The 54231-nt window shown below is 65.8% G+C and carries 56 protein-coding genes (2 of these 56 cut by a window edge); 26 read left to right on the top strand and 30 right to left on the bottom strand.

Features of this window, described 5'->3' with window-relative positions:
* The 4 genes in view from ccoG to ccoS are tightly spaced (at most 4 nt apart) and all read left to right on the top strand, a layout consistent with a single transcriptional unit that may run on beyond the window.
* Positions 1–317: the end of a cytochrome c oxidase accessory protein CcoG gene (gene ccoG / locus CXR43_RS01960; protein WP_210402048.1), read on the top strand. 1117 nt of this gene lie to the left of the window's left edge; 317 of the gene's 1434 nt are visible here — the last part of the coding sequence; its start codon lies beyond the left edge, outside the window; its stop codon occupies positions 315–317.
* Positions 318–776 (top strand): FixH family protein, encoded by a 459-nt coding sequence (locus CXR43_RS01965; protein ID WP_103332357.1) that lies wholly within the window; start codon positions 318–320, stop codon positions 774–776.
* A gap of 4 nt (positions 777–780) precedes the next feature.
* On the top strand, positions 781–2997 hold the full coding sequence (locus tag CXR43_RS01970; RefSeq protein WP_103332358.1) for a heavy metal translocating P-type ATPase: 2217 nt from the start codon (positions 781–783) through the stop codon (positions 2995–2997).
* On the top strand, positions 2997–3170 hold the full coding sequence (ccoS, locus tag CXR43_RS01975) for a cbb3-type cytochrome oxidase assembly protein CcoS (protein WP_103332359.1): 174 nt from the start codon (positions 2997–2999) through the stop codon (positions 3168–3170). The genes CXR43_RS01970 and ccoS overlap by 1 nt, the downstream gene beginning before the upstream one ends.
* A 169-nt stretch (positions 3171–3339) precedes the next feature.
* Here ccoS and CXR43_RS01980 read toward each other — a convergent pair whose 3' ends face one another.
* Positions 3340–5073 carry a D-alanyl-D-alanine carboxypeptidase family protein gene (locus tag CXR43_RS01980; RefSeq protein WP_435530778.1) on the bottom strand — a complete coding sequence of 578 codons (1734 nt, stop codon included), beginning with the start codon at positions 5071–5073 and terminating at the stop codon, positions 3340–3342.
* Between the two features lie 164 nt (positions 5074–5237).
* Positions 5238–5948, bottom strand: coding sequence for an HAD family hydrolase (locus CXR43_RS01985; protein ID WP_103332361.1), 711 nt, complete (start codon positions 5946–5948; stop codon positions 5238–5240).
* A 165-nt stretch (positions 5949–6113) separates the two neighbouring features.
* On the opposite strand from CXR43_RS01985, the gene clpS reads away from it, so the two are divergent.
* The 3 genes from clpS to CXR43_RS02000 are packed head-to-tail and all read left to right on the top strand — an operon-like array spanning position 6114 to position 8281.
* Entirely contained in the window at positions 6114–6434 is a 321-nt protein-coding gene (gene clpS / locus CXR43_RS01990; protein ID WP_103332763.1) for an ATP-dependent Clp protease adapter ClpS, read from the top strand.
* A 24-nt stretch (positions 6435–6458) separates the two neighbouring features.
* Positions 6459–7445 carry a class I SAM-dependent methyltransferase gene (locus CXR43_RS01995; protein ID WP_103332362.1) on the top strand — a complete coding sequence of 329 codons (987 nt, stop codon included), beginning with the start codon at positions 6459–6461 and terminating at the stop codon, positions 7443–7445.
* Between the two features lie 29 nt (positions 7446–7474).
* Positions 7475–8281, top strand: a complete 807-nt coding sequence (locus tag CXR43_RS02000) for an SDR family NAD(P)-dependent oxidoreductase (RefSeq protein WP_103332363.1) — start codon at positions 7475–7477, stop codon at positions 8279–8281.
* Between the two features lie 3 nt (positions 8282–8284).
* Here CXR43_RS02000 and CXR43_RS02005 read toward each other — a convergent pair whose 3' ends face one another.
* The gene (locus CXR43_RS02005; protein ID WP_103332364.1) at positions 8285–8689 is read right to left on the bottom strand and encodes a putative periplasmic lipoprotein; all 405 of its coding nucleotides are present in this window, start codon (positions 8687–8689) and stop codon (positions 8285–8287) included.
* Between the two features lie 118 nt (positions 8690–8807).
* Between CXR43_RS02005 and hemF the strand changes: the two genes are divergently transcribed.
* The 3 genes from hemF to CXR43_RS02020 are packed head-to-tail and all read left to right on the top strand — an operon-like array spanning position 8808 to position 10659.
* Positions 8808–9683, top strand: coding sequence for an oxygen-dependent coproporphyrinogen oxidase (gene hemF, locus CXR43_RS02010; RefSeq protein WP_103332365.1), 876 nt, complete (start codon positions 8808–8810; stop codon positions 9681–9683).
* Positions 9674–10282 carry a LysE family translocator gene (locus tag CXR43_RS02015; RefSeq protein WP_103332366.1) on the top strand — a complete coding sequence of 203 codons (609 nt, stop codon included), beginning with the start codon at positions 9674–9676 and terminating at the stop codon, positions 10280–10282. The genes hemF and CXR43_RS02015 overlap by 10 nt, the downstream gene beginning before the upstream one ends.
* Before the next feature lie 5 nt (positions 10283–10287).
* Complete coding sequence (locus CXR43_RS02020; RefSeq protein ID WP_103332367.1) at positions 10288–10659, top strand: hypothetical protein; 372 nt, start codon at positions 10288–10290, stop codon at positions 10657–10659.
* A 106-nt stretch (positions 10660–10765) separates the two neighbouring features.
* Here the strand turns inward: CXR43_RS02020 and hemE are convergent, their stop codons facing one another.
* Positions 10766–11797 (bottom strand): uroporphyrinogen decarboxylase, encoded by a 1032-nt coding sequence (hemE, locus tag CXR43_RS02025; protein ID WP_103332368.1) that lies wholly within the window; start codon positions 11795–11797, stop codon positions 10766–10768.
* Positions 11798–11886: 89 nt separating this feature from the next.
* Between hemE and hemC the strand changes: the two genes are divergently transcribed.
* Positions 11887–12858 (top strand): hydroxymethylbilane synthase, encoded by a 972-nt coding sequence (hemC, locus tag CXR43_RS02030; protein WP_246831247.1) that lies wholly within the window; start codon positions 11887–11889, stop codon positions 12856–12858.
* A gap of 54 nt (positions 12859–12912) precedes the next feature.
* Entirely contained in the window at positions 12913–13680 is a 768-nt protein-coding gene (locus tag CXR43_RS02035) for a lipopolysaccharide kinase InaA family protein (protein WP_103332369.1), read from the top strand.
* On the opposite strand, the gene CXR43_RS02040 is transcribed toward CXR43_RS02035, so the two are convergent.
* From CXR43_RS02040 to CXR43_RS02050, 3 genes are all read right to left on the bottom strand, one after another.
* Complete coding sequence (locus CXR43_RS02040) at positions 13661–14869, bottom strand: MFS transporter (RefSeq protein ID WP_146036452.1); 1209 nt, start codon at positions 14867–14869, stop codon at positions 13661–13663. The two genes, CXR43_RS02035 and CXR43_RS02040, sit on opposite strands and share 20 nt — an antisense overlap.
* Complete coding sequence (locus CXR43_RS02045; protein WP_103332765.1) at positions 14866–16293, bottom strand: FAD-binding oxidoreductase; 1428 nt, start codon at positions 16291–16293, stop codon at positions 14866–14868. The genes CXR43_RS02040 and CXR43_RS02045 overlap by 4 nt, the downstream gene beginning before the upstream one ends.
* Positions 16294–16453: 160 nt before the next feature.
* A complete protein-coding gene (locus CXR43_RS02050) occupies positions 16454–17140 on the bottom strand; it encodes an arylesterase (protein WP_435530782.1) in 687 nt (228 codons plus the stop codon).
* Position 17141: 1 nt separating this feature from the next.
* On the opposite strand from CXR43_RS02050, the gene CXR43_RS02055 reads away from it, so the two are divergent.
* Together CXR43_RS02055 and CXR43_RS02060 are read left to right on the top strand one after the other, a co-directional pair.
* Complete coding sequence (locus tag CXR43_RS02055; protein WP_103332372.1) at positions 17142–17840, top strand: ABC transporter ATP-binding protein; 699 nt, start codon at positions 17142–17144, stop codon at positions 17838–17840.
* On the top strand, positions 17837–20401 hold the full coding sequence (locus CXR43_RS02060; RefSeq protein WP_168219722.1) for an ABC transporter permease: 2565 nt from the start codon (positions 17837–17839) through the stop codon (positions 20399–20401). Before CXR43_RS02055 ends, CXR43_RS02060 begins: the two co-directional genes overlap by 4 nt.
* Before the next feature lie 126 nt (positions 20402–20527).
* On the opposite strand, the gene CXR43_RS02065 is transcribed toward CXR43_RS02060, so the two are convergent.
* Genes CXR43_RS02065 through CXR43_RS02075 form a run of 3 tightly spaced genes read right to left on the bottom strand, consistent with a single transcriptional unit; the run spans position 20528 to position 22952 of the window.
* The gene (locus tag CXR43_RS02065; protein ID WP_246831248.1) at positions 20528–21193 is read right to left on the bottom strand and encodes an HAD family hydrolase; all 666 of its coding nucleotides are present in this window, start codon (positions 21191–21193) and stop codon (positions 20528–20530) included.
* On the bottom strand, positions 21190–21753 hold the full coding sequence (rsmD, locus tag CXR43_RS02070) for a 16S rRNA (guanine(966)-N(2))-methyltransferase RsmD (protein WP_103332374.1): 564 nt from the start codon (positions 21751–21753) through the stop codon (positions 21190–21192). Before rsmD ends, CXR43_RS02065 begins: the two co-directional genes overlap by 4 nt.
* The gene (locus CXR43_RS02075) at positions 21750–22952 is read right to left on the bottom strand and encodes an NAD(P)/FAD-dependent oxidoreductase (protein WP_103332767.1); all 1203 of its coding nucleotides are present in this window, start codon (positions 22950–22952) and stop codon (positions 21750–21752) included. The genes rsmD and CXR43_RS02075 overlap by 4 nt, the downstream gene beginning before the upstream one ends.
* Before the next feature lie 80 nt (positions 22953–23032).
* Between CXR43_RS02075 and CXR43_RS02080 the strand changes: the two genes are divergently transcribed.
* Entirely contained in the window at positions 23033–23521 is a 489-nt protein-coding gene (locus CXR43_RS02080; protein ID WP_103332375.1) for a peroxiredoxin, read from the top strand.
* A 53-nt stretch (positions 23522–23574) separates the two neighbouring features.
* Here the strand turns inward: CXR43_RS02080 and CXR43_RS02085 are convergent, their stop codons facing one another.
* From CXR43_RS02085 to CXR43_RS02100, 4 genes are read right to left on the bottom strand one after another with little or no spacing between them, the layout of a single operon-like run.
* Complete coding sequence (locus tag CXR43_RS02085; protein ID WP_103332376.1) at positions 23575–23868, bottom strand: 4a-hydroxytetrahydrobiopterin dehydratase; 294 nt, start codon at positions 23866–23868, stop codon at positions 23575–23577.
* A gap of 46 nt (positions 23869–23914) precedes the next feature.
* A complete protein-coding gene (locus CXR43_RS02090; protein ID WP_103332377.1) occupies positions 23915–25072 on the bottom strand; it encodes a GNAT family N-acetyltransferase in 1158 nt (385 codons plus the stop codon).
* A gap of 51 nt (positions 25073–25123) precedes the next feature.
* Positions 25124–25897, bottom strand: a complete 774-nt coding sequence (locus tag CXR43_RS02095) for a glycerophosphodiester phosphodiesterase family protein (RefSeq protein ID WP_103332768.1) — start codon at positions 25895–25897, stop codon at positions 25124–25126.
* 1 nt (position 25898) lies between these two features.
* Positions 25899–26360, bottom strand: coding sequence for a RidA family protein (locus CXR43_RS02100; RefSeq protein WP_103332378.1), 462 nt, complete (start codon positions 26358–26360; stop codon positions 25899–25901).
* Positions 26361–26625: 265 nt separating this feature from the next.
* Between CXR43_RS02100 and CXR43_RS02105 the strand changes: the two genes are divergently transcribed.
* The 3 genes from CXR43_RS02105 (at position 26626) to CXR43_RS02115 (ending at position 28532) form a co-directional block, all read left to right on the top strand.
* Positions 26626–27375, top strand: a complete 750-nt coding sequence (locus tag CXR43_RS02105) for an MlaA family lipoprotein (protein ID WP_103332769.1) — start codon at positions 26626–26628, stop codon at positions 27373–27375.
* On the top strand, positions 27365–27976 hold the full coding sequence (locus CXR43_RS02110) for an MlaC/ttg2D family ABC transporter substrate-binding protein (RefSeq protein ID WP_103332379.1): 612 nt from the start codon (positions 27365–27367) through the stop codon (positions 27974–27976). The genes CXR43_RS02105 and CXR43_RS02110 overlap by 11 nt, the downstream gene beginning before the upstream one ends.
* 133 nt (positions 27977–28109) lie before the next feature.
* Positions 28110–28532: a hypothetical protein gene (locus CXR43_RS02115; protein ID WP_103332380.1), complete on the top strand. Its 423-nt coding sequence runs from the start codon at positions 28110–28112 to the stop codon at positions 28530–28532.
* An 80-nt stretch (positions 28533–28612) separates the two neighbouring features.
* Here the strand turns inward: CXR43_RS02115 and CXR43_RS02120 are convergent, their stop codons facing one another.
* Complete coding sequence (locus tag CXR43_RS02120; protein ID WP_103332381.1) at positions 28613–30901, bottom strand: transglycosylase domain-containing protein; 2289 nt, start codon at positions 30899–30901, stop codon at positions 28613–28615.
* A gap of 260 nt (positions 30902–31161) precedes the next feature.
* Here CXR43_RS02120 and CXR43_RS02125 point away from each other — a divergent pair, with 260 nt between their 5' ends.
* On the top strand, positions 31162–31500 hold the full coding sequence (locus CXR43_RS02125) for a P-II family nitrogen regulator (protein WP_103332770.1): 339 nt from the start codon (positions 31162–31164) through the stop codon (positions 31498–31500).
* A 40-nt stretch (positions 31501–31540) separates the two neighbouring features.
* Positions 31541–32881: an ammonium transporter gene (amt, locus tag CXR43_RS02130; protein WP_246831249.1), complete on the top strand. Its 1341-nt coding sequence runs from the start codon at positions 31541–31543 to the stop codon at positions 32879–32881.
* A 128-nt stretch (positions 32882–33009) separates the two neighbouring features.
* On the opposite strand, the gene CXR43_RS02135 is transcribed toward amt, so the two are convergent.
* From CXR43_RS02135 to dapA, 5 genes are all read right to left on the bottom strand, one after another.
* The gene (locus tag CXR43_RS02135; protein ID WP_103332382.1) at positions 33010–34188 is read right to left on the bottom strand and encodes an amino acid aminotransferase; all 1179 of its coding nucleotides are present in this window, start codon (positions 34186–34188) and stop codon (positions 33010–33012) included.
* 4 nt (positions 34189–34192) lie between these two features.
* On the bottom strand, positions 34193–35065 hold the full coding sequence (gene sseA / locus CXR43_RS02140) for a 3-mercaptopyruvate sulfurtransferase (RefSeq protein ID WP_103332383.1): 873 nt from the start codon (positions 35063–35065) through the stop codon (positions 34193–34195).
* 246 nt (positions 35066–35311) lie between these two features.
* Complete coding sequence (gene smpB, locus CXR43_RS02145) at positions 35312–35794, bottom strand: SsrA-binding protein SmpB (RefSeq protein WP_103332772.1); 483 nt, start codon at positions 35792–35794, stop codon at positions 35312–35314.
* A 57-nt stretch (positions 35795–35851) separates the two neighbouring features.
* On the bottom strand, positions 35852–36742 hold the full coding sequence (locus CXR43_RS02150; RefSeq protein ID WP_103332384.1) for a DMT family transporter: 891 nt from the start codon (positions 36740–36742) through the stop codon (positions 35852–35854).
* Between the two features lie 143 nt (positions 36743–36885).
* Positions 36886–37761 (bottom strand): 4-hydroxy-tetrahydrodipicolinate synthase, encoded by an 876-nt coding sequence (dapA, locus tag CXR43_RS02155; RefSeq protein WP_103332385.1) that lies wholly within the window; start codon positions 37759–37761, stop codon positions 36886–36888.
* Positions 37762–37950: 189 nt separating this feature from the next.
* Between dapA and CXR43_RS02160 the strand changes: the two genes are divergently transcribed.
* Positions 37951–39897, top strand: coding sequence for a lytic transglycosylase domain-containing protein (locus tag CXR43_RS02160; RefSeq protein ID WP_103332386.1), 1947 nt, complete (start codon positions 37951–37953; stop codon positions 39895–39897).
* Positions 39898–39942: 45 nt separating this feature from the next.
* On the opposite strand, the gene CXR43_RS02165 is transcribed toward CXR43_RS02160, so the two are convergent.
* The 3 genes from CXR43_RS02165 to mnmC2 are packed head-to-tail and all read right to left on the bottom strand — an operon-like array spanning position 39943 to position 42373.
* Positions 39943–40824, bottom strand: a complete 882-nt coding sequence (locus CXR43_RS02165) for a DMT family transporter (protein ID WP_103332387.1) — start codon at positions 40822–40824, stop codon at positions 39943–39945.
* On the bottom strand, positions 40821–41687 hold the full coding sequence (locus CXR43_RS02170; RefSeq protein WP_103332388.1) for a DMT family transporter: 867 nt from the start codon (positions 41685–41687) through the stop codon (positions 40821–40823). Before CXR43_RS02170 ends, CXR43_RS02165 begins: the two co-directional genes overlap by 4 nt.
* Positions 41684–42373, bottom strand: coding sequence for a tRNA (5-methylaminomethyl-2-thiouridine)(34)-methyltransferase MnmC2 (gene mnmC2, locus CXR43_RS02175; RefSeq protein WP_103332389.1), 690 nt, complete (start codon positions 42371–42373; stop codon positions 41684–41686). Before mnmC2 ends, CXR43_RS02170 begins: the two co-directional genes overlap by 4 nt.
* 62 nt (positions 42374–42435) lie before the next feature.
* Between mnmC2 and CXR43_RS02180 the strand changes: the two genes are divergently transcribed.
* Positions 42436–43488 carry an NAD(P)/FAD-dependent oxidoreductase gene (locus tag CXR43_RS02180; protein WP_103332390.1) on the top strand — a complete coding sequence of 351 codons (1053 nt, stop codon included), beginning with the start codon at positions 42436–42438 and terminating at the stop codon, positions 43486–43488.
* 70 nt (positions 43489–43558) lie between these two features.
* Here CXR43_RS02180 and CXR43_RS02185 read toward each other — a convergent pair whose 3' ends face one another.
* The 4 genes from CXR43_RS02185 to CXR43_RS02200 all read right to left on the bottom strand — a co-directional run bounded on the left by CXR43_RS02185 (position 43559) and on the right by CXR43_RS02200 (position 45747).
* Positions 43559–44095 (bottom strand): NADPH-dependent FMN reductase, encoded by a 537-nt coding sequence (locus CXR43_RS02185; protein ID WP_103332391.1) that lies wholly within the window; start codon positions 44093–44095, stop codon positions 43559–43561.
* 8 nt (positions 44096–44103) lie between these two features.
* Entirely contained in the window at positions 44104–44820 is a 717-nt protein-coding gene (locus CXR43_RS02190) for an LrgB family protein (RefSeq protein ID WP_103332392.1), read from the bottom strand.
* Entirely contained in the window at positions 44813–45166 is a 354-nt protein-coding gene (locus CXR43_RS02195; protein ID WP_103332393.1) for a CidA/LrgA family protein, read from the bottom strand. Before CXR43_RS02195 ends, CXR43_RS02190 begins: the two co-directional genes overlap by 8 nt.
* Positions 45167–45288: 122 nt before the next feature.
* Positions 45289–45747, bottom strand: coding sequence for a GNAT family N-acetyltransferase (locus CXR43_RS02200; protein WP_103332394.1), 459 nt, complete (start codon positions 45745–45747; stop codon positions 45289–45291).
* 169 nt (positions 45748–45916) lie between these two features.
* Between CXR43_RS02200 and smc the strand changes: the two genes are divergently transcribed.
* Both smc and CXR43_RS02210 read left to right on the top strand, forming a co-directional pair.
* Positions 45917–49372, top strand: coding sequence for a chromosome segregation protein SMC (gene smc, locus CXR43_RS02205; RefSeq protein ID WP_103332773.1), 3456 nt, complete (start codon positions 45917–45919; stop codon positions 49370–49372).
* A complete protein-coding gene (locus CXR43_RS02210; RefSeq protein WP_103332395.1) occupies positions 49369–49719 on the top strand; it encodes a hypothetical protein in 351 nt (116 codons plus the stop codon). The genes smc and CXR43_RS02210 overlap by 4 nt, the downstream gene beginning before the upstream one ends.
* Before the next feature lie 73 nt (positions 49720–49792).
* On the opposite strand, the gene CXR43_RS02215 is transcribed toward CXR43_RS02210, so the two are convergent.
* Complete coding sequence (locus tag CXR43_RS02215) at positions 49793–50956, bottom strand: lytic murein transglycosylase (protein ID WP_103332396.1); 1164 nt, start codon at positions 50954–50956, stop codon at positions 49793–49795.
* A gap of 10 nt (positions 50957–50966) precedes the next feature.
* Complete coding sequence (cbiB, locus tag CXR43_RS02220) at positions 50967–51866, bottom strand: adenosylcobinamide-phosphate synthase CbiB (RefSeq protein ID WP_103332397.1); 900 nt, start codon at positions 51864–51866, stop codon at positions 50967–50969.
* Positions 51867–52114: 248 nt separating this feature from the next.
* Here cbiB and CXR43_RS02225 point away from each other — a divergent pair, with 248 nt between their 5' ends.
* A complete protein-coding gene (locus CXR43_RS02225) occupies positions 52115–52465 on the top strand; it encodes a hypothetical protein (protein ID WP_103332398.1) in 351 nt (116 codons plus the stop codon).
* Between the two features lie 42 nt (positions 52466–52507).
* Here the strand turns inward: CXR43_RS02225 and CXR43_RS02230 are convergent, their stop codons facing one another.
* A complete protein-coding gene (locus CXR43_RS02230) occupies positions 52508–53680 on the bottom strand; it encodes a MalY/PatB family protein (protein WP_103332399.1) in 1173 nt (390 codons plus the stop codon).
* Between the two features lie 175 nt (positions 53681–53855).
* Between CXR43_RS02230 and def the strand changes: the two genes are divergently transcribed.
* Positions 53856–54231: the 5' portion of a peptide deformylase gene (gene def / locus CXR43_RS02235; RefSeq protein ID WP_103332400.1), read on the top strand. The gene runs 140 nt beyond the window's last position; only the first 376 of its 516 coding nucleotides appear in the window; the start codon lies at positions 53856–53858; its stop codon lies beyond the right edge, outside the window.

Consider the following 54231-nt stretch of genomic DNA (forward strand, 5'->3'; position numbering starts at 1 on the left):
CGACCTTTGTCACCCTGTCTGATGGCACCATCCGCAACGCCTATGATGTGCGGTTGCGCAACAAGCAGGGGTCGGATGCCGTGTTCACCATCTCGGTCCCCTTCGACTCTGGCCTGAGGGCCGAGCTGGAGGGTCTGTCCGGCCTGTCGGTGACGGTGAACGCCAACGAAACCCTGTCGCAGCGGGTCTATCTGAATGCCCCGCGCGGATCAGCGCCCGCCACCGAAGACCGCACACAGGTCAGGATGTGGTTTGAAGAACTTGGGACGACGAACCGGGTCCATCAGGATACCGTGTTCAATGGAAAGGCCGAATAGATGACGGAATTCACCGGACGCAAGATGGCGGTTGTCATGGTCAGCTTCTTTGGCGTGATCATGGCGGTCAATTTTCTGATGGCCTACAAGGCCGTCAGCACCTTTCCGGGGTTGGAGGTGCAGAACTCCTATGTCGCCAGCCAGACCTTCGATACCAACCGCGCGGCGCAAAAGGCGCTGGGTTGGACCATGACGCCGGAGTATGATGCTGCCGACAAGCGGTTGTATCTGTCGTTCACCGATGCCAGCGGTCAGCCCGCTGCCCTGTCGGATCTGTCGGTGCTGCTGGGGCGCACAACCGAATCCAGCCAGGACCAGACCCCGGATTTCGTGAATGCTGCCGGTTTGTGGACGGCACCATTGGACCTTGCCCCCGGCAGATGGTTGCTGCGCGTCGATGCCCGTGCCGCCGATGGCACGCTGTTTGCGCAGCGTGTCAGCATCATGGTCAGGGGCTGACCCGATGACCGTCGCCGCAGGCTCCCGTACCGAAGCCGACCCGATGCGTGCCAGCCTGTCGGCCTGCCCGGCCTGTGTTGCGGCCCCCTCGGCGGAACGGCTGGCACAAATGGCACAGCCGACATCGGCGCGGCTGATGCTGTCGGTGCCGCTGGCCCATTGCGCGGTCTGCATCTCGACGCTGGAACGGGCCATGGTGGCCGTGCCCGGCGTCACCTCGGCCCGGCTGAACCTCACGCTCAAGCGCATCAGCGTCGATGCAGCACCCTCCGTCACGGCCGATCGTCTGATCGCCGCCGCTGCCCGCGCAGGCTATGAGGCCCATGAGCTTGACCCCGGCCTGCTGTCCAGCACGGAAACCGACCGTCAGGGGCGCGATCTGCTGATGCGGCTGGGCGTCGCCTTCTTTTCCATGATGAACATCATGCTGCTGTCGGTCGCGGTCTGGTCGGGTGCAGAAGATGCCACGCGGGACATGTTCCACTGGATTTCCGCCGTCATCGCCCTGCCGACAGTGGTGTTTTCCGGCCAGCCATTTTTCAAATCCGCATGGCGGTCCTTGCGCGCGGGGCGGCTCGGCATGGATGTGCCGATCAGCCTCGCGCTGATCCTTGCCTCCTCGATTTCGCTGTTCGAGACATGGATGTCCGGCCATCACGCCTATTTCGATGCTGCCGTGATGCTCACCTTCTTCTTGCTGCTGGGCCGCTATCTCGACCACCGCACCCGCGCCGTGGCCCGCTCTGCCGCCGAGGAACTGGCTGCTTTGGAGGTGCCGCGCGCGACTGTCTTGCGCGACGGGGTGGAAACCGTGGTGAGCATCACCGAGGTTGCCGTGGGCGATCTGGTCCGCGTCCGCCCCGGTGGCCGGATGCCGGTTGATGGGGTGGTAACCGAGGGCACCTCGGAACTTGACCGCTCCCTGCTGACAGGTGAATCCCTGCCGGTCTATGCCGGCACCGGCAGCATCGTTTCGGCGGGCGAAGTGAACCTGACCGGCCCACTGACCCTGCGGGTGACAGCGGCCGGCAAGGACAGCAGCCTGCACCGTATGGCCGATCTGGTCGCCGTCGCCGAATCCGCCCGCACCAAATACACCAGCCTCGCCGAACGCGCCGCCGCCCTCTACTCTCCGCTGGTGCATATCCTGTCCTTTGCCGCCTTCGGTTTCTGGATGTGGCAAACCGGCGGCGATCTGCGCTATGCCGTCAACATTTCCGCCGCCGTCCTGATTATCACCTGCCCCTGCGCGCTTGGCCTTGCCGTGCCCGCCGTGGTCACGTCGGCAAGTGGCAGGCTGTTCCGCAAGGGCCTGCTGATCAAGCAGGGCACCGCGTTGGAGCGGCTGGCCGAAGTCGATACCGTGGTGTTTGACAAGACCGGCACCCTGACCATGGGCATGCCAGAGCCCACCAATATGGACTCCCACCCCCGCGCCGCGACCGAGGTGGCCTATGCGCTGGCAAGCGCCTCGTCGCACCCCTTGGCCGTGGCCCTTGCCGAAGCCGCGCGCGCTGCAGGGCTGCGCCCCGAACGGGTCGAAGACATCCGCGAAGTGCCCGGCTACGGTATTGAAGGCATCTGGAAAGGCACCCGCGTGCGCCTGGGCCGCGCCGAATGGTGCGGCGGGCAGGGGCTGGACGTGACCGCCACCTACCTGTGCACCGGCAGTGGCACGGCGCGCGCCTTCACCTTCGCCGACCGCCTGCGTCCCGGCGCGGAAACCGCCATTGCCGCGCTCAGGGCGCAAGGCAAGACGATTCGGCTGATTTCAGGCGATGCGCCCGGCGCCGTGCGCGATCTGGCTGACCGCTTGGGCATCACCGACTGGACCGCGGGTGCCTTGCCCGCTGAAAAGGCGCAAACCGTGGCGCAGCTGACCGGCGCTGGCCACAAGGTGCTGATGGTGGGTGACGGTCTGAACGACACCGCAGCCCTTGCCGCGGCCCATGTCTCAATCTCGCCCGCCTCGGCGCTGGATGCCGCCCGCGTGGCCTCTGACATCGTGCTTCTGGGGCAGGATATGGCACCGATCGCCGATGCCGTTCGCATCGCGGGCCAGGCCACACAGCGCATCCGCGAAAACTTCGGCATTTCGGCGCTTTACAACGTGGTCGCTGTCCCCCTGGCGCTGGTCGGCCTTGCCACTCCGCTGGCGGCGGCCCTGGCGATGTCTCTGTCGTCGATCACCGTGTCACTCAACGCCTTGCGGTTGAAATAATGGAAATCCTCGGCCTTCTGATCCCGGTTTCACTGATCCTTGGCGGCCTTGGCCTTGCCGCCTTCTTCTGGGCCATGCGCACCAGACAATTCGACGACCCCGAAGGCGACGCCAACCGCATCCTCACCAAGGATTACGATGACAAGCCAAAGCCGGAAAAGCCGGACCTTTAGGGCAATCGTCCTTCGGCCCCGGTGAGGGTGGCAGTCGCTCTCCCGCAGGGGACCTTTCCCACAGGCGCCCGCCGAAGGCTCCGGCCCCTGCCCGCGCGACCCTCAGTTCAGCAGCGGGTGCAGCCAGACTGGCCCGGGTGCCTGCACCAGATGCCTGAATTCTGAACCCTTATGGCCCCATGGCAAAGCATTGCACCGCCCGGGCCTGCAACCGGCGGCAGGCCAGATCGGCCTGATCCTGGGTCAGCCCCATGAAATTCGCCTCATAGCCACCGCCGCGCTGCACCACCTTGCGCAAGCCGTCGTTCAAGGTCGCGCTTTCGGCCAACTGGGTCTTGAGCAGCAACCGCTCGGCCTCTGAGCGTGAGTTGAACTTGCCCAGCGTCACCCCCCAATGCCGTGCGTTCGAGGTCGACAGCCGGATCACCACCGGCTCGTCCATCGGTTGCGCCTGCGGCGCATCGGCAACGCGGTCAAAGATCGGCGCATTGCGCTTTGGCGCGGGCGGGGGGGCAGGCATGCCCATTGCCGCCACCTGTACGGGTGCAGAAACCATCAACCCGTCATCTTCCAGCGCTGCCATCTGTGTCTCAACCGCAGGCTCTGCCCCGAGGGCCACGGCCTGCGCGTCCAGCGTCCCCGGCTCTGGCATGACCGGTGCGGGCTCCGCCACCGCCGCAAGCTCCAGCGCTGCCCCGGCTTCGGGAGCCGCTGCCTCGGCCACCAGCGACTCGGGCCGCGGGGGCGGGGGCGCAATGGCGGGTCCGGCAGGCGCCGTGCCATCGGCCATGGCCACCGCCTGCGCCTCCAGCGTGCCGGGGGGTGGCGGGGCCGCCACCGCTTCGGCCAAAGCTGCGGCGATGCTGTCTTCGATCGCGGCCACTGCCACTTCGGTCGCGGCAACCCGTCCTGCATCGGGCCGTGCGGCAGGGCGTGGCGAAGTCGCCACCGCCATCTGCAAGCGAATCGTCTTGCCTACGCCATTTTCAACTTCGGGCAGCCCATCCGCTTCGGCCATCAGCGCCTCGACATCCGCAGAATAGGACGGTGCCTGCGGCACCATGGTCGGCGCATTGGCCGGAGCGCGTTTGAAGCCAAGGTCCAGCAGTTGTGCCACCTTGGCATTGCGCGCTGCGGTCGAAGTGCCACCAAACACGGTTGCGATGATCCGCACATTCCCGCGCTCTGCCGAAGCGGTCAGGTTGAACCCCGCGGCATTGGTAAATCCGGTCTTGATCCCGTCGGCACCTTTGTAGGCGTCCAGAAACCGGCTGTTGGTGTTGCGCACCGTGGCAATTCCGGCATCGGTCGAACGGCGCGAGAAGATATTGTAATACTGCGGGAAATCAAAGAACAACCGCCGCCCCAGCGTGTTCATGTCGCGTGCGGTCGACAGATGGCCATTGGCCGTCAGGCCGTTCGCGTTCTTGAAGGTCGAATTGCGCATGCCAAGCGCCTTGGCCGTCGCATCCATCCGCCGGGCAAAGCCAGCCTCTGACCCGCCGATGTGATCGCCAAGCGCCGAGGCCGCGTCATTGGCCGATTTCGTCGCCGCCGCTCGGATCAGGTGGCGGACCGAGATTTTCTGCCCCGCCTTCAGCCCCAGCCGCGAGGGCGGCTTGGCGGCTGCGCTTTTGGTGACGGTGACCATGGTATCCAGGCTCAGCCGGCCACGCTGGATTTCCTCGAAGGTGATGTAGAGCGTCAGCATCTTGGTCAGCGATGCCGGATGCAGCCGGGTGTCGGCGTTTTCGGCGTGCAGGATTTCACCCGTCCGGGCGTCCTGCACGATTGCGGCATAGGGGGCTGCACCTGATGGCTGCGGGGACGAACAGGCCGCCACCACGATAAATGCCACCAGACAAACGAAATTGCGGGCGTATCGCCCCATAAGCGTTGTCACGATGAAGATCCTTGCTCTGCCACTGCCCGCCCCGATTGTTTTTTTGGGGCGTGATTTGCGGCAACGCTAACACAGCAGATGATTCCGCAAAACCCCGGAAATTCAAGGGCTTTGGTCTTTATCTTCACCTTGTGGCAAATCAGGCGGATCCCTGCGCAGCCGCTCTATATCTTGTGGATGCCTTGGAGTTTGCCCACCAGATCGGGAAGCCCCCCCAGATCGGGCAACAGCACAAAGCGCGCGTGGCCCACGGGGGCCTCGGCATGCTCCAGCGCCCAGGTCAGGCCATGCGGCACATGCACGCCCCATCCGCCCACATCCAGCACCGGCAGCACATCCGATTTCAGCGAATTGCCCACCATCATCGCCTGATCGGGCTGCGTGCCATGACGGGCAAAGATCGTGGCATAGACCTGCGGCGTCTTGTCCGACACGATCTCCACCCCGTCGAACAGATCGCCCAGACCCGATTGCGCCAGCTTGCGCTCCTGATCCAGCAGATCGCCCTTGGTGATCAACAGCAGCCTGTGCTCTCCGGCCAGCGATTCCACCGCCGCGCGCGCATGCGGCAACAACTCGATCGGATGGCGCAGCATCTCGCGCCCCGCTGCCATCAGGTCGCTGATCACCGAGGCCGGCACCTTTCCGTCTGTCACCTCAATCGCCGTCTCGATCATCGACAGCACGAAGCCCTTCACCCCAAAGCCGTAATGCCCAAGGTTGCGCCGCTCGGCCGCAAGCAGCCTGTCTTCCAGATGGTCCTGCCCGGCATAATCGGCCAGCAGGTTGACAAAACGTGCCTGGGTCAGCCGGAAAAACGCCTCGTTCTGCCACAGCGTGTCATCCGCATCGAAACCGATCGTTGTCAGGGTCATCCTTCTCTCCGCCGGGCGTGGTTCATGCCCTCTTTACCTCTTTGTCGCAATCCTTTGGGGGGATACCCTTTCCCATTGGCAAAAATCCTCTATATTGCGCGTTGAACCCAGCCAACCGAATCTTCCTTGCATGAGGCACCGCCCGTGACCAACTTTCCCCATTCCATGTCGGACAAGACCGATGGGCCGGGCGATGACGCGGGGCTTCTGACCAAGACCAAGACCCGCACGCAGCGCCCGCCGATGTACAAGGTCATGCTGCTGAATGATGACTATACGCCGATGGAATTCGTGGTGCATGTGCTGGAACGGTTCTTTGGTCTCAACCATGCGCAGGCGTTTGAAATCATGCTGACCGTCCACAAGAAGGGTTTGGCCGTTGTCGGTGTGTTCTCGGCAGAGGTGGCCGAAACCAAGGTGGCCCAGGTGATGGATTTCGCCCGTCGCCACCAGCACCCCCTGCAATGCACGATGGAGAAGGAATAGGCCGCGCGCCTGTTCCGCCCTTATATGCGCTCTGCACGCCTTGATTTCGCGCTTGAAAGCGGTGCCCTTGTCCTGCCGCAGGACGGCCCCGTGGTTATTTACCGCCCCCGCGAAGGCGATGATCTGTCCAGCATTTCCATTGCCCGTGTCCATGTCTCTACCGGCTTCCGCCCGGATGCCGAATGGTTCAACGCGCGTGGCTATCAGGCTGCCGAAGGCCCGCCTTACGCGGCCGGCATTGTCTGCCTGCCCCGCTCGCGGGATGCTGCCCGTGCGTTGATCTCGCGCGCCATGGTCGAGGTCGTGCCGGGCGGCCCGGTCGCGGTGGATGGCCAGAAAACCGATGGCATCGACAGCATCCTCAAGGATTGCCGCGCCATGGGGTTGCAGATGTCCGCCCCTCTGTCAAAGGCGCATGGCAAGATTTTCGTGCTGCAGGCCGGGGCCGATCTGACCGGCTGGGATGCCCGCCCCCGCCTGATCGACGGTGGCTTCCAGACCATTCCGGGCTTGTTCTCTGCCGATGCGCCCGACCGAGGCTCGGTCTTGCTGGCACAGGCGCTGCCGGAAAAGCTGGGCGCGCGCGTGATCGACCTTGGCGCCGGCTGGGGCTACCTCTCCCGCGCCATCCTCACCCGCTCAACCGTGACGGAGCTGGATCTGGTCGAGGCCGAGCAGGATGCGCTGGATTGCGCCCAGATCAACATCGCGGATTCGCGCGCCCGGTTTCACTGGGCCGATGCACGCAGCTTCAAACCCCAGCGCCCGGCACATGCGGTGGTGATGAACCCGCCCTTCCACACCGGGCGTGAGGTTGATCCGGCGCTTGGCATGGCGTTTTTACGGGCAGCGGCCTCGATGCTGGTGCCGGATGGCACGCTTTGGCTGGTCGCCAACCGGCATCTGCCCTATCATCAGACTCTGTCCACCCTGTTCCGGCAGGTGGAAGACATCGGTGCCGACCCCGCCTTCCGGCTGACCCGGGCAAGCCACCCGATCCGGGCACGCTAGCCAACCCCCTCCCCAACCCCGAGGAACTCATGTCCCTTTCCATCACCGGCAAAACCGCCATCGTCACCGGGGCGGCCAAAGGCATCGGCCTTGCCGTCGCCCGGCATTTTCAGGCCAAGGGCGCGAATGTGATGTTCGTCGACATCGACGAAGACACGCTGGAGGCAGAACTGGGGGCCGAGGCCCGCGCCGAAGGGTCGGTGCGCATGTTCACCGGCGATCTGCGCGAAAAGCTGACCATCGCCAACCTGTTGTCGGCCACCATCGACGCCTTTGACCGGGTCGATATTCTGGTGAACGCCAGCCGCCGCATGGCGGTCTCCGATCCGCTGAATGTCGAGGATGACGCGGTCGAAATGCTGTGGCAGGAAAACGTGATGACCAGCCTGCGCCTGTCGCAGATGACCGCCAAGCGCATGATCGCGCAGGCGGAAAAGGCAGAAGCCGAAGGTCTGATCGGCGCCATCATCAACATTTCCTCGATTGCCGGTTGCCAGACCCAACCCGGCCTGCTGGGCTATTCCATCGCTTCTGCCGCGGTGGATCAGATGACCCGGTCGCTGGCCGTGGCGCTTGCGCCAAAGGGCATCCGCGTCAATGCCGTGGCCATAGGCTCGGTGATGAGCGCCAGCCTGCAGGCGTCGCTGAAAGACGCGCCCGACTGGCGCGACTCCATCGTCAACGGCACCCCGTTGGGCCGCATCGCCTCGCCCGACGAACTGGCCGAGGTGATGCAATTTCTGGCCTCTGACGCTTCGGGCTTCATGACCGGGCAGGTGCTGCGGGTCGATGGCGGACGCGGCCTTCTGGACCGCGTGGTCATCCCCGCCTATTGACCGCTATTCCGGGAATTCCGCCCGGCATTGCGCAATGCCCGGTCCTGCCGCGCGCAGCAGGGCCGTGCGCTTGTCCTTTTGCGACGCCAGTTTGCGCGCCTCGGCCTGCAGGTCGATTCCCTTGGGCCGGGTGACGGTGACCTCCACCTCATCCCGGCACATCTGCGACGGTTGCGGCGGGGGGGCCGGCTGACCTTCAACCACAACTGGGCGCTCCACCCGGCACGGCACCCAGCGATCGCGATAGGTGGTGATTTCCTCCAGCGCATAGCCCCGGGCCAGATTGCCTTCGCTTTCTGCGATCAGCCGGTCGAGCACCCGCACCTCGCGGGTTTCGCGCGCGATACATCTTTCCTGCGGCGTGCCACAGGCCGCAAGCAGCACCAGAAAAACAAGACTGCGGCGCATGATGAAACCCTCCCGACTGGACCAAAGCCTTAATATATAGCGCCTTCTGCGGCAAATGCCATGTTGGCGCGGGGCAGGGCATTTGGTAGGCAGGGGCAACAGGCGAGGGGAGCAATACATGACCGACCAATTCGATGCCCGAAAGGCCCGTGCTGCAGCATGGTTCCGCACCTTGCGCGACCGCATCGTCGCCTCCTTCGAGGCGTTGGAAGACAGCCATGGCACCGGCACGCCCGGCCGGTTCGAGGTAACCCCCACCACCCGCGCCGATGGCGGCGGCGGGTTGATGAGCGTGATGCGCGGGGGCCGCGTCTTTGAGAAAATCGGCGTCAACGTGTCGGAAGTGCATGGCACATTGGGCGAGCGCGCGCAAAAGGCCATGGCCGCGCGCGGCGTGCCCGGCATGGAGAGTGACCCGCGGTTCTGGGCCTCGGGCATCAGCCTTGTGGCCCATATGGTCAATCCGCATTGCCCGGCGGTCCACATGAACACCCGCATGTTCTGGACCCCGCATGCCTGGTGGTTCGGCGGCGGTGCCGACCTCAACCCGGCGCTGGAATATGCCGAGGATACCGCGCATTTCCATGCCGAAATGCAACGCGCCTGCGACGCCCACGACGCGGCCTATTACCCGCGCTTCAAGGCCTGGGCGGATGAATATTTCTTTGTCCCGCACCGGGGCCGCGCGCGCGGTGTCGGCGGCATCTTCTATGACGATCTCAACACCGGCGGAGCCGAGGGTGATTCGTGGGAGGCCGATTTCGCCTTCACCCAGGGTGTCGGCTCTGCCTTCCTCCCGGCCTTCGTGCCGCTGACCGAACGCCGCGTGGCCACCCCGTGGTCCGACGCCGACCGCGAGGCGCAACTGATCCATCGCGGGCTTTATGCCGAATACAACCTCGTCTACGACCGGGGCACCAAATTCGGGCTGGAAACCGGCCATGATGCCAATGCCGTGTTGATGAGCCTGCCGCCCATCGCCAAGTGGACCTGAGCCAGCTTCCCGCCTTTGCGCTGACCGCGCTCCTGATCGAGCTGACGCCGGGGCCGAACATGGCCTGGCTGGCCCTGCTGGCCGCCACCGAAGGCCGCCGCCTGGGCTATGCCGCAGTGGCGGGGGTCTGTCTGGGCCTGGCGCTGATCGGCCTTTTGGCGGCGCTGGGCCTTGCCGCCCTGTTGCAGGCGCAACCGCTTGCCTATCAGGCCCTGCGCTGGGCCGGTGTCGCCTATCTTTTATGGATCGCCTGGGACACATGGCGCGGTGCCGAAGCCCCCGAGGGGGGCGCACCGCCGGGGGCCACGGCCTTTGCGCAGTTCCGGCGTGGGCTGATCACCAATCTGCTGAACCCCAAGGCCGCCGTGTTCTACGTCACCGTGCTGCCGGGCTTTCTCTCGCCCGCCGCCCGTTTTGCCGAGGTGTCGGCCCTGTCCTTCACCTTTGTCGCCGTCGCCACCCTGATCCATGCCGGCATCGTCACCGCCGCAGGCACGGCGGCTGGCTGGCTTGCACAAGGTGACCGTGTCAGGCTAACCCGGCGCATCATGGCGTTGGCGCTGGTTGCCGTGGCGCTGTGGCTGTTCACAAGGACCTGACCCGCATGACCCTTCCCACGCCCGACATCACCATCCATGCCGCTTACGCTTCGGTTGTCGAAGATGACGAAGACGGCATGCTGTTCATCGGCTTCGCCCAGGGCGAGGAAGAGGACGAACCCTATGCCCTGTTCCGCCAGCCGCTGGGCGGCGGCCCCATCTGGTTCGCGGTGAATGACGAAGAGTTCGGGGCCGAAGACGCGGTCCAGTCGATTGTTCAGGATGCACGCGGCCTGACCATCACCATCCGCCCGGATCATGTTGCCAGCTTTGGCTGGGCCGCAACCATCGCCATCCGCATCGGCCCGCAGACCGAAGACGCACAACAGGCGCTGGAGGCGCTGCGCGACATGTATGGCGAGATTTTCAGGGCCTGAGGGAGCAACTCTCGGAAAGCGTGGCGGGGTGAACCCCGCCCTACCCAAGGCGCTGCCGCCCGGGCTCCTCGCGGTAGGGCGGGGTTCACCCCGCCACCACGTTGCCTCAGGCGCTCCGCACCGTGTCGATCATCAGCTGCACATTGTCGGGGTTGGCATCGGGCGTGATCCCATGGCCAAGGTTGAAGATATGCGGCCCACCCCGGAACGCATCCACCACCTTGCGGGTCTCGCGCACCAGATCGTCGCCGCCGGTGACCATGTGGCGCGACGCGAGGTTGCCCTGCACACAACCGTCTTTCTGCACATGCTCGGCCGCCCATTCCGGCGTCACGCTGTCATCGACCGCCACGCAATCCGCCCCGGTCTTGCCCGCAAAGCCGACATAGCCTTCCCCCGCCTCACGCGGGAAGGCGATGATCGGGGTCTGCGGGTGCCGCGCCTTCAGCGCCGCGATGATCCGCGCCGTGGGGGCCACCGCGAAATCCTCGAAATCCTGCCCTTTCAGGCTGCCGGCCCAACTGTCGAACAGCTTGACCACCTCGGCCCCGGCCTCGATCTGCGCCGACAGGTATTCCACCGTCGCCTCGGCAATCCGGTCAAGGATGGCGGTAAAAGTCTCGCGGTCCTCGCGCATCAAGGCATGCGACGCCGCCTGATCCTTGGACCCGCGCCCATTGATCATATAGGTCGCCACCGTCCAGGGCGCACCGGCAAAACCGATCAGCGTGGTCTCTTCCGGCAGTTCCCGCGCCAGAATCTTCACCGTTTCATAAACCGGCGACAGCGTCTCATGGATGGCACTTGTCGGCTTCAAGGCCCGCACCTGCTCCATCGTGGTGGTGGTTTCCATCCGCGGGCCTTCGCCCTCGACAAACCACAGCTTCGGCCCCAGCGCCTGCGGCAGCAGCAGAATATCGGCAAACAGGATCGCGGCGTCAAAGCCATAGCGCCGGATCGGCTGCAACGTCACCTCGGCGGCCAGCTCGGGGTTGTAGCACAGCGACAGGAAATCCCCGGCCTGTGCGCGGGTTGCGCGATATTCGGGCAGGTATCGCCCCGCCTGACGCATCATCCAGATCGGCGGGGTGGGAAGGGTTTCGCCGGCAAGCGCGCGCAGGATGGTCTTTTGGGTCATGGAAGGCTCCTTTGCCCCATGGGTCCGATGTGCGCCCCGCGTTGTCAAGACCCCCCTGTCTATAGTTGTCAGGCAAAGATGACAGTAGTATGCCTGTGCGCATGACGCAAATCCTGACCTCCCCCGCCCTGCCCACGCCCACCCACCCCCTGAAGATCGGAACCCGAGGGTCACCGCTGGCCCTTTGGCAGGCGCATGAGGTGCGCCGCAGCCTGATGGTCGCCTTTGATCTGCCCCAGGCGGCCTTCGAGATCTGTGTGATCAAGGTGATGGGCGACCAGATTCTGGACAAGGCGCTGAAAGACATCGGCGGCAAGGGCCTGTTCACGCGCGAGATTGAAGAGGCGCTGCTGGATGGTGGCATCGACATTGCCGTGCATTCGATGAAAGACATGCCCACCCTGCAACCCGACGGGCTGATCCTCGACTGCTACCTACCGCGTGAAGACGTGCGCGATGCCTTTGTCAGCCCGCATGTGGCCCGTCTGGCCGATCTGCCGCAGGGCGCGGTTGTCGGCTCGTCGTCCTTGCGTCGCCGGGCGCAACTGCGGCTCAAACGGCCCGATCTGCAGCTGGTCGAATTCCGCGGCAATGTGCAGACCCGGATGAAAAAACTGCACGATGGCGTCGCCGTCGCCACCTTCCTTGCCATGGCCGGCCTGAACCGGCTGGGCATGGCCCACATGGCCCGTTCGGCGATTGAAACCACCGACATGTTGCCTGCCGTGGCGCAGGGGGCCATCGGCATCGAACGGCGGGTAGATGATGCCAACACCGCCAGCCTGCTGGACGCCATCCACCACACACCCACCGGCACCCGCCTTGCCGCCGAACGCGCCATGCTGGCGGCCCTGGATGGGTCATGTGAAACCCCCATCGCGGGGCTGGCCACGCTGGACGGCGGCACGCTGCATCTGCGCGGCGAGATCCTGCGGCCCGACGGGTCGGAATCGATCAGCGGGCAGCGTTCGGGGCCGGTGTCGGATGCCGCCGCCCTGGGCACCGATCTGGCCGAAGAGCTGCTGGCCAAGGCCCCTGCCGGGTTTTTCAGCTGGCGCTGACCCTTTTGGTCAACGCCCCTTAAAGTTCTGTCATCCCGGTGTTACATCTCTGGCATGACCGACCCTGACAACACATCCCTGCCCAAACCCGTGGCCACGGCCCTGCAAACCGCCCTGTCGCAACCGGCGCAGCGGATCAGGGCCTTGCCGCTGCCGGATGGCGGCCGGGTCTGGCTCAAACGGATCGAACAGGCCACAGGCCGGATGCGATGGCAAAAGGGCAATGGCCTTTCGGCCTTTGTTGCCGAGCGCGAGGCCTTGCGGCTCTTGCATGCGCGCGGTGTGCCGGTGGCGCAGGTGATCGCCGAAGGCCCCGATTACCTGCTGTTGCCCGATCTTGGTCCCACCCTGTCAACCCTGCTGAAAGACACCAGCCACCCCATGCCCGACCGCACCGCCGCCTTTGTCGCCGCAGGGGCCGCGCTTGCGGGCCTGCACCGGGCGGGGTTTTCGCATGGGCGCCCGGCGTTGCGTGATTTCTGCTGGCAGGCGGGCGAGCTGCGGCTGATCGACCTTGAGCGCTTCCGCAACCGCAGGCGCAGCCGCATGGCGCGGGCGATGGATGTGGTGATCTTCACCCACAGCTGGTTCGCAAATGACCGGGGTATGGCCCCCGGTCCCGAACTCGACGCCGCGCTGAACGCCTATCGCGCTGCCGCCCCCGCCGGGCTGTGGCGCGCGGTGGCGCGGCTGACGCGGGTGCTGGCACCGCTGGACGGGCTGGCGCGCGCTGTTGCCCGCATCAGCACCCCGTCAAAGGATGTGCAGGCGATTCCGCCCACGCTGGCCTATCTGGCGCGCGTCACGCAAGCTCCGGGCTGATCCGCCCCCGGTCGGCCAGCCACAGCCCCAGCGCGCCAAGAATGGCGATGCCGCCGCCCAGCGCCGCCGTCAACGCATAGCCGCCAATGGCCAGCCCCGCGCTGAACGCCAGCGCCGCGATCACATCCGCCACCAGCTTTTGCAGCGCCAGCATCGACGCCGCCGTACCGGGCCGCCCCACCATCAGATCCTGATAATAGGAAATCGGCAAAATCAGCATCGCCACCCCGCCCAAGCCTGCGGGCAAGGTCATGGCCCAGATCCAGACAGAACCTGCCAGAAATGGCAAGGCGACCAGATGGCTGACATAGAGCACCGTGCCCCAGAAAATCAGCGTGGGCCGTGGCACATGCGCCAGATACCGCGGCAACAGCAGCATGAACGGCACCTCCCATCCCGCCACCAGCCCCACATACAGCGCCGTATCCGCGGCGTCGCGCCCCGTCGTTTCGGAAAACACCAGCGCGGCCAGGATCATGTACAGCACCCCCGAAGAGGTGACAGCGCCAAGGCACACCAGCCGGAGCGCCACCTCGGGCCGCGCCAACTGCGCCAGCGCCGCCCCCAACCGCAGGCCCGATGGCTGATCGGCCCAGCCGGTCTGCCCGTCACGCGGCCAGAACCCCCAGATCAGCGCCAGCAGCGCCAGACTGGCCAGCCCGCCGCTGGCATAGGTCAGCATCACATCGGCCCCTTGGCCAAAGGCAAAGGTCCAGAACACCAGCATCAGAAGAAAGGTCACCGACATCGCCGCCCGCACGGTGGCCTGTATCCCCTCGCGCTGCGCCGGATAGCCTTGGCTCGCCAACCGGTTCAGCGCAAAGGCCTGACCAAAGATCGATGACGCCACCGGCAGCAAAATCCCGTTGGTCAGCACAAAACTGACCGGCCCGGGGGCAAACACCATCAGGCCCGCCCCCAGCGCGCCGATCAGCGCCGTGATCAGCGCCAGACGCCGCCGGTTCGCCTTTTGGTCCGACAGAATGCCCAGCAGCACCGATGTCACCACCGCCACGCCCGATGCCAGCACCAGCACCAGCGCAAATGCCGCTTCCGGCAGGCCCAGAACCTCGATGCCGATCAGCGACTGATAGGGGTAAAGCGAGGCGTTGATCAGCCCCATCAACCCGATCACCCCCGCCAGCATGCGAAACACCGGCACCGCGAAAACCGTCTGTAGGGCCGTCACGATGCGTCGCGGTCCCGCTCTGGAATCACCTTGCCGGGGTTCATGATCCCCGCAGGGTCCAGCGCTGCCTTGATCGCCCGCATCACCTCCAGCGCCACACCGTCCTTGCGCCGCGCCATAGAAGGCCGCTTGGACAGGCCCACGCCATGCTCGGCCGAAAAACTGCCCCGCAACTCGGCCACCACATCCTCGATCATCGTGATCACCCGGTCATAGGTGGCTTTCGACCCGTCCACCGGAAAGGCGGTGAAATGCAGGTTGCCGTCGCCCAGATGCGCCACGCACAGCGGCTCATGCGCCTGATCCACGGCTTGCAGCCGGGCGTGAATCGCCGTCAGGAAATCCGCCGCCCGGTCCAGCGGCACCGCAATGTCGGTATCCACAAAGGGCCGCTTGGCAAAGGTGATCTCGGCTGCCGCCTCGCGCCGCGCCCACATCGCCCGGCGCTGCGTCTCGGATTGCGCGACAAGGGCATCGAGGACCAGCCCCTCTTCCATCAGCCCCGCGATGGTGGTTTCCAAAAGGTCCGTCAGCGGCACCGATCCGTCCGCGCGCGGATCGCACAGGGCTGGCGCGGTGGCCCCCAGCTCGGTCAGGATCGTCACCTCCGGCACATCGGAGAACGGCAGCCCCAGATCGGGCCGCACCTGCGCCAGACGGCGCGAATAGCTTGCGGGCATGAATTCAAACGCCTCGACCAGCCCGCCCGACGCCTCCTGCAACCGGTTCAGCAGCACCGTCGCATCGGGCAAGGCGCGCAGCGCCAGCGTGGCGGTGGCATGGGCGCGCGGGGCAGGGACCAGCTTCATCACCGCCGCGGTGATAATCCCCAGGGTGCCCTCGGCCCCGATGAACAGATCACGCAGGTCATAGCCGGAATTGTCCTTGTGCAGCGCCGACATCAGGTTGAGCACCCGCCCGTCGGCCAGCACCACCTCCAGCCCCAGACATAAGGACCGGGTCGACCCATAGCGCAGCACGTTCGACCCGCCGGCATTGGTCGACAGCACCCCGCCAATCATCGCCGACCCCCGCGCGCCGAACCACAGCGGGAAATACAACCCTTGCTCTGCCGCCCTGTCGTGCAAGGCGGACAGGATCACCCCCGCCTCTACCACCGCCGTTCGCGTGTCTGGGTTCAGGTCGCGAATCCGATTCATCCGCTCCAGGCTGATCATCAGCCCGCCTGTCGTATAGGTGCCGCCCACCAGCCCCGTATTGCCCGACACCGGCACCACGGCGACGCCATGCCGCGCTGCAAGCCTTACACAGCCTGCCACCTGTGCGCTGTCACCGGGGCGCACCACGGCCAGCGGCGTGCCCGGGTAGGCCCCGGTCCAGTCCCGCGCGTGGCGGTCCATATCGCTGCCGGTCAGCACATGTGCCGCGCCAAGCAGGTCGGCCAGGTCGGAAATCAGGGTCATGCAACGGTCCTCTGCCGCGCCATCAAGGCCGGGGGCCGCATATCCATGACTGGTCCCGCCGCGCGCATCAAGCCCCGGCACCGAATTTTCATCCTGCGCGCGGCCCAAGGCGCGGGAGCGCTTGGCGCGGGCCGAGGTCAGAAAGGGCGAGGCCGCAGGCTTAGCCCAGCTGCTCCACCAGCTGCAGGATCTGCGGCCCCAGGCTTTCGACCGCGCGTTTCACGCCCTGCGCATTGGGATGGATGCCATCAGCCTGCATATACTGCGAAATCTGGCCGGGGTCGGTGGCATCCGGGTCGATCAGCGCGAAAAAACTGCCCCCATGCAGCGCGCCATATTGCGTCGCCAGCTCCGGGTAGAGCGCATCGAACTCTGCCTTGTAGGCGGGTCCGAAATTGCCCGGGGCCTCCATCCCGATCAGCAGGACCGGCAGCTGACGGCCCTGCGCCTGCGCGAGGATCGCCTCGATATTGGTGCGGGTCACGCCGGGTTGCAGCCCGCGCAGCAGGTCATTGCCCCCCAATGTCACGATCATGGCATCGACCTCGGGCGTCAGGCTCCAGTCAAGCCGCGACAGACCGCCGGCACTGGTATCGCCCGACACGCCGCCATTCAGCACGGTCACCTCTGCGCCCTGCTCGGCCAGCCAGAGGTTCAGCTGCGGCACCAGCCCCTCACCCTCGGGCAATCCGTACCCTGCTGTCAGGCTGTCACCCAGCGCGAAAACGGTCACGGGTTCGGCATAGGCTGCACCTGCGGCAGAAAACGGCAGGGCTAACGCAAACGTCAGGTTGCGGAGGCAGCGTTTCGCGCCATATGCAACAGGAGACAGGATAAAGGAAAACATCATGGGTCAGACCGTTCTGGCATTGAAGGAGGCGACGCTGACACTGGCAGGCAATGCCGGGCCGGTCGAGATTCTGAAAGGGATCACGCTTGACGTCGCACAGGGCGAAACGCTGGGGCTGATCGGTCCGTCCGGGTCTGGCAAATCGTCTCTCCTCATGCTGATGGGCGGGCTGGAACGGGCCACATCGGGATCGGTTCTGGCGCTGGGGTCGGATCTGACCGCCCTCGACGAAGATGCGCTCGCGCGCTTTCGCAGAGGCAATATGGGGGTGGTGTTCCAATCTTTCCACCTGATCCCGACAATGACCGCGTTGGAGAATGTTGCCGTGCCGCTGGAACTGGCAGGCAAGGCCGATGCCTTTGCCCGCGCCGCGGCCGAATTGCAGGCGGTGGGACTGGGCTCAAGGCTCGATCATTACCCCACGCAACTGTCGGGGGGCGAGCAGCAGCGCGTGGCCCTCGCGCGCGCCGCCGCCCCGCGCCCGGCGATCCTGCTCGCGGATGAACCCACCGGCAATCTGGATGGCGTCAACGGTGCCGCCATCATGGACATGCTGTTTGGCCTGCGCGACCGGCACGGTGCCACGCTGGTGCTGGTTACCCATGCGCCGGAACTGGCCGCGCGCTGTGACCGCGTGGTGCGGCTGGCCGATGGCCGGATCACGGGCGAAGACCGGATGAAGGCAGCGGCGGAATGAGCGCGGTGGCCCCTGCGGATACCGGAGCAGCGAAGGGGTCAGGCACGGGTCTGTCCCTGGCCTGGCGTCTGGCGCGGCGCGAATTGCGCGGGGGCCTGCGCGGCTTTCGCATCTTCCTCGCCTGCCTTGCACTGGGGGTGATGGCCATCGCCTCGGTCGGCATGGTGCGCGCGGCCATTGAAGCGGGCCTGCGCGATCAGGGCGCGGTGCTTCTGGGCGGTGACGCGCAGATGGAATTCACCTACCGCTTCGCCGACGAGTCCGAGCGCGCCTATATGGACAGCATCGCCACCGGCGTGTCGGAAGTGGTCGATTTCAACTCTATGGCCGTGCGCGGCGACGACACCGCCCTGACCCAGATCAAGGCGGTGGACAGCGCCTATCCCCTACTGGGCGACGTGGTGCTGGAGCCGGAAATCCCGCTGGCCGAGGCGTTTGCCCCGCAGAACGGCCTGCCCGGCGCAGTGATGGACCGGGTCTTGGTGGATCGGCTTGGGCTGGCCGTGGGCGACAGCTTCCGCCTTGGCGTGCAGGACTTCCGCCTGGGCGCGGTGCTGCTGCGCGAACCGGATTCCGCCACACAAGGCTTTACCCTTGGTCCGCGCACCATGGTGCTGACCGCCGATCTGGCGCAATCGGGGCTGATCGGGCCGGGATCACTTTATGAAACCGAATACCGGCTGACATTGCCCGAAGGCAGTGATCTGCAGGCGCTGGAAGACCAGACCGAGGCGCTCTATCGCGACAATGGCGTGCGTTGGCAGGACAGCCGCCGCGCCACACCGGGGGTAGAGCGGTTCGTCGAACGCATGGGGTCTTTCCTCATCCTCGTCGGCCTTGCCGGGCTGGCCGTGGGCGGGGTGGGCGTGTCCTCTGCGGTGCGCGCCTATCTGGATGGCAAGGTCTCGACCATCGCCACGCTGAAAACCCTGGGGGCGGAAGGGGGGATGATCTTCCGCGTTTACCTCCTGCAGATCGCCGTGCTGGCCGGGGTCGGTGTGGCCATCGGCCTTGTGCTGGGGGTGGCCATCCCGATGCTGCTGGCCCCGGTGATTTCCGCCTCGCTGCCCTTGCCGGTGATCTTCCGCCCCTATCCGCTGCCACTGCTGGAGGCGGCGTTCTACGGGCTGACCACGGCGCTGCTGTTCACGCTCTGGCCGCTGGCCCGCACGCAAAGCGTGCGCGCAGCGGCGCTCTATCGCGGGGCAGGGCGGGGGGGCTGGGCCGGATGGCCTGCGGCCATCGCCGTGGCCGCCCTGCTGGCCCTGCTGATCGGCGGGGCGGTGCTGTTCTCGGGTGTGCCGGATCTGGCGCTGGGCTCTGCCGCCGGCATTGCCGGGGCACTTCTGGTGCTGGCGGGTGCCGCCTGGCTGCTGCGCCGTGCCGCCAATGCAGTGGCGCGCTCGGTGCTGGCGCGGGGCAGGGTGGCACTGCGGCTTGCCCTGGCTGCCATCGGCGGGCCCCGGGCCGAGGCGACATCGGTGGTGCTGTCGCTGGGCCTTGGCCTGTCGGTGCTGGCCGCCGTCGGCCAGATCGAGGCCAACTTGCGCCTTGCCATCGCGCAGGATCTGCCCGAACGCGCCCCATCCTATTTCTTTGTCGACATCCAGCCCGACCAGATCGACGCCTTTCTGGACCGGGTGACCAATGATCCTGCGGTCAGCAAGGTGGAAAGCGCGCCGATGCTGCGCGGCGTGGTGACACAGATCAACGGTCGCCCGGCGCGCGAGGTGGCGGGCGAGCATTGGGTGGTGCGCGGCGACCGTGGCGTGACCTATGCCGCCACGCCATCGGAAAACACCACCGTGACCGAAGGGGAATGGTGGCCCGAGGATTACACCGGCGATCCGCAGATCAGCTTTGCCGCTGAAGAGGCCGCCGAGATCGGGCTGAACCTGGGCGATCAGATCACCACCAACATTCTGGGCCGCGACATCACCGCCACCATCACCAGTTTTCGCAACGTCGATTTCTCCAGCGCCGGGATGGGGTTCGTGATGACGCTGAACCCTGCCGCCCTTGCGGGCGCGCCGCACACCCATATCGCCACGGTCTATGCCGAACCCGAGGCCGAGGCCGCGATCCTGCGCGATGTCTCGCGCGCCTATCCCAATATCACCGCCGTCCGCGTCAAGGACGCGATCGACCGGGTGACCGAGGCTTTGGGCGCGATTGCCACCGCCACCGCCTGGGCGGCAGCCGCAACGCTGCTGACCGGCTTTGTGGTGCTGATCGGGGCCGCCGCCGCAGGCGAGCGCGCCCGGGTCTACGAGGCGGCGGTCCTCAAGACGCTGGGGGCCACGCGCGGCCGCATCCTGGCCAGCTTTGCCTTGCGGTCCGCCCTGATGGGGGCCGCGGCCGGCCTGGTCGCCATTGTGGCGGGCGGTCTGGCGGGCTGGGCGGTGATGGTCTTCGTGATGGACTCGAGTTACCGGTTTGAACCCGTCTCGGCCCTTGCCATCGTGGCGGGCGGGGTGGTGGCCACCCTTGCCGCCGGGCTGGCCTTTGCCCTGCGCCCGCTTGCCGCCCGCCCGGCGCAGGTGCTGCGCTCGGCCGATTGAAACCGGTTCAAGGCAATGGAGCGCGCTGGCGCGCGCGCTCTTTTTGTCTCGCCTCTGTGGCTGCGCCACAACCGGCTCGGATATGCGCTCCGCGCGGGGATATTTGAGAACAGATAATGGGTGACGTCAGCCCAGGCCGATCAGGCGGGGCAGGTCGGCCATGTCGAAGAACGGCTCTGCCCCCACGGCGGCCAGACGCTCTGCCGGGGTATGGGCGGCATAGCCCAGGCAGCGCATACCGGCGGCCTGCGCGGCGCGTGCTCCGGTGGGGCTGTCCTCGATCACCACGCAACCCTCAGGCGCGACGCCCAATTGCCGCGCCGCATGCAGATAGAGATCCGGCGCGGGTTTGGGCGCACCAAGGGTCTGCCCGGAATAAAGATGCCTGCCAAAGCGCGCCAACAGCCCCGGGTGCTGGCCCAGCGTGATCTGCATCTTTTCGTCCGACCCGTTGGAGCCCATGGCAAAGGGAATTCCCGCCGCCTCCAGCCGGTCGAGCACCGCAAGGATGCCGGGCACCAGCGGCGTGCCCCTGGCCAGATGGGCATAAAGCCGCGGGTAGAAGGTGTCGACCCAGCTCTCCGGCAGATCCGCCCCCGCCGCCCGCGCCCGCATCGCCACATCGGCCATCGTGCCGCCGATGAAATCGCGCGCGATCACCTCGACCGTCAGCGGCAATCCATGCGCCGCGAATTCGCCCCCCAGCAGATCGAAGGTCATGCCCTCGCTGTCGACCACCACGCCGTCACAGTCGAAGATCACGGCTTTGGCGGGCATCGTTCCGGGGGTCATGCGGGCATCCTGAGCAAGGTCACATGGGTCTCGCCATAGCGGCGCTGGTCAAGAAGGTCCAGCCCGGCGGGGGGCAGCGGGGCTGCGCCTTCCTCCCAGACGATCACCGATGCGGGGGCAAGCCAGCCGCCCGCAAGGCAGGCCGCGATCGCCGTTTCGCCCAGACCCCGGCCATAGGGCGGGTCAAGGAACACCAGATCAAAACCTGCGCCCCGGTTTTCCCCGGGCTGTGTCGCATCGCGCCGCCAGACCTCGGTTTCGGCTTGCGCCCGCATCAGCGCGATGTTGCGGGTCAGCAGGGCCAGCGCCACCTTGCCCTGTTCGACAAATATGGCTGATGCCGCCCCGCGCGACAGCGCCTCCAGCCCCAGCGCGCCGGTGCCGGCGAACAGGTCGAGCACGCGCGCGCCCTGCACCAGATTGCCATGCCCGCCATTGATCAGCAGGTTGAAGATCGACTCGCGCACCCGGTCTGATGTGGGCCGCAACTGCGCCTGGGCATCGCCTGCGCCCAGCGGGGCCAGATGCAGGCCCCGCGCCCGCCCGCCGATGATCCTCATCTGAGCAGCGCCTTGAGGTCGGTGGCAGGGTCTGCCAGCAACGCGGCGTCGGGCGAGCGGCCCGCCTCGATCAGCCGCTTGCCGACCATATAGGCGCGGGGATCGTTCATCGCATCCAGCGCCAGCAGGCGATCGCCCTGATAATACCAGAACGACACCGCGCCATCCGCGCCGGGGCGGGTCACCACCCGGTCATAGCCGGTGTTCAGCCCGGCGATCTGCAGCTTGCAGTCATATTGATCCGACCAGAACCAGGGGGCCGCCCGATACGGCGTGTTGGCCCCCAGGATGTTGGCCGCCACCACCTCGGCCTGATCAATCGCATTGCCCACCGATTCCAGCCGCAACCGCCCCGCCCCCCAGGGGAAGGACGCGCAATCGCCCGCCGCCCAGACATCGGGGGCCGAGGTGCGGCCACAGGCATCGGTGGCGATTCCGTTGTCGATGGTGATCCCGGCGGCCTCGGCCAGGGCCGTGTTCGGCATGATCCCCACGCCGACAATCACGAAATCCGCCGCAATCTCGCGCCCGTCCGACAGGCGCGCGCCTGTCACGCGGTCTGCGCCCAGCAACCGCTCCAACCCGGTGGCTTCCAGCACCTTCACCCCATGCGCGGCGTGCAGCGCGCGGAAATAGCCGGAGGTTTCGGCGGCTGCCACCCGTTGCAGGATGCGCGGCGCCATTTCCAGCACCGTCACATCCAGCCCCAGCTTGGCCGCCACCGCCGCCGCTTCCAGCCCGATATAGCCGCCGCCCACGATCACCACGCGGCGGCCGGGCCGGAACTCGGCCCGCATCGCATCGACATCGACCAGCCCGCGCAGGGTATAGACCCCGGCCAGATCGCCCCCCATCGCGGCCGGCAGGCGGCGCGGCGTTGATCCGGTGGTCAGCGCCAGCGCGTCATAGGCGATGACCGCGCCGCCCACGGTCACCGTCTTGGCCAGCGTATCAAGCGCCGTCACCGGCGCGCCCAACCGCAGCGCCACCTGCTGATCGGCCCAGAACTCCGGCGCGCGCAGCCACAGCCGCTCGGCCTCCATATGGCCCAACAGATAGGCTTTCGACAAAGGTGGCCGCTGATAGGGCGGGGAGGCCTCTTCTCCGATCACGGTGACAGGTCCGGCATGCCCCAGCCCGCGCAGCTTGGCCGCCAGCGCCGCACCCGCCTGTCCCGCCCCGATGATCACCACATGCATGGCCATATTCCTCTGGTCGCCCAACCGGGCGGACCCTATAACCTGCGCATAAGCAAACGCAACGCGAGAGGGACTGAACCATGACGATTTCTGTGGGCGACACGCTGCCAGAGGCCACCCTGATCAAGCTTGGCGACAAGGGCCCGGAGCAGGTCTCGCTGCATGAGCTGGCCAAGGGGCGCAAGCTGGTGCTCTTCGCCGTGCCGGGTGCCTTCACCCCGACCTGCAGTTCGGCGCATGTGCCCAGCTTCATCCGCACCAAGGATCAGTTCACCGCCAAGGGCGTGGATGACATCATCTGTGTCTCGGTCAACGATCCCTTCGTGATGAAGGCCTGGGGCGAGTCCACCGGGGCCACCGCCGCCGGGGTCACCATGATGGCCGATGCCGACAGCACCTTTACCAAGGCGATGGGGCTCGATTTTTCGGCCGCGCCCGCCGGCCTGATCGCCCGGTCGAAACGCTACGCGCTTTATGCCGAGGATGGCGTGGTCAAGCAGCTGCACCTGGAAGAGTCCCCCGGCACCTGTGATATCTCGGGTGGCGAGGCGCTGCTGGCCGCGATCTGACCCGTGCCCCCTCCCCGTCAGGGGAGGGGGCTTGCGGCCCGGTCAGCGCGGGATCAATACCCTGCGGCCTTGTCCATCCGTTCCGCCAGATCCACATCCAGCCGGGTCAGGCCGCCCGCATCATGCGTGGTCAGCCGGACCTTGACCGTGCGGTACACGTTTGACCATTCCGGATGGTGGTTCAACGCCTCGGCATCCTCGGCCACCCGGGTCATGAAGGCAAATGCCTGCTTGAAGTCCTTGAACAGAAAGGTCTTTTCCAGCGCATCCTTGCCTTCGGCCATCTTCCACCCGGTGCCAAACAGCGGCAGCAGGCTTGACGGGTCCAGCTTTGTCTTCTCGGTCATCTCTTGCGATCCTGTCTTGATTTGCGCCAAGCCCGCAGGCCCGGCCTCAGTCTTCAGACTGCACCCGGCGGAACGGGCCGTACTGCGTCAGCACCTCGATCTCTTCATCGACTGCACGGCGCTCTTCCTCCAGATAGCGCGCCACGGCATCGCGGAACCCCGCATCGGCAATCCAGTGCAGCGAATGCACCGGGCTGGGCAGATAGCCGCGCGCCAGCTTGTGTTCGCCCTGCGCGCCAGCCTCCACCCGGTGCAGCCCGTTGGCAATCGCCCAGTCGATCGCCTGATAATAGCACAGCTCGAAATGCAGGCAGGGATGATCTTCGGAGCAGCCCCAATAGCGGCCGAACAGCACATCGCGCCCGATGAAATTCAGCGCCCCCGCCACCGGGCGGTCCCCGTCAAAGGCCAGCACCAGCAGAATGTCGTCGCGCATCGTGTCATGAAACCGCGTGAACGCCTTGCGGGTGAGGTAAGGCGTGCCCCATTTGCGCGCCCCGGTATCCTGATAAAACGCCCAGAACGCATCCCAATGCGCAGGGTCAATCGCATCGCCGGTCAGCGCCCGGATGGTCAGGCCCGAGGCCCGCGCCGTCTCGCGCTCCTTGCGGATCATCTTGCGCTTGCGGCTGGACAGCTGGCCAAGGAAATCGTCAAAGGTCGCGTAGCCGTTGTTTTCCCAATGAAACTGCTGCGTCACCCGGTGCAATACACCATCCACCCCGGCCAGAGCCTCGGCCTCTTCCCCGGTGCAGAAGGTCACATGCAAGGACGACAGCCGGTTCTTTGCCGCCACCGAAACCGCCGCCGCCAGCAGCATCTCGCGATGCGCGGCCTCCCCCAGAAACCGCCGCCCTGTTGCAGGCGTGAACGGCACCGCAATCTGCAATTTCGGGTAATACCGCCCGCCCGCCCGCTCAAACGCCTGCGCCCAGCCGTGGTCAAAGATATATTCGCCCTGCGAATGCCCTTTCGCATACATCGGCACCGCCGCCACGATCTTCCCGTCCTGGCGCAGCACCAAAGGATGCGCGCTCCAGCCGGTGCCCGCCCCGGTTGACCCCGACGCCTCCAGCGCGTGCAAAAACCGATAGGTGGTGAACGGGTCAATTGGTCGCCCTGTCGCCTGTTCGGGGGCCGCCACCGCATCCCATGCGGCGGCGTCAATCTCGGTCAGGCTTTGGTGCAGGGTGATTTCGGTCATCGTGTCCGTCTTCCGGGCATGCAGGCGAGTCTGTGCCGCCCCGCCGCAATTTCAAGCCGGGATCACGCTCAGATAACCCTCAAAGGTCACATTCGCCGCAATCTGGCGCGCCATCGCCTCTTGTTCGGGCGAACGGATCGTCCAGCACAGCACCGGAACCCCCGCTGCCCGCAAGGCCAGCACACGCGGGCGGGTCAGGTCATTGCCCTGATGGCTGATGAAAGACGCGCCCACCCGGTCAAAATCCGGAATCTCGCGCAGACGGTCACAGACCTCGGCGGGCACAGGCGCCCAGTCCTCCGGATCATAGGAGGATGTGGTCAGCCCCCGCGCCACATCCGGGGCCAGCCGCGCCATCTGCGCCACGGAATGCGGGTTGAACGACATCACCGCCACCTCGCCGCCATAGCCAACCAGCGCCTGCGCCACCGCAGCCTCCAGCCGCCCGTCGCTCTCACCCATCGCCCCGGTCTGATCCTTGATCTCGATCAGCAAGGGCACCCGGCCTGCCACCATGCCCAGCACGGTCGCCAGCGTCGGGATCGTATCGCTTCCCCCGGTCAGCGCCATGTCGCCCAATTCCGCCGCCGTGCGGGCCCTGACCGGTCCGCGCTCCGATGTCAGCCGGTCCAGATCATCATCATGGAACACCATCGCCACGCCATCGGCCGACAGCTGCACATCAACCTCGATCGCATAGCCCGCCGCCACCGCCGCGCGGATCGCGGCAGGGCTGTTTTCAATCCGCCCCTGCGCCCGGTCATGCAGGGCGCGGTGCGTCACCGGCAGGCGCAAAAAGCCAGAGGGCAGGGCCGGGCATGTGATGTCAGGCAATTTCAAACACCGCTTCAATCTCGACCGCCACACCAAAGGGCAAAGACGCCGCCGACACCGCCGAGCGCGCATGCCGCCCGGCATCGCCCAGCACCGCCACCATGAAATCCGACGCGCCGTTGATCACGCGGGGCTGATCCACGAAATCAGGCCCGGAATTCACAAAGCCCACCAGCTTGACCAGCCGCACCACGCGGTCGATCTCGCCACCCGTTGCCGCCTTCACCTGTGCCAGCAACGATATCGCGCAGGCCTTGGCCGCCTCGGCCCCCTGTTCCACGCTCAGATCCGTGCCCACCTTGCCCTTGATCATTCCCGCCGCCGTCTGGCTGATCTGGCCCGAAATGAACACCTGCTGCCCGGTGATCACCCAAGGCACATAGTTCGCGGCCGGGGCAGGCGCATCGGGCAGGGTGACGCCAAGTTCGGCAAGGCGGGTTTCGATCTTCGACATCGGTAGCTCCTTCTTATGCTTTGCCGCAGGCTAGCGGCCCCTCCCGGCGGCGGCAAGGCCGCGATGACTTATCCCACGACATATCAACGCCCTGCCGCGCCCGCCAAAGCACCACAAATCCGGCCAAAGCCCGCCGGATCGGCAGGCGCGCGTTGTAATCCGGTGCCCCGGCCTATATCAAAACCCCAAGACCGCAGACCGTCCCTCCGGGCTTCTGGTGCAGCCGCACCCGGCCTGCGAGCATGAAAGATTGGCCGTGACCCGCATGATCCTGTCCTCTTCCCGCATCCTTGCCAGTGCCGCGTTGGTCCTGCTGACGGCCTGCGCCCAGCAGCCTGCCCCCACAGGGTTCAGCGACCCGATGGAGGCGGACAACCGCAAGATCCACGCCTTCAACCGCAGCGTCGATGCCGCGATCCTGCGCCCGGTGTCCGGGGCCTTTGGCGACGGTCCGCCCGGCCCGGTCATGCAAGGCGTGGTCAATTTCGCGCAGAACCTGGATGCGCCCGGCGCCGTGGTCAACAACCTGCTGCAGGGCCGCCCGCATTTCGCCGCCGAAAACACCCTGCGCTTTGCGCTCAACACCATCGTCGGCCTTGGCGGTCTGTTCGACCCCGCCACCGCCATCGGGCTGCATGGCAGGCCCACCGATTTCGGCGAAACCCTGCATGTCTGGGGTGCCGGAGAAGGGGATTATGTCGAGCTGCCCTTCCTCGGCCCCTCGACCCAGCGCGACATGGTCGGCAAGATCGTCGATATCCCGCTCAACCCACTGCGCTATGTCTTGCCCAAACCCGAAGAGAACATCGTGCCGCTGGCAAAGCTCGCATCAAGCCTTGGTGATCGGGCGCGCTATTCCTCGACAGTGGACTCGGTTCTGTATGACAGTGCAGACAGCTATGCCCAGGCGCGCCTGCTCTATCTGCAGAACCGCCGCTTTGAACTGGGGCAGACCACCGGTGCCGGTGCCGATGGTGCCTTTGAAGACCCGTATGAGGATATCTATGGCGAATGACAGGCTGATCATCACACGTCGCGGCTTTGGCATCGGTCTGGTCGGAGGGGCCGCCGCTTTGGCCCTGCCGGTGCCCGCCGCCGCCCTGACCGTTGATCAGGCGGGCACGCTGGTCAACAGCATCGTCAACGATGTGAACGCCACCATCAATTCGGGCAAATCCGCCAGCGCGATGTATGGCGATTTTGAACGGATCTTCGCCCGCTACGCCGATGTGCCCACCATTGCCCGCTCGGCCCTCGGCCCCGCCGCGCGCGGGGCGTCACAGGCGCAGCTGACCGCCTTCACCAAGGCTTACCAAAGCTATATCGCCCGCAAATACGGCGCCCGCTTCCGCGAATTCATCGGCGGCCAGATCGAGGTGACGGGTGCACGGCAGGTGAAAAGCTATTTCGAGGTAATCTCGGTCGCCAAACTGCGCGGTCAGGCCCCGTTTGACCTGCGCTGGCATGTGTCCGACCGCTCCGGCAAGGATCTGTTCTTCAACATCATCATCGAAGGCGTGAACATGCTGGCCAGCGAACGCACCGAAATCGGCGCCATGCTCGACCGCCGCCGGGGTGACATCAACGGGCTGATCGAAGATCTGAAGTCGGCCTGAGCTGAACGGCACAAGACCGATCGCCCAGCCCCATCGGGTCAGGTTGCAGCTTTACACGTCAGACGCGCAGTGCAACGGTGAGACGGCATTTGGGCCCCAGCCGAGAACACCTAGGCTAAGCGTGGAGACTGCAATGAAACTGTCAGCAGCGCTGTGTGCCTTTTGCCTTCTGGCTTCTGGCCCGACATTTGCCTTTGATCTCCTCCGCGACACCGAGATTTCTGACGACCTGCAACCGACTGCCAAAGCCTTCCGCTGTTCCGTGATCGCAGAGCGCGGCGGTCGCACGCTGAATGATGCGGTCTATCTCTTCGGCCATGGGTATCGGCTGGCCGGGGGCGGCCAAGGCCTGCAACAGGATATGGATATCGAAAATCGTTCGCCCAACGCGTCGCGTGTGGGTCTGGGCCCGACACAAGACTTTTCGATAGGGCGACTGTATCAACTGGTCCTGCTGCGCACCGAACTGGAGACGCTCGGGCTCGGGCAGGCGGATCTGCAGGCGCTGTTCAGAGAGGAAGGCTGCCTTGACCTGCTGAGTGCCGCTCGGCTCTGACGCTGGCTGCCACGGCTGTTTTGACGATGGGGTGCCGAAGCTGGGGTTCCGCCCTCTCGCGCCAGCCGGGGCACCCGCGCTCAGTTGCCAAAGCCCCCCAGCACCTCTTGCAAGATCTGGTCGGCCAGATTGCCCTCTACCGGGCCCTCGTTGATCCATTCCTCCGGCACCGGCCCGTCATAGACGATCACATCCTGCGCGGGCATCTCACCCTGTCCGGCAGCCCAGTTGTCCTGCGGCCCGGCGGCAGGCGACTGCCCGTCGGCCATCACATTGGGCGACGGCGCGTAATAGCCCCCGGGCGGTGACTTCGCCTCGGGGATCAGCATGGCCAGCGGCTGCGGCTGCAGCCCGTCATGCACCCGCACCATCACCTCGCGCCAGATTTCCGCCGGCAAGCCACCGCCCGTCACGCCCGTCAGGGGGGCGTTGTCGTCATTGCCCATCCAGACCCCGGCCACATAATCGGCGGTAAAGCCCAGGAACCACGCATCGCGCGCCGCCTGCGTCGTGCCGGTCTTGCCCGCCGCCTGCCAGCCGGGAATGCGGGCCCGCGTGCCGGTGCCCTCTTCGATCACCCGGTTCATCATATAGGTCAGGTACAGCGCCGCATCCTCGCTGATCACCCGCTCCCCCAAGCCGCCGGTCGCGCCCAGCAGCACATCGTCTTCACCCTGCAGGCGCAACTCGACCAGCCCATAAGGCGTCACCGACGACCCGCCGTTCAGAATGCCGGCATAGGCCCCCGACATCTCCAGCAAGGACGATTCCGACGCCCCCAGCGCCAGCGCCGGACCATCGGCCAAGGCCGAAACGATGCCGAACCCGTTCGCCACCCGCCGCACCGCGTCACGCCCCACCGCTTCCGACACCCGCACGGCAGGAATGTTGCGGCTTTCGGCCAGGGCTTGGCTCAGGGTGATCATCCCCTTGAACTGGTTGTCGTAATTCTTCGGCGTCCAGGCCCCCGACCCGGGGATATTGATGGTCAGCGGCGTGTCCTCGACGTAATCGGCCGGGGTAAAGCCAAGGTCCATCGCCGCCGCATAGGCAAAGGGCTTGAAGCTCGACCCGGTCTGCCGTTTCGCCTGCGTGGCGCGGTTGAAACTGCCCGCCGCCATCTGCTCGCGCCCGCCGACCATGGCGCGCACCGCACCATCGGCCGACATCACCACAATCGCCGCCTGCGCCTTGGACCCTTCTTTCACCTTGGTGTCAAAGATGAACGCCAGCGCGTCTTCGGCCGCCTTCTGCAACCGCTGGTCCAGCGTGGTGCGGATGATCACATCCTCGGTGGTGTTCGACGACAGAAAGCTGGGGGTGGATTCCATCACCCAATCGGCGAATGCCCCGCCCGATTGCGTTTCCGCCGCCTTGGACAGCCGTGCCGGGTTGGCCCGCGCCTCCGCCGCCTGCTCGGGCGTCAGATAGCCTTGCTCTTCCATCAGCCCGACCACCACATTCGCCCGCTCCTGCGAGCGTTGCAGGTTGTTGGTCGGCGCAAAGCGCGAGGGCGCGGTCAGCAGCCCGGCCAGCATCGCGGCCTCGGCGGGCCCGACCTCATTGGCCGATTTGCCGAAATAGCGCTGCGACGCGGCCTCGAACCCGCGCGCACCGGCCCCCATATAGGTGCGGTTCAGATAGATCGTCAGGATCTGCTCTTTGGTATACTTGACCTCCATCGCCATGGCGTAGGGGATTTCCTTGACCTTGCGCCAGATGCCGCCACTGCGGCAGTCCTGCTCGTATTCGGCCTCGTTCTTCCAGTCGGCAGGGTTGTAGGGCACGCCGATGCACAGCAGCTTGGCCACCTGCTGGGTGATGGTCGATCCGCCATTGCCCGAAAGTGGCCCGCGCCCTTCGCTCAGGTTGATCCGCACCGCCCCGGCAATGCCGCGCGGGCTGATGCCGAAATGGCGGTAGAACCGCCGGTCCTCGGTCGCGATCACCGCGTTGCGCAGATGGGGCGAGACATTTTCCGCCGTGATCTGGCCGCCAAATGTCTCACCGCGCCAGGCAAAGACCTGCCCCTCGCGGTCCAGCATGGTGACAGACCCGCGCGCCCGCCCGTCCAGCAACTCGGTCACCGGCGGCAACTGGCTGTAGAAATAGAACACGGTCAGCGCCAGCACCATGCCCAGCACCGCGCCCGCCCGCCAGGTCACCCCCCACAGCACGCGCCAGATCAGCCGCCACAGCCCAAGGATCAGCCCCACGATCAGCCCATGCTGGCGCTTTGGCTTCCGCGGGGCGGGTTTGCGCGGATCGGGTTTGCGCGGGCCGCCGCCGCCAGAGCCTGACCGTGCAGCCGCCGCCGCATAGCGTTTGTCTGCGGTCAGAGTTCCGCGCCCTTTGCCCGATGTCGCCATAGCCTGCCCAACCGTTTCAAATCGTCTCTTTTGGCCGACTCTAGCCCGGTTCGCGTGGATTGTGGAGAGCAGGGCTTAACGATTCGGATATGTGATCAGCCCAATTTTTAATCAAACCGCACAATAAGTATAAATTTTGTGCAGCAAGCTGCCCATTCAGGCAAACATCCGCCGCCGCTTTCTTGTTCTGCCCGTTCGAAAGGCGGCTTGTTAGCTGCAAGGGCCCACCCCCGGGCCCCACAGAACCGAAGGGGAAGGACGTGAAACTAATCATTGCAGCAATCAAGCCGTTCAAGCTGGAGGAGGTGCGCGAAGCACTGACCACCATCGGGGTACGCGGCATGATGGTCACCGAGATCAAGGGGTTCGGCAGCCAGTCAGGACATACCGAAATCTATCGCGGTGCCGAATACGCCGTGAACTTCGTGCCGAAAGTCCGGCTGGAGATCGTGGTCAGTGACAGCCTCGCCGATGCGGTGGTCGAAACCATCCGGGTGACCGCGAAAACCGACAAGATCGGCGATGGCAAGATCTTCGTGCTGGATGTCCAGCATGCCGTGCGCGTGCGCACCGGTGAAATCAATGACGATGCGCTCTGACGCGTTGGGGACAGGGGAAACGCAAAAGATGAACACTTCCATGAAACTTTCTGGCCTGGCCACACTCGGTGTGTCGCTCTTCGCCAGCCTGCCCGCCTGGGCGCAGGATGCCACCGCCGAGGCGGCCGAGGTCGTGGCCGAAGCCGCACCCGCCGCGGCGATTGACAATGCCTTTATCTTCAACACCCTGCTGTTCCTGATCGGCGGCTTTCTGGTGTTCTGGATGGCGGCGGGATTTGCCATGCTCGAAGCGGGTCTGGTCCGCTCCAAGAACGTCACCATGCAGCTGACCAAGAACATCGCGCTCTTCTCTATCGCCTCGCTGATGTACTGGATCGTCGGCTACAACCTGATGTACCCGGGCGACGCCTGGAGCATGACAGGCTATGTCGGCACGCTGTTCTCGCCCAAATCCATCGGTGGCGACCCGGATCTGGCGACCGGCTATTCCGCCGGATCGGATTTCTTCTTCCAGCTGATGTTCTGCGCCACCACCGCCTCGATCGTCTCGGGCACGCTGGCCGAACGCATCAAGCTCTGGCCCTTCCTGATCTTCACCGTCGTTCTGACCGGGTTTCTCTACCCGATCGAAGCCTCCTGGCAGTGGGGCGGCGGCTGGTTGTCCGAAGCAGGCTTTTCTGACTTCGCAGGCTCCACCCTTGTCCACGCTGCAGGCGGCTTTGCAGCCCTCGCCGGTGCGCTGATCCTCGGCCCCCGTCTGGGCAAATACGCCAAGGATGGCCGCGTCAACCCGATGCCGGGCTCCAACCTCGCCTTGGCCACGCTTGGCACCTTCGTGCTCTGGCTGGGCTGGTTCGGCTTCAACGGGGCCTCGCAACTGGCCCTGGGCACCGAGGCAGATGCCAATGCCGTCTCGATCATCTTTGCCAATACCAACATGGCGGCCGCCGCCGGTGCCGTTGTGGCCATGATCCTGTCGCAGCTGATCTACAAGAAGGTCGACCTGACCATGGTGCTCAACGGCGCGCTGGCCGGCCTGGTGTCGATCACCGCAGGCCCGCTCGACCCGTCGCTGTTCGGCGCGGTCTGGATCGGTGGTATCGGCGGCGTGATCGTTCTGGTCGTGGTGCCCATGCTTGACAAGTTCAAGATCGACGATGTCGTCGGTGCCATCCCGGTTCACCTTGTGGCGGGCTTCTGGGGCACCATGGCGGTTCCCTTCTACACCGAGGGCACCAGCTTTGGCATGCAGTTCGTGGGCTTTGCCGCCATCGGCATCTTCATGTTCGTGACCTCGGCCATCGTCTGGGTCATCCTCAAGGCGACCATGGGTCTGCGCCCCAGCCAGGAAGACGAGATGATGGGTCTGGACAAGGCCGAACTGGGTCTGGAAGCCTACCCCGAGTTTACCAAGGGCTGACACCTCCTCCTCCCAGTCAGTCTGAACTCTGGCCCGAACCGCAAGGTTCGGGCCTTTTTGCTGGCGCAGCCGCGCAGGAAAAAGCCCGCGACCAGCGCGGGCTTTTCAAGGCCTCGATGCCGCTGGCCTCAGCCGGCAACCTTTGCAATCGCCGCCGCCAGAATGGGCACCGTGCGCGCATTCAACCCGGCAATGTTGATCCGGCTGTCGCCCACCATGTAAATCCCGTGCTCTTCGCGCAGCACGCTCACCTGCGCCTCGGTCAGGCCAAGCCGGCTGAACATGCCGCGATGATCCGCCACGAAATCAAAGCGGTCCGAATTGGTCGCCTGCCGCAGCGCATCCGCCAGCGTCTTGCGCAGGGTCAGCATGGATCGCCGCACCTCCTCCAGCTCGGCCTTCCAGTCGGCGCGCAAGGCGTCATCCTCAAGGATCATCGTCACCAGCCGCGCGCCGTGATCGGGGGGAAAGCTGTAGTTCTGCCGGTTCAGAAACGCCAGATTTCCCTGCACCACAGCGCGGCGCGCAGGCTCGGTCAGCGCAATCAGCACCCCCGTCCGCTCGCGGTAAATGCCGAAGTTCTTGGAGCAAGACGCCGCAATCAGCACCTCCGGAAACCGCGCCGCGATCATCCGTGTCGCCGCCGCATCTTCCTCCAGCCCGTCCCCAAATCCCTGATAGGCCAGATCGATGAAGGGCACGGCTCCCCGCGCCTCCAGCACATCCGCCACCTGCGCCCATTGATCGGCGGTCAGGTTCGCGCCGGTGGGGTTATGGCAGCAGCCGTGCAGCAGCACGATATCGCCCTTGGCCACCCGGCCCAGATCCTCCAGCACCCCGGCAAAATCCACGCCCCGCGTCTCGGCGTCGAAATAGCGGTACTCGGCCATCTTCATGCCGAGATACTTGAGGATCGACGGATGGTTCGGCCAGGTCGGGTTCGAAATCCACACCGTCGCCCCCGGTGACGCCAGCTTGATCAGCTCCAGCGCCTGCCGGATCGCCCCGGTGCCGCCCGGCGTCGCCACCGATGCCGCGCGGTCGGCAAAGCCGTCGCCAAGGATCATCGCCACCATCGCCGCGTTATAGGCAGGCTCGCCCGCCAGCCCGGTATAGGTCTTGGTGGTCTCCACCTCCCACAGCTTCTTCTCCGCCGCCTTCACCGCCCGCATCACCGGGGTCAGCCCGGTGGCGTCCTTGTAGACCCCGACGCCAAGGTCAATCTTGGTGTCGCGCGGGTCATCGCGGTACATGGCAATCAGTTGCAGGATCTTGTCCTGCGGTTGCGGGTTCAGAGCTTCCAGCATTGGCCTATCCTTTGGCGACGGCAAGATCTTCGTACATGCCCCATTCGGACCAGGATCCGTCATAGAGCGCATGATTGCGGTGCCCGATCCGTTCCAGCGCAAGGCTCAGGATCGCAGCCGTGACGCCCGACCCGCAAGAGGTGATGGCAGGGCGCGACAGATCCACCCCCGCCGCCTCGAACACCGCTTTCAGTTCGGCAGGTGCCTTCATGGTGCCGTCACCGTTCAACAGCGTGGCAAAAGGCACATTCTTCGACCCCGGAATATGGCCCGATCGCAACCCGGCCCGCGGCTCCGCCACCTCACCGCGAAAGCGGGCGGCGGCGCGGGCGTCGATGATCTCGGCCTGCGCCAGCTTGGCGGCATGGGCCACCTGCGTCACATCCTTGACCAGATGGTTCTGGCGGCTGACGGTCATGTGCCGGTCGCGCACCACCGGCGGCAGGTCTTCCACCTCGCGCCCCTCGGCCCGCCACTTCGGCAGGCCGCCATCCAGCACCGCCACATCCATCTTGCCCATCAGCCGGAAGGTCCACCAGACCCGGGCGGCGGAGAACAGGCCCGACGCGTCATAGACCACCACCTGATGCCCGTCGCCCACCCCCATCGCCCGCATCCGGCTCATGAACTTCTCCACCGGCGGGGCCATGTGGGGCAGGGTGGACCGCTGATCGCTGATCTCTTCAATATCGAAAAACCGCGCGCCTGGAATATGCGCCGCCGCATACTCCGCCTTTGCGTCGCGGCCAGAATCCGGCATGAACCAAGACGCATCCAGCACCCGCAGGTCGGGGTCTTTCAGATGCGCCGCCAGCCAGCCGGTCGACACCAGCGTTCTGGGATCATCAAGGGGCGAGGGTGTCACAAGGCTTGTCATGCGTCAGGCTCCGCGCGGGTCAGCCCCGGCATATATCGGCAGGGGCAGGCAGAGCAAGGGCGCAGGCGCTGTCGTCGGGGGACCGCCCCGGAAAACCCGGCGTTCTGGCAGACCGTACCGGCCCTTTGGTCCTGCGCACACACGTCATGACACTAGCCATACGCAAGCCATACACAAACCATACGCCCGCCATACCCAAAACAACGCACGTCCCACCCGGCCCAAGACCCCGCCAGACGAGGCACCTCAGTCCCGGCGGCTTTCCTTCATGATCCGCGCTTTCTGCCGGTCCCAGTCGCGCTTGGCGCTGGTCTCGCGCTTGTCGGCCAGCTTCTTGCCCTTGGCGACGCCGAGCTTGATCTTCACGATCCCGCGCTCGTTGAAATACATCTTGATCGGCACGATGGTCATGCCTTCTCGCGCGGTCGAATTCCACAACCGCGCCAATTCCCGCTTTGAAACCAACAGCTTGCGGCGGCGGCGCTCATCATGGCTGTCCCAGTGGTTCGACTGGGTATAGGGCGCGATATAGCCGTTGATCAGCCACAACTCGCCGCCCTCAACGCTCGCATAGCTGTCGCCGATGTTCGATCCGCCCTTGCGCAGCGACTTCACCTCGGACCCTTGCAGCATGATCCCGGCTTCCAGATCGGATTCAATATGATAGTCGAACCGCGCGCGGCGATTCTCGGCAATCAGCTTGGAATTGGGATCGGAAATCTTGACCATGCGTGTCACATAAGCGCGGTGCAGGCCCAAGTCCAGATGGCCAGACGCGAAGACGCGTCAGGGCAGCGGCGCAGGCGGTACAGCCCCTTGCCGGTTTCCACGGATAAGCGTGTAAATTCCAGAGCTTACAACCAGAGCCGATCCGATCAGCGTGGCCAGATCAGGCCGTTCGCCAAACACCACCATCGCCAGACCCATGGCAAAGACCAGCCGCACATAGCGGAACGGGGTGACAAAGCCGATCTCACCGGTCCGCATGGCAGATGTCAGCGCATGATAGCCCAGCACCGCAAACAGCGCCGTGCCCGCCAGCAACCCCCAGCCCTGTGCGTCAGGCCACACCGCCCCCCCGGTCCAGCCCAGAATGATCACGCCCGCCAAGGCCAGCATGGCAAAGCCCGCCACCCCTAACTGCCTGTTCGACATCACTTTTGGCGCGGCCCGCGTCGCCAGATCGCGCCCGGCAAAGCCCAGCATGCCCCCCACCGCCAGCAAGGACAGGGCCGAAAACCCGTCCATCCCCGGCCGCAGGATGATCAACACCCCGACAAATCCCACGCCCACCGCCGCCCACCGCCGCCAGCCCACCCGCTCGCCGAACAACAGCGCCGCCCCGCCGACAACAACCAAAGGCGAGGCCTGCAGAATGGCCGATGTGGTCGACAAGGGCGTCAGCGCAATCGCCAAAGCATAGAACAACCGCCCCGCCACTTCGAACCCCGACCGGATCGCCAGCCCGCGCGTGCGCAAGGCCGGGTGAAACGCAGGCTCCCCCCTCCGCCGCGCCATCAGCGCAAACACGGCCATGCCGACCAGCCCGACGATCAGCACCGCCTGCCCCATCGGCATGACCCGGGCACTGGCCTTCAGGAACACATCCTCGACCGCGAACCCCGCCATGGACAGGACCATAAAGGCCGCGCCGCGCAGATTATCGTTTTTGAACATTGCCTTACACCCCCTGCGGCCCGCAAGCCCGCTGCTCTGTGGCTATTGCCTGTTCAAAAATATCCTCGGGGGGTGAATTGGCGCTTGCGCCAAGAGGGGGGCAGACAGCCCCCCTTTGCCCGGCATCCGGACGCGACACAGCGTCAGTTCAGCAGGCCCGCATGCCGCATTGCAGCCTTGATCTTGTCCTTGGTGCCCTCGGTCAACCCGACCAGCGGCAGCCGCACCTCTTCGCTGCACCGTCCCAGAAGCGACAGCCCGTATTTGGCCCCGGCCAGCCCCGGCTCGATGAAGATCGCCTCATGCAGCGGCATCAGCCGGTCCTGGATCTGCAAGGCTGTGCGATAGTCCCCGGCCAGCGTGGCGTTCTGGAACTCGGCACACAGGCGCGGGGCCACATTGGCGGTCACTGAGATGCAGCCCGTGCCACCATGGGCGTTGAACCCCAGGGCCGTCGCATCCTCCCCCGACAACTGTATGAAATCCTTGCCACAGGTCTCGCGCTGCATCGACACGCGCTCGATCTTGCCGGTGGCATCCTTGACCCCAATCACACGCGGCAGCTTGGCCAGCAGTCCCATGGTATCGGGCGCCATGTCCACAACCGACCGGCCCGGAATGTTGTAGATGATGATCGGCAGATCACAGCAGTCGTGCAGGGCCGTATAATGCGCGATCAGCCCAGCTTGGGTTGGCTTGTTGTAATAGGGCGTCACCACCAGGGCCGCATCGGCCCCCACGCGTTCGGCATGGCGGATCAGGCGGATGCCTTCCACCGTGTTGTTCGACCCGGCCCCCGCAATCACCGGCACCCGACCGGCGGCGAACTTGACCACCGCCTCGATCACCGCCTCATGCTCTTCATGGCTCAGTGTCGGGCTTTCGCCGGTGGTTCCCACCGGCACCAACCCGTGCGAGCCTTCGGCAATCTGCCAGTCGACCAGCGCCTTGAGCGTGTCCAGATCGAGTTCGCCGTTCTTGAACGGCGTAACCAAGGCGGGGATGGACCCTTTGATCATGGCACGCAGACTCCTGTTGCAGCGACGCGAGGCGGTCGAGTCGCTTGGGCTGAAAATCCTGCCTTGATTATCCGGGGCGCGCCGGATTGCCAAGCGCAGCGTTTGGCACCGCGTTTCGCGCAGCGGTCTGGCCGGCGGTGACAGGATCGTGGGTTGTCGGCCCCGACCCGATGGGGCAGAATCCGCAGCATGAGCAGAAGACCAAAAAGCACCATCACCGCCCTGCTGGCCCCGATCGCGGTTGCACTTGCGCTGACAGCGCCTGCGCGCGCGGATGAAATCCAGGCGATGCAGCAGGTTCTGGCCCGCATTGCCGCCAAGGACTGGTCCGGGGCCACCGCCGTCGCTCCGCATGCGGTTGCGCGCGACCTGGTGTTGTGGAGCCAGCTGCGCGCGGGCGATGGTCTTCTGGGCGATTACGAGGCGTTTTTGCAACGCCGCCCCGATTGGCCGGGGCTGCCTTTCTTGCGGCAGAAAGGCGAAACCGCGGTTGCGCGCTCCACCTCGCCAGAACGGGTGGTGGCCTATTTTGCGGGAACGACCCCCCAGACCGGCGAAGGGGCCATTGCACTCATCCGTGCCCTGAAGGCGCTTGGCCGCACCGATCAGGCCGAGGACCGCGCCATGCAGGCTTGGTCAGAGCTGGTGCTTGGACCCGAGGATGAGGCGGCCTTGCTCGGGCTGTCCCCGTCAGCGGTGGCCTTGGTGGATGAGCTGCGGATGGACCGCCTGCTCTGGCAGGAACGCCGGGCCGAGGCACAGCGGCTGCTGCCGCGCCTGCCCGCCGACTGGCAGGCGCTGGCCCGGGCGCGGATGGCCCTGCAAACGGCCCAGCCGGGGGTGAATGCGCTGATCGAAGCAGTGCCCGCCTCGCGCGCGGGCGATGCGGGGCTGGCCTTTGACCGCTTCATCTGGCGGATGAAGCGCGACATGTATGACGAGGCGCTGCCTCTGATCCTCGAACGCAGCGCCTCTGCCGCGACGCTTGGCGATCCGCAGGCCTGGGCCGCGCGCCGGGCGGTGCTGACCCGTTGGCTGATGCGCCAGAACCGCCCGGCAGAGGCCTATCGCGTGGCCTCTGCGCATCACCTGACCTCGGGCGGCGGCTATGCCGATCTCGAATTTCTGTCCGGCTTCATTGCCCTGCGCCGCCTGAATGACCCCGCCCGCGCGCTGGAGCATTTCCGTCATCTCGAGTCCGGGGTCGCCACGCCGATCTCGCTGTCGCGCGCGCTCTACTGGCAAGGCCGCGCGCATGAGGCGGCAGGTGCAAGCGATGCAGCGCAGGCCGCGTACAGCGCCGCCGCGCGGCATCAGACTGCCTATTACGGGTTGCTTGCCGCCGAACGGTTGGGGCAGGCGCTGGACGCCAGCCTGATCAACCCGCCAAGGCCCCCCGACTGGCGGCAGGCCGCATGGACACAGTCATCCGTGCATCAGGCCGCCCTGCTGGCCTTGCGGGCTGGTGACCGCACTCTGGCCAAGCGGTTCTGGTTGCATCTGGCCGAAAGCCTGGATGCCACCGGTTTGGCCCAACTGGGTGAGATGGCACTTGCGCTAGAGCAGCCGCATATTGCGGTGCTGGTCGGCAAACACGCGGCGGAACGCAGCGTGATCGTGCCACGCGCCTATTACCCGGTGACAGAACTGGTGCCCGACGGCCTGGCCGTCAGCCGTGCCTTTGCCCTCTCCATCGCCCGGCGCGAAAGCGAGTTTGAACCCACCGCCCGGTCCACCGCCGATGCCCGCGGGCTGATGCAGCTCTTGCCCGGCACAGCCAAGATGATGGCCGACAAGGTTTCACTGCCATTCAACGCGGGCCGCCTGACCAGTGACCCCGGCTACAATGCCATCCTGGGCAGCGCCTATCTGCGGCAGTTGATCGACGAATTCGGCCCCTCCATCGCGCTGGTCGCCTCGGGCTACAACGCCGGACCGGGGCGCCCGCGCCGCTGGATCACGGAATATGGCGATCCACGTCTGCCCGATGTCGATGTGGTCGATTGGGTTGAGTCGATCCCCTTCACCGAAACGCGCACCTATGTGATGCGCGTGGTCGAAGGCGTCATCCTTTATCGCGCCAAACTGCGCGGCACGCCCGGCCCGGTCCGCGTGACCGCCGAACTCAAGGGCTGATCCGTCCCTTGGCCGCGCTGCAGATCCCCCCGCCGAAGCACCGGGTCAGATCTGCCGCCGGCTTTTCACATATTGCCGCCACAGGGTGAACAGCCCTGCCGCCACCACGATGCCCGCCCCAAGCACCACATTGCTGCGCAACTCTTCGCCAAAGACGAACAACCCGATCAGCGACGCAAAGGGCAGTTGCAGATAGGCCAGGGGTTGAATGGCCGAGGCTTCTGCGACCTCATAGGCCTTGATCAGGCACCAGTGCGACGAGGCCGCCGACAGGCACAGCAGTGCCATCCATCCCATGTCGCCAGGGGTCATCGGTTCCCAGTGCCAGATTCCGATGGCGGTCATCACCACCGCCCCGGTGATCCCGGTCCAGAAGAATGACACCAGCGCCGCATCTTCGCGCGCGACATAACGCGTCAGCAATCCGTACAGCGCGAACATGGTCGCAGCGGCAAGCGGGATCAGCGCCTCGATGCGGAACACGCCATAGCCGGGCTGCAGGATCACCACCACGCCGACAAAGCCGACGCCGATGGCCAGCCAGCGTCGCCACCCCACCGCCTCGCCCAGGATCGGCCCCGACAGGGCGGCAATCAGCAATGGATAGGTGGCGAAGACCGCATGGCTTTCCACCAGCCCAAGGGCGACAAAGGCCAGCACCATGGTGCAGATCTCCAGCGCCAGCAGCACACCGCGCAGGGCCTGCACCTTTGGCAGGCGCGAGCGCACCGCCGCCCTTATGCCGCCCGGCGCGCGCGACACCAGCGCCATGACAAAGACGGCAAAGAACCAGTAGCGCAGCATCACCACCATCCAGACATTGTACGTTCCGGCAAGATGGCGCGACAGCCCGTCCTGCACGGCAAAGATCATCGTGGTCACGATCATCAGCCAGATGCCAAGTTTAGTGTTCTGCGCAACGCTCATGTCTTTTCCGCCCGTTCCAGCGACAAGGCGTAAAGCCCTGCCACAATGATGATGCCCGCCCCCAGCGCCACCAGAGGGCTGAGGGTTTCGGCGTAAACCGTCAGCCCGATCAGGGTCACAAAGACGATCTGCAGATAGGCATAGGGCTGCACCCGTGCCGCCTCGATCTGCTCGTAGCATTTCAGCAAAAGCCAATGCGAAAAGATCGACAGCACGGTGTAGGTCGCCAGCAACGGCATATCTGCAGTGGCAACCGGCTGCCAGTGCGGCAGCCCCGCCACGGTCATCACCGCAGCGCCAATCACACCGGGCCAGAAGAATGAGGCAAAGGTTGGCTCGTCGCGCGTGGTCAGTCTGGTCAGGATGGAGTAGAGCGCGAACAGCACGGCCGAGGCCAGCGGCAGCAGGGCCGCCGGGGTAAATACGCCCATGCCGGGCCGCAGGATCACGATCACCCCGATCATCCCCGCGCCAATCGCCAGCCAGCGTTGCCACAGGATCTGCTCGCCCAGGATCAGACCCGAAAACGCGGCGATCAGCAGCGGGCAGATGGCAAAGACTGCGTGGCTCTCGATCAGCCCGATCAGCGTATAACCCCAGACGATCACACAGATCTCGCCCACCAGAAGCAGCGCGCGGGCAACATGCACCGGCATGTGGCGCGAGGCGACAGCGGCGCGCAGCCCCTCGGGCCTGCGCAGCGCAAGGATCAGCACGAAGCCCGCAAAAACCCAGTAGCGGACCATCACCACCATCGGCGTGTTGTACTCCGTTGCCAGATAGCGCGAAAACCCGTCCTGCGCGGCAAAGGTCGCGACGGACGCGATCATCAGCCAGATGCCCAGTCGCGGATTGCGGCTCATCGCAGCCCCGTTGTCATATGCCGCTTGCGCCCGTGCCCGGGCTGGCGGGTCACGGTGAACCCGGCATCAGACAGCGCGCGGCGCACATGGCCCGCAGCGGTATAGGTGGCAAAGCTACCGCCGGGGGCTGTGTGTCGCGCGACCTCTGCCATGATCTCCGGCGACCAGAGTTCCGGGTTCTTTGCGGGCGAAAACCCATCGAGAAACCACGCATCCGCCACACCTTGCCACGCGGGAAGCGTTGCACGGGCATCGCCGATGATCACCGTGACCTCAATCCCGGGCAGTGAAAATTGCCGCGCCCCGCTGGCCCAATGTGCCAGAAGCGGCGCGGCCACCGCCTCTGCTTCGGGGAAATGCGCCAGAGCGCGGGCGATGTCAGCGGCGGACATCGGATAGGCTTCGAAACTGGTGTAGCGCAGCGTTCCCGGTCGCCCCGTGGCGGCCCAGCACAGCAGCAGCGCCAGCACATTCAGCCCGGTTCCAAAGCCCAGCTCGGCGATCCGGAACCCGTCGCACAGTCGGCCGGGCAAGCCATTGCCCGCAAGAAACACATGCCGCGTTTCGGCCAGCCCGTCATGCAGCGAAAAATATGGGTCATCAAACCGCCGCGACACCGGGATGACGCCGTCGCGCCAGTCCAGACCATCATGGCCCCGTTCCGCACCCTGTTCGTTTTCCGACATTTGCCCTATGTCCCAGACCGGGTGACTCAGATCGGGCCATCCATGGTCACGAGGCACAGGAAATGACAAGACCCGATCTGACGGTGATGGGAGGCGGCATCTTTGGCCTGTCGATCGCATGGGAGGCCACGCGGCGCGGTGCCCGGGTGCGGCTGATCGAGGCGGCGCAGATCGGTGCCGGGTCGTCGGGCGGCGTGGTCGGCGCGCTTGCCCCGCATGTGCCGGAAAACTGGAACGACAAGAAGGCGTTTCAGCTGGACAGCCTGCTGATGGCGCAAGACTTCTTTGCCAGTGTCACCGCCGCATCCGGCCTGCCCACCGGCTATGCCCGGCTGGGGCGGCTGCAACCGCTGGACAGCCCCGAGGCGCTTGTCCGTGCGGCAGAGCGCGGGGCAGAGGCGCAGGGCCTTTGGCAGGGGCAGGCGCAGTGGCAGGTGGTGCCTGCCAGCGGTGCGGCCTGGGAGCCCCGCAGCGCGACCGGACACCTGGTCTACGACACCCTGTCGGCCCGCCTGCACCCAAGGATGGCCTGTCATGCGCTGGTGGCTGCCCTGCGTGCCAGGGGCGGCGAGGTGCTGGTGGGGCAGGCAGAGACGATGCCCCAGACCCAGTGCCCCGTGATCTGGGCCACCGGCCATTCCGGTCTGCTGGCGCTGAACCAGGCTCTGGGGCGCAAGGTCGGGGCAGGGGTCAAGGGACAGGCCCTGCTGATCGCATATGACGCCCGCGACATGCCGCAGATGCAGGTCGATGGTCTGCACATCGTGCCACATGCCGATGGCACGGTGGCGATCGGATCGACGTCGGAAACGCAATGGGAGGATCCGGCAGGCGTCGATATCCAGTGTGAGGCGCTGCTGGCCCGTGCCCTTGCCGCTGTGCCCGCCCTGCAGGGGGCCGTCGTGCTGGACCGCTGGGCAGGCATCCGCCCCCGCGCCCGCAGCCGCGCGCCGATGCTGGGTGCCTGGCCGGGGCGTGCGGGGGAATATGTAGCCAACGGTGGCTTCAAGATCGGCTTTGGCATGGCCGCGAAGGTGGCGCAGGTGATGGTCGATCTGGTGCTGGACGGGGTGGACCGGGTGCCGGAGGGGTTCCGGGTAGAGGCGTCGCTTTAGATGCCGGTCCGGGGGTGGTGCCCCCAGACCGACGGGGCCTTTGGAACCAGATAGGCTCGGCGGCAGGATATCAGCGCGACGATGCTGTGCGAAGAAGCTGCATCAGCTCGGTCAGACCCTTCTGGGCGCGCTCATCCTTGAGATGGCCTTTCTCGTCAAACGCTTCGCCCGAATTTGCGATGAACACCTCTGGCCCTGGCAGCAGGTGGGGGCGGAACGGTACAAGGCAATGGCGCAGCGAGAATTGCGACCGCTCGCCCCCCGCGCGACCGGCGGCGGCGGACAGGATCGCCACCGGCTTGTCACGCCAGGGCGCGCCCTTGGTGCGGCTGACCCAGTCCAGCGCGTTCTTCAGCACGCCGGACAGGTTCTTGTTGTATTCGGGCGTGCAGATCACCACCGCATCGGCGGCGGCGATCTGATCGGCGAGGGTCTGCACTTCGGGCGGCATCCCTGCTGCCTCCAGATCGCCATCGTAAAGCGGCAGGCGCAGGTTGCCGTCAACAAAGGTGCAGTCGCCAAAGGCGCGCACCGACTCGCGCATCAGCAGGCGGTTGGTCGAGGCCGCGCGCAACGAGCCACACAGGCCGAGAAGGGTGGGTTTCATGACAGTCCTTACTGGAAAAGGGAGAGGGTGAAGGGCGCAATCAGCGCCGTCGCAATGGCATTGAGGGCCATGCCAAGGGCGGCAAAGGCACCTGCGGTCGGATGCACCTGCAAGGCGCGGGCCGTGCCGATGCCATGGCTGGTCAGCCCCACCGCAAAACCACGCGCCCGCCAGTCGCGCAGGCGCAACAGGTTCAACAGCGGCGTCGCCACCACCGCCCCGGTGATCCCGGTCAGGATCACCAGAACGGCGGTCAGGGTGGGCGACCCGCCGATGCGTTCGGCGATGCCGATGGCCACCGGCGCGGTGGCCGATTTCGGGGCCAGCGAGGCCAGCACCGTGGCATCCACTCCAAACGCCGCCCCGATGGCAAGCGCCGAGACCGCAGCGGTCAGCGAGCCTGCCACCAGCGCCGCCAGCACCGGCCAAAGCGCGCGTCGCAACCGGGGCAGGCTGTCAAAAAGCGGCAGGGCCAGGGCCACCGTCGCCGGCCCCAGCAGGAAATGCACAAATTGCGCGCCCTCGAAATAGGTCGCATAGGGCGTGGCGGTCAGGTGCAACAACAGCGCAAGCAGGGCCACGGCGATCAGCACCGGGTTGACCACCGGCGCGCGCCCCGCCAGGCGGAAACAGGCATCCCCCGCCGCATAGGCCACCAGGGTCGCCGTCAGCCACAGCAGCGGGCCTTGGGACAGATAGCTCCAGATATCGGCGAAATCAGTCATCGCGCGACCCCGTCAGCCGGGCGACACCGGCAAATGTCAGCGCGCCAACGGCGATGGCCAGCACGGTGGACGCCACCACCGCAACCGCGATGGCGGCGGTCTGGTTGCCCAGCGTGGCAAAGTGGCCCACCACGCCGACCCCGGCCGGCACGAAGAGCAGGGACAGATGTGACAGGATGCCTTGCGCCGTGGGACGCACGAGGGCTGCAAAGCGGGGTGATGCGACAAGCCCCGCCAGCATCAGCACCATGCCAAGCACCGGGCCGGGCAGCGGCAGGGGCAGGGCGCGGGCGAGGGTCTCGCCGATCAGCTGAAAAGCCAGGATGGCGATCAGGGCATGAAGCATCGGCGCAACCTTTCACAAACTGAGACAAGCCTAAGACCTTTGGCGCAAAAGGAAAAGGGTCGCCCTGTCCGCCACCTGTCACCGATGACAGCACGCAAGGCTTTGCCTGCCGGACAGGCAGATCACACCGCCCGCTGAAAGGTCAGCGTTGTCACCCGGTCATAGCCCGGGTGGCTGCTGTGCCCCACCTGTGTAAATCCCATGGCGCGAAAGGCGGCGTGGTTCTCGACCAGCTCGATCCGCGTCTGCAATTCCACCACGGGCAGACCCATGGCACGGGCGCGGTCTGTCGCCCTGTCGATCAGCACCCGCGCCAGACCCTTGCCCCGGTGGCTGCCTGCCACCGCCAGCTTTCCCAGATACAGCGCATGCGGCTTCATGGTCAGGATCATGCAGGCGACAGGCGGCGCGCCCATCACCCAGACCTCACCCGTGCTGGACTGCGTTGCAATCGCTTCTGCGGTCAGGGTCCGCATGGACGATGGCGGGTCGATCCGCCCCTCCATCGACGCAAATTCCTGCTGGATCAGCTGCAGGATGGAAGTCCAGTCATAGGGGTCGGTGGCGCGAATGGGGGTCATCTGTTCGGGTCTCTGAGATTTCCTTCAAAAGATGGCAAACCGATCCGGGCTGCAAGGTGCCAACATCTTGGGGATAATCGCTGATGCACCTCCAGATACGGGGGACGGCCTGTTGACTCTGCCCCCGCCAATGCCCGACGATCAGCGCCTTGCGACTCACGAGGCACAGGTGCGTTTTTCCCGGCTCCGGCTCAACGGCTTCAAAAGCTTTGTCGACCCCACGGATGTGGTGATCCATGAGGGTCTGACCGGCGTGGTCGGCCCCAACGGCTGCGGCAAATCGAACTTGCTGGAGGCGCTGCGCTGGGTCATGGGCGAAAACCGCCCCACCGCGATGCGCGGCGGCGGGATGGAGGATGTGATCTTTGCGGGGGCCGCGACCCGTGGCGCGCGGCATTTTGCCGAAGTGTCGATCGTGATCGACAATCAGGACCGGCTCGCCCCCTCGGGTTTCAACGATGCCGACACCATCGAGATCGTGCGCCGGATCACCCGCGATGCCGGATCGGCCTACAAGGCCAATGCCAAGGATGTGCGGGCCCGCGATGTGCAGATGCTGTTTGCAGATGCCTCCACCGGCTCACACTCTCCGGCGCTGGTGCGGCAGGGCCAGATCTCGGAGCTGATCAACGCCAAGCCCAAGTCGCGCCGCCGCATTCTGGAAGAGGCTGCCGGTATCTCCGGCCTTTATGCTCGGCGGCATGAGGCAGAGCTGAAACTGTCGGGGGCCGAGCAGAACCTGTTGCGCGTCGATGACGTGCTGGAAGGATTGGCCCAACAGGTCGCGACGCTGACCCGGCAGGCCCGGCAAGCTGCCCGCTACCGCGAAATCGGTGAAGACCTGCGGCGGTCGGAAGGCATGCTGCTGTTCCGCCGCTGGCGCGAGGCGGATCTGGCCCGGGCCGAGGCCGAGGCGCATTTGCGAGACCGTCTGGTGGCGGCTGGAAAGGCCGACGCCGCCGCCCGGGCCGCGAGCAAGGCGCGCGAGGCCCGGGAAGACGCCCTGCCACCCAGGCGCGAAGAAGAGGCGGTGGCGGCGGCCATTCTGCAACGGCTTGTCTTGCAGCGCGACGCTTTGGGCGATCAGGAAGCCCGGGCGATGCAGTTGATCGAGACTCTGCGCGGCCGCATCACCCAGCTGGACCGCGATATGGAGCGTGAGGCCGGGCTGAACAGCGACGCGGGCGAGACCATCAGCCGGCTGGATTGGGAAGTGGAGCAGTTGCTTCGGGCCCACGACGGCCATGACGCGCGTCTGGCCGAGGCGGCCGAGGCCGCGCGTGAGGCAGGGGCGATCCTGTCCGACCGCGAAACCCTGCTGTCTCAGGCGACCGAGGATTCGGCGCGGCTCGCCGCCCGGCACCAGTCGGTGCAGCGCCTGTTGTCGGACACCCGCGCCACGGTGGACCGCGCCGAAACGGAAGCGGCGCGCGCCCGCGCGATGGTCGATACGGCCGCCGAGGCTCTGGACGCCGCGACCGAAGCCTATGCCAGTGCGACCGAAGGGCAGGAAGACGCCGCCGCTTTGGCCGAAGCCGCCGAAGAGGCGCTTGAGCTGGCCGAATCCGCCCGTGCCGAAGCGCAGGGGCGCGAGGCCGAGGCCCGCGCCGCGCGCGGTGAAGCGGAAGGTGAGGCGAACGCCCTGCGCGCCGAAGTCGCTGCCCTGGCCCGTCTGGTGGACAGGGAATCGCAGGCCGGTCATCAGTTGCTGGACCGCCTGACTGTCGAGCCGGGGTATGAAAAGGCGCTCGGGGCCGCTCTGGCCGATGACCTGCGCGCGCCCGAGGTGGGGGCGGATGCCCGTTCGGGCTGGGCCGTGCTGCCCGCCTATGAGGACACTGCCCCCTTGCCTGCAGGTGCGCAGCCGCTGGCCAGCCATGTCGGCGCGCCCGATGTGCTGGACCGCAGGCTTTCCCAGATCGGGTTGGTCAGCCGCAGCCAAGGGGCCGCGCTGCAACACCTTTTGCGTCCGGGACAGCGCCTTGTCAGTCTGGAAGGTGACCTCTGGCGTTGGGACGGGTTCCGCGCCTCTGCCGAAGACGCGCCCTCTGCCGCCGCCGCGCGGCTGCAACAGCTCAACCGGCTGGTGCAGCTGAAACTTGATCTTGAACAGATCACGGCGCGTGCCGAAGGGGCCCGGCGCGCGCATGAGGCGCTGCAAAACCGCCTCGCCGATCTGGCCCGCGCCGATCAGATGGCCCGCGAGGCCCGCCGTGCCGCCGACGCCCGCGTGACCGAAGCCAACCGCGCCGCCAGCCGGGCCGAGGCGGAGGCCTCCATTGCCGGGGGTAAGCTGGACTCGGCCAAACTCGCCGTCGCCCGCTATGAGGATGAGGCGATGGCCGCCCGCGCCCGCCTGCGCGAGGCCGAGGCGAACGCCACCGATCTGCCTGACCTGAACGCCGCCCGCGACCGGGTTGAAGGGGCCAAGGTGGCGGTCGAGGCCGCGCGACTGGCGATGCTCACCCGCCGCTCCGCCCATGATGAGGTGCGCCGCGAAGGCGAAGCCCGCGTGCGCCGCCGTCAGGAAGCCACCAAGGAGCTGTCCGGCTGGCGTCACCGCTTGGAGACGGCGGAAAAGCGCAGTGCCGAACTTGCTGAGCGCCGGGCGGAAACCCAGGAAGAGCTGGAAGAGGCCTGCGCAGCCCCCGAAGAGCTTGCCGCCAAACGCGAAGAACTTTCCGATGCCATCGACACCGCCGAAACGCGCCGCCGCAGGGCGGCCGAGGCCCTCAGCGAGGGCGAGGCCGCCCTGCGTGACGCGCAATTGGCCGAGCGTGATGCGGATCGCCTCAATGGCGAGGCGCGCGAGGCGCGGGCCCGGGCCGAAGCCCGCAATGACGCTGCACGCGAAACCGTCGCCTATGCCGCCGAGCGCATCGCCGAGGATGCAGATTGCACGCCGGCAGAACTGCTCGCCTCGCTCAAGGTCAGTCCCGACGACATGCCAGATGCCGAAGCCCTCGATGTCGAGGTGCAGCGGCTCAAACGTCAGCGCGAAGCGCTTGGCGCCGTCAACCTGCGCGCGGAAGAGGATATGGCCGCGGTTGCAGGCGAACATGCCACGCTGCTGAAAGAAAAGACCGATCTTGAAGAGGCGATCAAGAAGCTCCGGGCTGGCATTTCCGGGCTGAACCGTGAAGGGCGTGAACGGTTGCTGACCGCCTTCGAGCAGGTCAACCAGAACTTTGCCACTTTGTTTACCCATTTGTTCGGCGGGGGTGAGGCGCGGCTTGTCCTGGTTGAATCCGACGACCCGTTGGAGGCGGGTCTGGAAATCATGTGCCAACCGCCCGGCAAGAAGCTTGCCACCTTGTCGCTGTTGTCCGGGGGCGAACAGACCCTCACGGCTTTGGCGCTGATCTTCGGGGTTTTTCTGGCCAATCCCGCGCCGATCTGCGTGCTGGACGAGGTGGATGCCCCGCTGGATGACGCCAATGTCACCCGCTTCTGCGACCTGCTTGATGAAATGGCCCGCCGCACCGAAACCCGCTTTCTGATCATCACTCACCACGCCGTCACCATGGCGCGGATGGACCGGCTGTTCGGCGTCACCATGGCCGAACAGGGCGTCAGCCAACTGGTCAGTGTCGATCTGAAGAAGGCCGAGGCGCTTGTCGCATGATCAGCGCGCTGCGGGTTGCAGGGTTTCTGGCCGTCGAGGTCGAGGGCGATACCATCCATGCCCGTCTCTGGGCCAGTTCGGTCGATTTTACCGCCACCCCGGAGGGAGACCGCTGGCATCTTGCCCTGCTATGGCCGGTCCGCAGCAGTGATGCGCAGCGCGCACAGTGGAACGCCGACCACCCAGAGGCCCTGATGGACCTTCACAACGGGGAAACCCGCCTTTCGATGCATGTCGGTGCGCAGGATCTGCAAGGGCTCGCCCGCTGGGCCAGCTTGGCCGAGTTGGCGATCGCCCGGATGATCCGCTGGCGTCGGGCTCAACGTCAGCCGGGCGAAGGCTACTGATCTGCCCCAGGTCGGGGGATGGGCGCTTTTGCCCGTGCCAAGACCGCGCCTGCAGCGCCGCCGGTCTTGCCGATCAAAGCGCGTCCAGCAACGCCTGCGTCGGCCAGGCATCGGCCGGCAGTCCAAGCCGCGCCTGTTCCTGTTGCACCGCGGCGCGGGTGCCCGACCCCAGAATGCCGTCGATGCGCCCCACATCATGCCCAAGTGCCGCAAGCTTTTCCTGCAAGCGCATCATCTGGGCATCATCCAGCCCCGGCTCGGGGTTGCCCGCCGCAAAGACCGGGGCCCCTTCCAGCCGCGTTGCGAAATAGGCCGCAGTCAGCACATAGGTGAAGCTTTGATTCCACTCGAACAGGGTGCGGAAATTCGGATAGGCCAGAAACGCCGGCCCCCGCCGCCCCTGTGGCAGGATAAGCGATGCCACCCCCTCGGGCAGCGCATCCCGTCCCACGATCCCCATCGCCTGCCAATCGGCCAACGGCAACTGCACCTCCAGCCCCGACAGCGCCCAGTCCAGTTCGGCGGGCACTGCAACCTCGGCCAGCCATGGCTGGCCCGCGCGCCAGCCATGGTGCTGTAGCAATCGCGCGCCTGACAGCAGCGCGTCGGGCACCGATGTCTTCAGCGTCACGTGCCCGTCGCCATCGCCATCCACCCCCCGCGCAAGGATATCGGCGGGCAGCATCTGCACCATGCCGATCTCGCCCGCCCATGCGCCCGTGGTATCGGTTGGCAGATCGCCCTTGGCATGCAAATCGATCGCCGCCAGGATCTGCGGTTGAAACAATTCCGGTCGCCGGCAATCATGGCCCAGCGTAACCAGCGCGTCGCGGGTGTTGAACTCTCCCTGCACGGCACCGTAATCGGTTTCAAACGCCCAGAATGCCAGCAGGATGCCTTTTGGCACCCCGTACTCTGTCGCCGCCCGGTCAAAAATCGTCGCATGTCGTGCCGCCAGAGCAAGACCCTGTTCCAGCCGGTTCTGCGAGATCAGCCGCCGGGCAAAATCGGTGAAGGCCATGCGGAACACGCCTTGCGAGCGGTCGGCGCGCAGCACGCCCTCATCGATCCGCGCGCCTGTCAGATAGGAGCGCGCCGCCTCTTGCGGCAGGCCCGCAGCCACCGCCTCAGCCGTGATCGCGGCGGTGAAATCGGACAAGGTACCGCCACAAGGAACAAGCGTGGGGGCAGCGAGGGCGGGGCCGCTCATCAGAGCCAGGGCAAGACCAATACGCATACTGCAGATCCTAGATCAGGGCAGCGCAGCCGACAAGCAGCAGCATCAGCGCCCAGGTTCGCCACAACGCCCGGCAAGCGGCATCGACATCGTCCGGCCCGGCATCGCGGCGTCCTTCGGGCCAGACCCAGGGAAACGCCGACATCACCCCGTGATAGGCGCGTGGTCCTGACAAGGCGACATCCAGCACCACGGCCATCGCGGCCTCGGGCCAGCCTGCATTCGGGCTGCGGTGCAGGGGGGCGTCGCGCAGGACAGGGCGCACCGTCAGCCGCCCGTGTGCCACCGCGATCAGCACCGCCGTCAACCGGGCCGGGATCAGGTTCAACAGGTCGTCAAACCGGGCCGAGGCCCAGCCGAACGCTTCATGCCGTTCGGTTCGATGGCCGATCATGCTGTCGGCGGTGTTGGTGATTTTATACACCAGCATCAACGGCAATCCGCCGATCAGGAACCAGAAGGCCGGTGCGATCACCCCGTCTGACAGGTTTTCCGCCGCGCTTTCGATGGCCGCCCGCGCAACACCCGGCCCGTCCAGCGCTGCCGTGTCGCGACCCACGATCATCGCCACCGCTTGCCGCCCGGCAGGAAGCGAGTGCCGAAGACCCTCCGCCACGGCGCGCACATGATCGACCAGTGCTTTCTGCGCCAGCAGGATTGCGGCCACAAGGCCTTCCAGCACACCGAAATCCGGCACCGAGGCAATCAACCGCCCCAGCGCATAGGCCCCCAATACCATCACCACCAGAGCCGCCACCCCTTTGGCCCGCCGCTGGCGGCCCGCATTCAGCCGCCGGTCCAGACCGCTGACCACACGGCCCATCAGCACCGCAGGATGCGGCACGCGGTCCCAGATCGCCTTGGGTTCACCAAAGGCAGCATCCAGCAACATGGCAAAGAACAGGATCATTCTGGCTTGTCCCCTTCGCTCGGGGCAGAGCCCGGGCATCGCCAAGGATCTACACTGCCGATTCTCGCGGCGACAGGGGCAGCAGGCACCAGACAGGGGCCGGTTGTTTCGACCGGTCTCCAAATGCCCTGTCAGAACCCTGATTTACGGCCTGCCAGTCAACCGTCATCTGATTGACTTGATTTTCATAAATACTGGTTCACTGTGTAGGTACCGGGTCTGGTTGCAGACCGGCGAAAGGGGGCGCTGTGCTGGAATTTCTGCCGCAAGACATTCGAGACGGTCTGGATGCCGCCCGCAAGCGCGAGGCAAAGCGTAAATCGCGCCTGCGGGTTCAGGTGGGCGAAGCCGTGTTCCCGGTGCTGCGCTTCTGGCACGATGGGTTTGTGCTGGATGGCAATCTTGCGCCGCATCTGCGTGGCTTGGTCGATCTCTACGATGGGTCGAACCACATCTTTCAATGCCTGATCGTTGCCTCCAGCCTGGAAAACGGCGATCTGGTCTGCGAATTCAAGCGCTCCACCGCCGTGCAGGACAAGGCCCCGCTGGATTTCTGGCGGGATGAAAACGCGCCGGTGGCGTACCTTCCGCGCGCCTGAGCAAGGGCAGGGGCCTGACGACTGGCCCCCGCGCCTCGAACGCTATTGCAGATCGCCAAACGCCGTCTTCATCCGTGCCACCGCTTGCTCGACCCGCGCGCGCGGCGTGGCGATGTTGAAGCGCATGTAGCTTTCGCCCCCGGTGCCAAAGGTTTCGCCGTGGTTGGCGCAGATCTGCGCCGCCTGTTCGACCCGCGCCTTGAACTCGGCGGGGGCCATGCCGGTCCCGGTAAAATCCACCCAGGACAGATACGTTGCCGCCAGCGGCATCGACCGCAGGCCCGGAATGGCATTCACCCCGTCGTCAAACAGCCGCCGGTTGCCATCAAGATAATCCACCAGCGCATCGACCCAGACCGCCCCTTCGGGGGAGTAGGCCGCTTCGGCCATATGCATGCCAAAGGAATTGCCGGAAATCCCCATCGCCGTGATCTTGCTTGCAAACTTTGCCCGCAGCGCCGGATCGGCGATGATGACATTGCCGATATGCGCGCCCGCGATGTTGAAGGTCTTGGTCGTCGCGGTCAGCATCACCAGCCGGTCGGCGCAGTCGGGGGCCACCACCGGCATCGCATGATGCTTGTGCCCGGGCATCACCAGATCATGGTGGATCTCGTCCGAGACCAGGATCAGATCATGCCGCGTGCAGAAATCCGCCACGCCGCGCAACTCCTCCGCCGTCCAGACCCGCCCGCCCGGATTGTGCGGCGAACACAGGATCAGCATCCGCTCGCCCCCGGTCATCTGTGCATCCCAGGCCGCGAAATCCATTTCATAGCGCCCGTCAACCAGCGCCAGCTCGCATTCCACCACCAGGCGTCCCGCCGCTTTGATGGTCCGGGCAAAGGCGTGATAGACCGGCGTCATCAGCACCACCCCGTCGCCGGGCCTCGTGTAGGTATCGACCACCAGTCCCGTCGCATTGACCAGCCCATGCGTGGTAAAGATATGGTCGGGGTCCAGCGCCCAGCCGTGCCGGGTCTGCATCCACCAGCGGATTGACTCCCGGTAGCCTGCATCGTCGCCGTAATAGCCGTAAACGCCATGCGCTGCCATTTTCTCCAACGCAGCCTGCACGCAGGCCGGCGGCCGAAAATCCATATCCGCCACCCACATCGACAACCCTTTGTCGGCAGGCACGCCATACAGGCGTTCCATCATGTCCCATTTGACCGAATGGGTGCCCAAGCGGTTGATCTGATCATCAAAATTCATGAAATCGCCTTTTTCTGCAGGTCTCTTGTTCCGGTTACAGCGGTTTTGGCCCAAAGTCATCCTGATCTGAACCCGCCCTGCGCTGAGCTGGCCTGAAGCGCCGGCAAAATATGGACCTCGCGTCTCACAGCCTCTGCCCCTTGCGCGAACAGACCCCGCGCCGTAAATCATGCCCATGATCCGCCCCATCCTTATCCATCCCGATCCGCGCCTCAAGAAGCCCTGTGAACAAGTGGCGGTCTTTGACGGCGCTTTGCGCCGCCTTGCGGACGATATGTTCGAGACGATGTATGACGCGCCCGGCATCGGCCTTGCCGCCCCCCAGATCGGGGTGATGCAACAGGTCTTGGTGATGGATTGCATCAAGGACGGTCCGCCGCGCCCGATGGCATTGGTCAACCCGCGCGTGGTCTGGTCGTCGGAAGATCTTGCCTGCTATGAGGAAGGCTGCCTGTCGATCCCCGATCAATATGCCGAAGTGCGCCGTCCGGCCGAGGTTCGGGTGGCATGGCAGGCGCTCGACGGGTCAGAGCAGGAAGAGCAGTTCGCCG

The sequence above is a fragment of the Pseudotabrizicola formosa genome (assembly GCF_002900965.1).
In the GTDB taxonomy this organism is placed as follows: Bacteria; Pseudomonadota; Alphaproteobacteria; order Rhodobacterales; family Rhodobacteraceae; genus Pseudotabrizicola; species Pseudotabrizicola formosa.

What these genes read in the sequence shown, in the direction of transcription:
- CXR43_RS01965 (WP_103332357.1), top strand. Translation starts at nt 318, where the DNA reads ATGACGGAATTCACCGGACGCAAGATGGCGGTTGTCATGGTCAGCTTC.
- CXR43_RS01970 (WP_103332358.1), top strand. Translation starts at nt 781, where the DNA reads ATGACCGTCGCCGCAGGCTCCCGTACCGAAGCCGACCCGATGCGTGCC.
- ccoS (WP_103332359.1), top strand. Translation starts at nt 2,997, where the DNA reads ATGGAAATCCTCGGCCTTCTGATCCCGGTTTCACTGATCCTTGGCGGC.
- CXR43_RS01985 (WP_103332361.1), bottom strand. Translation starts at nt 5,948, where the DNA reads ATGACCCTGACAACGATCGGTTTCGATGCGGATGACACGCTGTGGCAG.
- clpS (WP_103332763.1), top strand. Translation starts at nt 6,114, where the DNA reads ATGTCGGACAAGACCGATGGGCCGGGCGATGACGCGGGGCTTCTGACC.
- CXR43_RS01995 (WP_103332362.1), top strand. Translation starts at nt 6,459, where the DNA reads ATGCGCTCTGCACGCCTTGATTTCGCGCTTGAAAGCGGTGCCCTTGTC.
- CXR43_RS02000 (WP_103332363.1), top strand. Translation starts at nt 7,475, where the DNA reads ATGTCCCTTTCCATCACCGGCAAAACCGCCATCGTCACCGGGGCGGCC.
- CXR43_RS02005 (WP_103332364.1), bottom strand. Translation starts at nt 8,689, where the DNA reads ATGCGCCGCAGTCTTGTTTTTCTGGTGCTGCTTGCGGCCTGTGGCACG.
- hemF (WP_103332365.1), top strand. Translation starts at nt 8,808, where the DNA reads ATGACCGACCAATTCGATGCCCGAAAGGCCCGTGCTGCAGCATGGTTC.
- CXR43_RS02020 (WP_103332367.1), top strand. Translation starts at nt 10,288, where the DNA reads ATGACCCTTCCCACGCCCGACATCACCATCCATGCCGCTTACGCTTCG.
- hemE (WP_103332368.1), bottom strand. Translation starts at nt 11,797, where the DNA reads ATGACCCAAAAGACCATCCTGCGCGCGCTTGCCGGCGAAACCCTTCCC.
- hemC (WP_246831247.1), top strand. Translation starts at nt 11,887, where the DNA reads ATGCCTGTGCGCATGACGCAAATCCTGACCTCCCCCGCCCTGCCCACG.
- CXR43_RS02035 (WP_103332369.1), top strand. Translation starts at nt 12,913, where the DNA reads ATGACCGACCCTGACAACACATCCCTGCCCAAACCCGTGGCCACGGCC.
- CXR43_RS02045 (WP_103332765.1), bottom strand. Translation starts at nt 16,293, where the DNA reads ATGACCCTGATTTCCGACCTGGCCGACCTGCTTGGCGCGGCACATGTG.
- CXR43_RS02050 (WP_435530782.1), bottom strand. Translation starts at nt 17,140, where the DNA reads ATGTTTTCCTTTATCCTGTCTCCTGTTGCATATGGCGCGAAACGCTGC.
- CXR43_RS02055 (WP_103332372.1), top strand. Translation starts at nt 17,142, where the DNA reads ATGGGTCAGACCGTTCTGGCATTGAAGGAGGCGACGCTGACACTGGCA.
- CXR43_RS02060 (WP_168219722.1), top strand. Translation starts at nt 17,837, where the DNA reads ATGAGCGCGGTGGCCCCTGCGGATACCGGAGCAGCGAAGGGGTCAGGC.
- CXR43_RS02065 (WP_246831248.1), bottom strand. Translation starts at nt 21,193, where the DNA reads ATGACCCCCGGAACGATGCCCGCCAAAGCCGTGATCTTCGACTGTGAC.
- rsmD (WP_103332374.1), bottom strand. Translation starts at nt 21,753, where the DNA reads ATGAGGATCATCGGCGGGCGGGCGCGGGGCCTGCATCTGGCCCCGCTG.
- CXR43_RS02075 (WP_103332767.1), bottom strand. Translation starts at nt 22,952, where the DNA reads ATGCATGTGGTGATCATCGGGGCGGGACAGGCGGGTGCGGCGCTGGCG.
- CXR43_RS02080 (WP_103332375.1), top strand. Translation starts at nt 23,033, where the DNA reads ATGACGATTTCTGTGGGCGACACGCTGCCAGAGGCCACCCTGATCAAG.
- CXR43_RS02085 (WP_103332376.1), bottom strand. Translation starts at nt 23,868, where the DNA reads ATGACCGAGAAGACAAAGCTGGACCCGTCAAGCCTGCTGCCGCTGTTT.
- CXR43_RS02090 (WP_103332377.1), bottom strand. Translation starts at nt 25,072, where the DNA reads ATGACCGAAATCACCCTGCACCAAAGCCTGACCGAGATTGACGCCGCC.
- CXR43_RS02100 (WP_103332378.1), bottom strand. Translation starts at nt 26,360, where the DNA reads ATGTCGAAGATCGAAACCCGCCTTGCCGAACTTGGCGTCACCCTGCCC.
- CXR43_RS02105 (WP_103332769.1), top strand. Translation starts at nt 26,626, where the DNA reads ATGATCCTGTCCTCTTCCCGCATCCTTGCCAGTGCCGCGTTGGTCCTG.
- CXR43_RS02110 (WP_103332379.1), top strand. Translation starts at nt 27,365, where the DNA reads ATGGCGAATGACAGGCTGATCATCACACGTCGCGGCTTTGGCATCGGT.
- CXR43_RS02115 (WP_103332380.1), top strand. Translation starts at nt 28,110, where the DNA reads ATGAAACTGTCAGCAGCGCTGTGTGCCTTTTGCCTTCTGGCTTCTGGC.
- CXR43_RS02120 (WP_103332381.1), bottom strand. Translation starts at nt 30,901, where the DNA reads ATGGCGACATCGGGCAAAGGGCGCGGAACTCTGACCGCAGACAAACGC.
- amt (WP_246831249.1), top strand. Translation starts at nt 31,541, where the DNA reads ATGAAACTTTCTGGCCTGGCCACACTCGGTGTGTCGCTCTTCGCCAGC.
- CXR43_RS02135 (WP_103332382.1), bottom strand. Translation starts at nt 34,188, where the DNA reads ATGCTGGAAGCTCTGAACCCGCAACCGCAGGACAAGATCCTGCAACTG.
- sseA (WP_103332383.1), bottom strand. Translation starts at nt 35,065, where the DNA reads ATGACAAGCCTTGTGACACCCTCGCCCCTTGATGATCCCAGAACGCTG.
- smpB (WP_103332772.1), bottom strand. Translation starts at nt 35,794, where the DNA reads ATGGTCAAGATTTCCGATCCCAATTCCAAGCTGATTGCCGAGAATCGC.
- CXR43_RS02150 (WP_103332384.1), bottom strand. Translation starts at nt 36,742, where the DNA reads ATGTTCAAAAACGATAATCTGCGCGGCGCGGCCTTTATGGTCCTGTCC.
- dapA (WP_103332385.1), bottom strand. Translation starts at nt 37,761, where the DNA reads ATGATCAAAGGGTCCATCCCCGCCTTGGTTACGCCGTTCAAGAACGGC.
- CXR43_RS02160 (WP_103332386.1), top strand. Translation starts at nt 37,951, where the DNA reads ATGAGCAGAAGACCAAAAAGCACCATCACCGCCCTGCTGGCCCCGATC.
- CXR43_RS02165 (WP_103332387.1), bottom strand. Translation starts at nt 40,824, where the DNA reads ATGAGCGTTGCGCAGAACACTAAACTTGGCATCTGGCTGATGATCGTG.
- CXR43_RS02170 (WP_103332388.1), bottom strand. Translation starts at nt 41,687, where the DNA reads ATGAGCCGCAATCCGCGACTGGGCATCTGGCTGATGATCGCGTCCGTC.
- mnmC2 (WP_103332389.1), bottom strand. Translation starts at nt 42,373, where the DNA reads ATGTCGGAAAACGAACAGGGTGCGGAACGGGGCCATGATGGTCTGGAC.
- CXR43_RS02180 (WP_103332390.1), top strand. Translation starts at nt 42,436, where the DNA reads ATGACAAGACCCGATCTGACGGTGATGGGAGGCGGCATCTTTGGCCTG.
- CXR43_RS02185 (WP_103332391.1), bottom strand. Translation starts at nt 44,095, where the DNA reads ATGAAACCCACCCTTCTCGGCCTGTGTGGCTCGTTGCGCGCGGCCTCG.
- CXR43_RS02190 (WP_103332392.1), bottom strand. Translation starts at nt 44,820, where the DNA reads ATGACTGATTTCGCCGATATCTGGAGCTATCTGTCCCAAGGCCCGCTG.
- CXR43_RS02195 (WP_103332393.1), bottom strand. Translation starts at nt 45,166, where the DNA reads ATGCTTCATGCCCTGATCGCCATCCTGGCTTTTCAGCTGATCGGCGAG.
- CXR43_RS02200 (WP_103332394.1), bottom strand. Translation starts at nt 45,747, where the DNA reads ATGACCCCCATTCGCGCCACCGACCCCTATGACTGGACTTCCATCCTG.
- CXR43_RS02210 (WP_103332395.1), top strand. Translation starts at nt 49,369, where the DNA reads ATGATCAGCGCGCTGCGGGTTGCAGGGTTTCTGGCCGTCGAGGTCGAG.
- CXR43_RS02215 (WP_103332396.1), bottom strand. Translation starts at nt 50,956, where the DNA reads ATGCGTATTGGTCTTGCCCTGGCTCTGATGAGCGGCCCCGCCCTCGCT.
- cbiB (WP_103332397.1), bottom strand. Translation starts at nt 51,866, where the DNA reads ATGATCCTGTTCTTTGCCATGTTGCTGGATGCTGCCTTTGGTGAACCC.
- CXR43_RS02230 (WP_103332399.1), bottom strand. Translation starts at nt 53,680, where the DNA reads ATGAATTTTGATGATCAGATCAACCGCTTGGGCACCCATTCGGTCAAA.